Annotated in this window: 45 protein-coding genes and 2 pseudogenes (1 of these 47 running past the window's edge); 23 read left to right on the forward strand and 24 right to left on the reverse strand. The window is 73.5% G+C overall.

Going from position 1 to position 57,671, the window contains the following annotated elements:
- Nucleotides 1-234: 234 nt before the first annotated feature.
- A complete protein-coding gene (locus ACFP3U_RS24855) occupies nucleotides 235-807 on the forward strand; it encodes a papain-like cysteine protease family protein (RefSeq protein WP_380227866.1) in 573 nt (190 codons plus the stop codon).
- Nucleotides 808-827: 20 nt separating this feature from the next.
- Nucleotides 828-1,733, forward strand: a complete 906-nt coding sequence (locus tag ACFP3U_RS24860) for a hypothetical protein (RefSeq protein ID WP_380227867.1) — start codon at nucleotides 828-830, stop codon at nucleotides 1,731-1,733.
- A 100-nt stretch (nucleotides 1,734-1,833) separates the two neighbouring features.
- On the opposite strand, the gene ACFP3U_RS24865 is transcribed toward ACFP3U_RS24860, so the two are convergent.
- The 10 genes from ACFP3U_RS24865 to ACFP3U_RS24910 form a co-directional block, all read right to left on the reverse strand.
- Nucleotides 1,834-2,268, reverse strand: coding sequence for an SgcJ/EcaC family oxidoreductase (locus tag ACFP3U_RS24865; RefSeq protein WP_380227868.1), 435 nt, complete (start codon nucleotides 2,266-2,268; stop codon nucleotides 1,834-1,836).
- Nucleotides 2,269-2,374: 106 nt separating this feature from the next.
- Nucleotides 2,375-2,956, reverse strand: a complete 582-nt coding sequence (locus ACFP3U_RS24870) for a hypothetical protein (RefSeq protein WP_380227869.1) — start codon at nucleotides 2,954-2,956, stop codon at nucleotides 2,375-2,377.
- A 139-nt stretch (nucleotides 2,957-3,095) separates the two neighbouring features.
- Nucleotides 3,096-4,115, reverse strand: a complete 1,020-nt coding sequence (locus ACFP3U_RS24875) for an N-acetylglucosamine kinase (protein ID WP_380227870.1) — start codon at nucleotides 4,113-4,115, stop codon at nucleotides 3,096-3,098.
- Between the two features lie 239 nt (nucleotides 4,116-4,354).
- Nucleotides 4,355-5,644, reverse strand: coding sequence for a 6-phospho-beta-glucosidase (locus ACFP3U_RS24880; RefSeq protein ID WP_380227871.1), 1,290 nt, complete (start codon nucleotides 5,642-5,644; stop codon nucleotides 4,355-4,357).
- Nucleotides 5,644-6,579 (reverse strand): carbohydrate ABC transporter permease, encoded by a 936-nt coding sequence (locus ACFP3U_RS24885; protein ID WP_380227872.1) that lies wholly within the window; start codon nucleotides 6,577-6,579, stop codon nucleotides 5,644-5,646. The genes ACFP3U_RS24880 and ACFP3U_RS24885 overlap by 1 nt, the downstream gene beginning before the upstream one ends.
- Nucleotides 6,580-6,600: 21 nt before the next feature.
- Nucleotides 6,601-7,599: a carbohydrate ABC transporter permease gene (locus tag ACFP3U_RS24890; protein ID WP_380227873.1), complete on the reverse strand. Its 999-nt coding sequence runs from the start codon at nucleotides 7,597-7,599 to the stop codon at nucleotides 6,601-6,603.
- 23 nt (nucleotides 7,600-7,622) lie between these two features.
- Nucleotides 7,623-8,984, reverse strand: a complete 1,362-nt coding sequence (locus ACFP3U_RS24895; protein ID WP_380227874.1) for an ABC transporter substrate-binding protein — start codon at nucleotides 8,982-8,984, stop codon at nucleotides 7,623-7,625.
- A 137-nt stretch (nucleotides 8,985-9,121) separates the two neighbouring features.
- Nucleotides 9,122-10,312 (reverse strand): ROK family transcriptional regulator, encoded by a 1,191-nt coding sequence (locus tag ACFP3U_RS24900; protein ID WP_380227875.1) that lies wholly within the window; start codon nucleotides 10,310-10,312, stop codon nucleotides 9,122-9,124.
- A gap of 524 nt (nucleotides 10,313-10,836) precedes the next feature.
- Entirely contained in the window at nucleotides 10,837-11,370 is a 534-nt protein-coding gene (locus ACFP3U_RS24905; protein ID WP_380227876.1) for a GNAT family N-acetyltransferase, read from the reverse strand.
- A 10-nt stretch (nucleotides 11,371-11,380) separates the two neighbouring features.
- A complete protein-coding gene (locus ACFP3U_RS24910) occupies nucleotides 11,381-12,619 on the reverse strand; it encodes a hypothetical protein (protein WP_380227877.1) in 1,239 nt (412 codons plus the stop codon).
- Between the two features lie 19 nt (nucleotides 12,620-12,638).
- Here ACFP3U_RS24910 and ACFP3U_RS24915 point away from each other — a divergent pair, with 19 nt between their 5' ends.
- From ACFP3U_RS24915 to ACFP3U_RS24930, 4 genes are all read left to right on the forward strand, one after another.
- Nucleotides 12,639-12,944: a hypothetical protein gene (locus ACFP3U_RS24915; protein ID WP_380227878.1), complete on the forward strand. Its 306-nt coding sequence runs from the start codon at nucleotides 12,639-12,641 to the stop codon at nucleotides 12,942-12,944.
- A gap of 168 nt (nucleotides 12,945-13,112) precedes the next feature.
- Nucleotides 13,113-13,289 (forward strand): hypothetical protein, encoded by a 177-nt coding sequence (locus tag ACFP3U_RS24920; protein ID WP_380227879.1) that lies wholly within the window; start codon nucleotides 13,113-13,115, stop codon nucleotides 13,287-13,289.
- A 115-nt stretch (nucleotides 13,290-13,404) separates the two neighbouring features.
- Nucleotides 13,405-14,331, forward strand: a complete 927-nt coding sequence (locus ACFP3U_RS24925) for a hypothetical protein (RefSeq protein WP_380227881.1) — start codon at nucleotides 13,405-13,407, stop codon at nucleotides 14,329-14,331.
- Nucleotides 14,332-14,366: 35 nt separating this feature from the next.
- A complete protein-coding gene (locus tag ACFP3U_RS24930) occupies nucleotides 14,367-14,948 on the forward strand; it encodes a hypothetical protein (protein WP_380227882.1) in 582 nt (193 codons plus the stop codon).
- A 371-nt stretch (nucleotides 14,949-15,319) separates the two neighbouring features.
- Here ACFP3U_RS24930 and ACFP3U_RS24935 read toward each other — a convergent pair whose 3' ends face one another.
- Nucleotides 15,320-16,216: an alpha/beta fold hydrolase gene (locus ACFP3U_RS24935; protein ID WP_380227883.1), complete on the reverse strand. Its 897-nt coding sequence runs from the start codon at nucleotides 16,214-16,216 to the stop codon at nucleotides 15,320-15,322.
- Nucleotides 16,217-16,457: 241 nt separating this feature from the next.
- Complete coding sequence (locus tag ACFP3U_RS24940; protein WP_380227884.1) at nucleotides 16,458-17,678, reverse strand: mechanosensitive ion channel family protein; 1,221 nt, start codon at nucleotides 17,676-17,678, stop codon at nucleotides 16,458-16,460.
- Nucleotides 17,679-18,145: 467 nt separating this feature from the next.
- Here ACFP3U_RS24940 and ACFP3U_RS24945 point away from each other — a divergent pair.
- Nucleotides 18,146-18,655 (forward strand): annotated as a pseudogene (locus tag ACFP3U_RS24945) (HNH endonuclease); the annotation flags it as partial.
- Nucleotides 18,656-18,910: 255 nt separating this feature from the next.
- On the opposite strand, the gene ACFP3U_RS24950 reads toward ACFP3U_RS24945, so the two are convergent.
- The gene (locus ACFP3U_RS24950; RefSeq protein WP_380227885.1) at nucleotides 18,911-23,014 is read right to left on the reverse strand and encodes a beta-N-acetylglucosaminidase domain-containing protein; all 4,104 of its coding nucleotides are present in this window, start codon (nucleotides 23,012-23,014) and stop codon (nucleotides 18,911-18,913) included.
- A gap of 343 nt (nucleotides 23,015-23,357) precedes the next feature.
- Here ACFP3U_RS24950 and malQ point away from each other — a divergent pair, with 343 nt between their 5' ends.
- Together malQ and ACFP3U_RS24960 are read left to right on the forward strand one after the other, a co-directional pair.
- Nucleotides 23,358-25,502, forward strand: a complete 2,145-nt coding sequence (malQ, locus tag ACFP3U_RS24955) for a 4-alpha-glucanotransferase (RefSeq protein WP_380227934.1) — start codon at nucleotides 23,358-23,360, stop codon at nucleotides 25,500-25,502.
- Nucleotides 25,503-25,522: 20 nt separating this feature from the next.
- Complete coding sequence (locus ACFP3U_RS24960; RefSeq protein ID WP_380227886.1) at nucleotides 25,523-25,753, forward strand: hypothetical protein; 231 nt, start codon at nucleotides 25,523-25,525, stop codon at nucleotides 25,751-25,753.
- Nucleotides 25,754-25,885: 132 nt separating this feature from the next.
- Here ACFP3U_RS24960 and pepN read toward each other — a convergent pair whose 3' ends face one another.
- Together pepN and ACFP3U_RS24970 are read right to left on the reverse strand one after the other, a co-directional pair.
- On the reverse strand, nucleotides 25,886-28,465 hold the full coding sequence (gene pepN, locus ACFP3U_RS24965; RefSeq protein ID WP_380227887.1) for an aminopeptidase N: 2,580 nt from the start codon (nucleotides 28,463-28,465) through the stop codon (nucleotides 25,886-25,888).
- Between the two features lie 138 nt (nucleotides 28,466-28,603).
- Complete coding sequence (locus ACFP3U_RS24970; protein ID WP_380227888.1) at nucleotides 28,604-30,448, reverse strand: outer membrane protein assembly factor BamB family protein; 1,845 nt, start codon at nucleotides 30,446-30,448, stop codon at nucleotides 28,604-28,606.
- A gap of 361 nt (nucleotides 30,449-30,809) precedes the next feature.
- On the opposite strand from ACFP3U_RS24970, the gene ACFP3U_RS24975 reads away from it, so the two are divergent.
- From ACFP3U_RS24975 to ACFP3U_RS24985, 3 genes are all read left to right on the forward strand, one after another.
- Nucleotides 30,810-31,994 (forward strand): ROK family transcriptional regulator, encoded by a 1,185-nt coding sequence (locus tag ACFP3U_RS24975; protein ID WP_380227889.1) that lies wholly within the window; start codon nucleotides 30,810-30,812, stop codon nucleotides 31,992-31,994.
- Between the two features lie 213 nt (nucleotides 31,995-32,207).
- Nucleotides 32,208-34,112, forward strand: coding sequence for a 1-deoxy-D-xylulose-5-phosphate synthase (gene dxs / locus ACFP3U_RS24980; RefSeq protein ID WP_380227890.1), 1,905 nt, complete (start codon nucleotides 32,208-32,210; stop codon nucleotides 34,110-34,112).
- Between the two features lie 156 nt (nucleotides 34,113-34,268).
- Nucleotides 34,269-35,810 carry an ArnT family glycosyltransferase gene (locus ACFP3U_RS24985; protein WP_380227891.1) on the forward strand — a complete coding sequence of 514 codons (1,542 nt, stop codon included), beginning with the start codon at nucleotides 34,269-34,271 and terminating at the stop codon, nucleotides 35,808-35,810.
- 100 nt (nucleotides 35,811-35,910) lie between these two features.
- On the opposite strand, the gene ACFP3U_RS24990 is transcribed toward ACFP3U_RS24985, so the two are convergent.
- The 5 genes from ACFP3U_RS24990 to ACFP3U_RS25010 form a co-directional block, all read right to left on the reverse strand.
- Complete coding sequence (locus ACFP3U_RS24990) at nucleotides 35,911-38,040, reverse strand: 3-hydroxyacyl-CoA dehydrogenase NAD-binding domain-containing protein (protein ID WP_380227892.1); 2,130 nt, start codon at nucleotides 38,038-38,040, stop codon at nucleotides 35,911-35,913.
- Nucleotides 38,041-38,042: 2 nt separating this feature from the next.
- Entirely contained in the window at nucleotides 38,043-39,260 is a 1,218-nt protein-coding gene (locus ACFP3U_RS24995; protein WP_380227893.1) for a thiolase family protein, read from the reverse strand.
- A gap of 278 nt (nucleotides 39,261-39,538) precedes the next feature.
- Nucleotides 39,539-40,810, reverse strand: a complete 1,272-nt coding sequence (locus ACFP3U_RS25000; protein ID WP_380227894.1) for an HRDC domain-containing protein — start codon at nucleotides 40,808-40,810, stop codon at nucleotides 39,539-39,541.
- A gap of 170 nt (nucleotides 40,811-40,980) precedes the next feature.
- Complete coding sequence (locus tag ACFP3U_RS25005) at nucleotides 40,981-41,697, reverse strand: LuxR C-terminal-related transcriptional regulator (RefSeq protein WP_380227895.1); 717 nt, start codon at nucleotides 41,695-41,697, stop codon at nucleotides 40,981-40,983.
- 317 nt (nucleotides 41,698-42,014) lie between these two features.
- Nucleotides 42,015-42,677, reverse strand: coding sequence for a DUF3000 domain-containing protein (locus ACFP3U_RS25010; RefSeq protein ID WP_380227896.1), 663 nt, complete (start codon nucleotides 42,675-42,677; stop codon nucleotides 42,015-42,017).
- A 259-nt stretch (nucleotides 42,678-42,936) separates the two neighbouring features.
- Here ACFP3U_RS25010 and hemE point away from each other — a divergent pair, with 259 nt between their 5' ends.
- Nucleotides 42,937-43,950, forward strand: a complete 1,014-nt coding sequence (gene hemE / locus ACFP3U_RS25015; protein ID WP_380227935.1) for a uroporphyrinogen decarboxylase — start codon at nucleotides 42,937-42,939, stop codon at nucleotides 43,948-43,950.
- A 55-nt stretch (nucleotides 43,951-44,005) separates the two neighbouring features.
- Here hemE and ACFP3U_RS25020 read toward each other — a convergent pair whose 3' ends face one another.
- Entirely contained in the window at nucleotides 44,006-44,998 is a 993-nt protein-coding gene (locus ACFP3U_RS25020) for a DUF4349 domain-containing protein (RefSeq protein WP_380227897.1), read from the reverse strand.
- Nucleotides 44,999-45,211: 213 nt separating this feature from the next.
- On the opposite strand from ACFP3U_RS25020, the gene ACFP3U_RS25025 reads away from it, so the two are divergent.
- The 3 genes from ACFP3U_RS25025 to hemQ are packed head-to-tail and all read left to right on the forward strand — an operon-like array spanning nucleotide 45,212 to nucleotide 48,001.
- Nucleotides 45,212-45,808 (forward strand): Uma2 family endonuclease, encoded by a 597-nt coding sequence (locus tag ACFP3U_RS25025; protein WP_380227898.1) that lies wholly within the window; start codon nucleotides 45,212-45,214, stop codon nucleotides 45,806-45,808.
- Between the two features lie 34 nt (nucleotides 45,809-45,842).
- The gene (gene hemG / locus ACFP3U_RS25030) at nucleotides 45,843-47,279 is read left to right on the forward strand and encodes a protoporphyrinogen oxidase (protein WP_380227899.1); all 1,437 of its coding nucleotides are present in this window, start codon (nucleotides 45,843-45,845) and stop codon (nucleotides 47,277-47,279) included.
- Entirely contained in the window at nucleotides 47,276-48,001 is a 726-nt protein-coding gene (gene hemQ / locus ACFP3U_RS25035; RefSeq protein WP_030311682.1) for a hydrogen peroxide-dependent heme synthase, read from the forward strand. The genes hemG and hemQ overlap by 4 nt, the downstream gene beginning before the upstream one ends.
- 62 nt (nucleotides 48,002-48,063) lie before the next feature.
- On the opposite strand, the gene ACFP3U_RS25040 is transcribed toward hemQ, so the two are convergent.
- The 3 genes and pseudogenes from ACFP3U_RS25040 to ACFP3U_RS25050 form a co-directional block, all read right to left on the reverse strand.
- Nucleotides 48,064-48,840: a TIGR04222 domain-containing membrane protein gene (locus ACFP3U_RS25040; protein WP_380227900.1), complete on the reverse strand. Its 777-nt coding sequence runs from the start codon at nucleotides 48,838-48,840 to the stop codon at nucleotides 48,064-48,066.
- Between the two features lie 99 nt (nucleotides 48,841-48,939).
- The gene (locus ACFP3U_RS25045; RefSeq protein ID WP_380227901.1) at nucleotides 48,940-50,046 is read right to left on the reverse strand and encodes a TIGR04222 domain-containing membrane protein; all 1,107 of its coding nucleotides are present in this window, start codon (nucleotides 50,044-50,046) and stop codon (nucleotides 48,940-48,942) included.
- A 141-nt stretch (nucleotides 50,047-50,187) separates the two neighbouring features.
- Nucleotides 50,188-51,533 (reverse strand): annotated as a pseudogene (locus ACFP3U_RS25050) (multinuclear nonheme iron-dependent oxidase).
- Nucleotides 51,534-51,755: 222 nt separating this feature from the next.
- On the opposite strand from ACFP3U_RS25050, the gene ACFP3U_RS25055 reads away from it, so the two are divergent.
- From ACFP3U_RS25055 to ACFP3U_RS25085, 7 genes are all read left to right on the forward strand, one after another.
- Nucleotides 51,756-52,676: a GNAT family N-acetyltransferase gene (locus ACFP3U_RS25055; protein ID WP_380227902.1), complete on the forward strand. Its 921-nt coding sequence runs from the start codon at nucleotides 51,756-51,758 to the stop codon at nucleotides 52,674-52,676.
- A gap of 206 nt (nucleotides 52,677-52,882) precedes the next feature.
- A complete protein-coding gene (locus ACFP3U_RS25060; RefSeq protein WP_380227904.1) occupies nucleotides 52,883-53,629 on the forward strand; it encodes a hypothetical protein in 747 nt (248 codons plus the stop codon).
- A gap of 76 nt (nucleotides 53,630-53,705) precedes the next feature.
- Nucleotides 53,706-54,680 carry an MBL fold metallo-hydrolase gene (locus ACFP3U_RS25065; RefSeq protein ID WP_380227905.1) on the forward strand — a complete coding sequence of 325 codons (975 nt, stop codon included), beginning with the start codon at nucleotides 53,706-53,708 and terminating at the stop codon, nucleotides 54,678-54,680.
- Nucleotides 54,681-54,787: 107 nt separating this feature from the next.
- Complete coding sequence (locus ACFP3U_RS25070) at nucleotides 54,788-56,350, forward strand: ATP-binding protein (RefSeq protein ID WP_380227906.1); 1,563 nt, start codon at nucleotides 54,788-54,790, stop codon at nucleotides 56,348-56,350.
- 89 nt (nucleotides 56,351-56,439) lie between these two features.
- On the forward strand, nucleotides 56,440-56,835 hold the full coding sequence (locus ACFP3U_RS25075) for a roadblock/LC7 domain-containing protein (protein ID WP_380227936.1): 396 nt from the start codon (nucleotides 56,440-56,442) through the stop codon (nucleotides 56,833-56,835).
- Nucleotides 56,832-57,194, forward strand: coding sequence for a DUF742 domain-containing protein (locus tag ACFP3U_RS25080; RefSeq protein WP_380227907.1), 363 nt, complete (start codon nucleotides 56,832-56,834; stop codon nucleotides 57,192-57,194). The genes ACFP3U_RS25075 and ACFP3U_RS25080 overlap by 4 nt, the downstream gene beginning before the upstream one ends.
- Nucleotides 57,195-57,231: 37 nt before the next feature.
- A protein-coding gene (locus ACFP3U_RS25085) for a GTP-binding protein (protein WP_380227937.1) crosses the window boundary here: on the forward strand, nucleotides 57,232-57,671 show its 5' portion. Its footprint extends 163 nt past the window's final position; only the first 440 of its 603 coding nucleotides appear in the window; the start codon lies at nucleotides 57,232-57,234; the stop codon falls past the right edge of the window.

Genomic DNA, 57,671 nt, shown 5'->3' on the forward strand with positions numbered 1-57,671 from the left:
AGCGCCGCCCCGGAGTGGGAAGTCGGCCGGGCCGACTTCCCACTCCGGGGCGGCGCTTCCCGGGTCAAACCCAGATGTTCCAAGGGCCGTCCGACCGCGAACGTTTCAAGCCATCCCCTTCTTATACGGCTAACAACCCTTTCGGGTTCGATTTCCACGCGTCCCCTGGGGAACGGGCGCCGTCCGCGCTGTCATGTCGCTGGGCACTCCACTCGCCCGACGGGAAGGCAGGACATGAGCGGATTCGGATTCGTGGTCAGGGGACCGGCCCTGGCGCTGGCGGTCTCGGGGGTTCTCCTGGCGGCGGGAGGTACGGCCCGGGCGGAGGCCGCCTACGACCAGATCACCATGCTGAAGCAGGAGAAGAGCCAGTGGTGCTGGTCGGCCTCCGGGCTCACCATCGCCAAGTTCCAGGGATACGGCACCACGCAGGCGGACTTCTGCGCCCGCGCCTCCCAGTACAGCGGCGGGCCGAGCTGCGACAACCAGCCCGCCAGGCTCGAGGACATGGCCAACGCCTGGTACAGCCTGGGCATGGCGCACCCCGGTACCGGCCTGAGCACCGCGGCCTCGTTCAGCCAGATCACCACCGACGTCAAGGCCGCCCGACCGATCGGCGCCCGCATCGGGTGGAAGTCCGGCGGCGGCCACATGAACGTCGTCTACGGCTTCGACACCTCGAACAACACCATCGCCGTGGCCGACCCGTGGCCGGACACCGCCACCTACACCTGGTGGAACTACAACGACTACGTGGACAACAGCTCGTTCAGGTGGACCCACTCCCGTACCGGCATCTCCCGCTAGACAGAGAAGGAGGGCGACACATGCGTGACCGAGGAATGCCCGTCGAGCCGGAGACCACCGGGGAGACCACTTGGGAGTCCACCCGGGAGACCGTCCGGAGGGCCGCCCGGCTCTCCCGGCTGCCCGTCGTCCTGGCGCTGAGCGCGTCCGCGCTGCTGTCCGCCGTCGGCCCGGCCCGCGCCGCCGACATCCCCGACTACCAGGCCGCCCTCGACCTGGTCAGGTCGGCCGACGTCCACAACGCGGTCTGCCGCTTCCTCGGCACGCCGCTGCCCGGGAGCGGCTCCGACGCGGTGGTGGCGGTCCCCGACGCGGCGGATCCGTGCGCGGGCCTGCCCGCGTTCACCCTCAAGGACCCGCTGGCGGTGAACGAGCCGTCCCCGGGCTTCGTCGCGGGCACGGTGCCGCCGCTCCCCACCGAGGCCGTCAGGCTGAACCACCTCGTCTCCTCGCTCGGCGAGGCCGTCGGCGACCGCACCGCCACCGTGCTGCTCGCCCCGACCGAGGGCGGCGGCTGGCACCTGGCGGGGGTGCGCGACGGCGACAGCGACGCCGTGTACGCCGGCAAGGCGTCCCTGGGCGCCCTGGTCTTCACCGAGCCGCAGATCCGGGGCTGGTACCAGCTGAAGCTCACCACCGTGGAGCCGCTCAACGACCAGGCCCGGGCGGGGCTCGACGGCCGGCCGGCGGTGTCGCTCACCGACTACCAGAAGCTCCTCAAGGCCCGCTACGCCGACAAGCAGCCCGACTCCGAGTACGACACCCGGGGCCTGTCCAGCGGGTACGGGACCGGTGACCGGCCGGCCGAGCCGGCCTCCGGTACGCCGCTGCTCGCCGGCGGGTCGATCGCGGCGCTCGCGCTCACGGGCGCCGCCGTCGTCCTCGGCCGGATCAGGCACCGGCGCCGGACCTCCGGCAACGCCTGAGCGCCGGGGTCGCCCGCGTTCGAACGGTGAAAAAAAGGGGGCCGCCTCCTGGCACGATCACAGGATCGGAGGCGGCCCCCGGTCCGGGGCCGGTCGTCACTCACCCTGCGGACGGGGCATCGACCGCGTTGTTCTGACCGGCCACGATCCGCCACCCGTCCGCCTGCCGGGCCACCACGTAGAGGGCCGCGCCGTGCGGTCCCTCGACGGGTGTGCCCGAGGCGTCGGTGGGGGTCTGGGCGACGTTGACGGCGACCACGTCCTCGGCGATCGCCAGGAGCTTCACCACCTCGTACCGGGCGTAGGAGTCCCGCAGGAAGCTCTCCATCGCCGGCCGGCTGAACTCGGCGATCGCCGCCCGGCCGTCGAGCCGCAGGCCCCGGGCGTTGGTCCACGAGGCCCGCTCGCCGAACTGCGCGCCGAGCGCCGCCGCGTCCTTGCGGTTGAAGGCGTCCTCCAGCGCCGTGACCACCCCGGTCACCGCCGCCCGGACGTCCGCCGCGACGTCCCCCACCACCAGCACCTCGCCTGCCATGACCGGCTCCTCTCCCCGTCCGTCGCACCCGGCGGTGATCACCGCCGGAACCCCATCCGACAACATCAACCGCACTTGAGGTCAACCGTCGTCAGGGGGAGGGCCGTCAGGGGGCCGGCCGCAGCTCGCGGATCCGGGTAATCCGGCCGCGGGCGTCCACGGCCAGGTCGTAGGTGTCGCCGTAGCAGGCGTACGGGGGCTCGGGCTCGCCGCCGGTCAGACAGGAGTCGAGGTGGTCGAGGAGGACGGGGAGCTGTACCTCCTTGGCCGGTTCGTCGTGCGGGAGGTCGACCAGGGTGGCGGTGGCGTGGGCCGCCAGGGGGAGGCTGACGGCGGGGGCGCCGTTGTCGCAGCCGGGCTGCGCGGGCCGGACGGTCAGCCGGCCGTCCAGGACGTCGACGACCTGGACCACCCGGTGCCCGGCACGGGTCGCGCAGGCGGCGGGGGAGGAGACGGGGAGGGCGGGGGAGGCGTACTCCATCTCCGGCCCGGCCTCGGGGGCCGCCCAGTCCTCCTCGGCGTCCCCGTACCCGTCCTCCTCGGCCGCCGCGGCGGCGTCGGCGGAGTCGACGTCGTCCGAGGCCATCGCCAGGGTCGGGTCCTCGTCGATCGGGGTGCAGGCGGCGAGGCCGCCGGTGACGGCGCAGCAGAGCAGCACGGCGAGGAGGAGGCGACGGGGCGCGGTCATGGGATGAGTCTTCCAGGAACGTGACCGGACGAGACACCCACCTACCCGCGGAATCCCTCCGGCCGGTTCCGCCGGCGGGCCGCGACCGCCCCCACCGGGCGTGCGGACCCGGCGGGGGCGGAGAGTTCGAGCGGCCGTGCTACGCCGCCATCGGGTGCGCCGGGTCGTACGACCGCCGCACCCGCTCCTGCGCCTGCGGGCCGGCCTTCAGGTGGTCCAGCCCGAGCAGCGCCGCGCCCAGCACCGGCGGCGCGACGACGACCCGCGGCTCGGCGAGCGGCGCCTCCCGGGCCAGGCGGGCCGTCAGGTTGTCGAGCAGCAGCGGCTGCCGGGAGGACAGCACCCCGCCGCCGAGCACCACCGGCGTGGGCGTGTCCAGCAGGTCGAGGCGCCGCAGGGCGACGACCGCGAGCCGGATGATCTCGTCGGCCTGCCGGTCGATCAGCTCCAGCGCCGTGGCGTCCCCGTCCCCGGCGACCGCGAACAGCACCCGGACGATCTCGTGCAGCCGGGCGAACGGCAGGTGCCCGAGGTGGACGGCCTCGGCGACGGCGACGGCGCTGGGCAGGCCGAAGTGCTCGGCGATCGCCCGGGCGAGGGCGGTCGGCCCGCCGCGCCCGTCCTCCGCGCGGACGGCGTGCCACATGCTGCTGACGGCCAGGCCCGCGCCGCCGCCCCAGTCGCCGGTGAGCTCGCCGAGGGCGGGGAACCGGGCGGTGCGGCCGTCGGGCAGCAGGCCGACGCAGTTGATGCCGGCGCCGCAGACGACGGCGACGCCGCGCGGGCCGTCGGTGCCGGCCCGCAGCAGGCCGAAGGTGTCGTTGACCACGGTGTTGCTGACGCCCCAGGGGTGCGACTCCAGGGCGACGCGCAGCGCCTCCTCCTCGACCGGGAGGTCGGCGTTGGCGAGGCAGGCGCTGACGTGGCTGGTCAGCGGGCCGGTCCAGCCGGTCAGCCCGGCGGCCGCGGCCGCCGCCTCGACCAGCGGGGCGAGGCCGGCCACGGCGGGGGCACCGCCGGTCCGCTGCGGGGTGAAGCCGCCGCCCCGGGCGGAGCCGAGGACGCTGCCGTCGGCGCCGATGAGGGCGACATCGGTCTTGGAGTTGCCGGCGTCGATGGCGAGGACGCCGGGCAGGTGTGGTTCGGGTTGGTGGGTCATCGGGGTCCCCGCGGCTCGTCGTACGTGGCCCGGCCGGGGGTCTTTCCCGGCCGGGGGTGGCTTCTCCGGCTTCTCCTTCCGGCCTCCGCCGGGCCTCCGCCGGGCCTCCGCCGGGCGTCCGCCGGGCGTCCGTGTCCGGGGCCGCTCGCGGCCCGGCCCGCACTCCCCACGGAGTGCGGGCCGGGGGACCGAGGGCCCGGGAGGGCGCCGGGACGGGGCCGGACCGGAGGCCGGGCGGGTCAGGCCCAGGCGAGGTGCTCGCGGTTGTGGGCGAGCAGCCGGTCCGTCAGCCGGTCGGCGAGTTCGATCTGGCCGACCAGCGGGTGGGCGAGCAGCGCGTCGAAGACCCGGTCGCGACCGCCGCGCAGGGCGGCGTCCAGGGCCAGGTGCTCGTACCCGGTGACGGCGGCGACCAGGCCGGCGTACAGCGGCTCCAGCGGGCGCTGCGGCAGCGGGCGCACGCCCGCCGCGTCGACCTCGGCCGGCACCTCGATCACGGCGTCGTCGGGGAGGAACGGCAGCACGCCGTCGTTGCGGGCGTTCACCACCTGCACCGAGCTGCCGCCGCCGGTGCCGAGCAGCGCCGCGATGAGCTGCACCGCCGCCTCGGAGTAGAACGCGCCGCCGCGCTCGGCGAGCAGCTCCGGCTTGGTGTCGAGGGCCGGGTCGGCGTACATCTCCAGCAGCCGCCGCTCGATCTCGGCGACCTCGGCGGCCCGCGAGCCCTTGGCCTTCAGCTCCTCCACCACCGCGTCGTGCTGGTAGAAGTACCGCAGGTAGTAGGAGGGCACGACGCCGAGCCGTTCGACCACCCGCCGCGGCAGCCGGATGTCGTCGGCGATCTCCTGGCCGAAGCCGGCCAGCAGCTCCGGCAGGACCTCCCGGCCGCCGGCCGCGCCGGGCGCGTCGAGCAGGGTGACGCCGCGCTCCCAGGTGAGGTGGTTGAGGCCGACGTGGTCGAGCCGGACCAGCTCGGGGTCGACGCCGAGGTGCTTGGCGAAGCGGCGCTGGAAGCCGATGGCGACGTTGCACAGGCCGACGGCTTTGTGGCCGGCCTCCTGGAGCGCGCGGGTGACGATGCCGACCGGGTTGGTGAAGTCGACGATCCAGGCGTCGGGGTTGGCGCGCCGGACGTGCTCGGCGATGTCGAGCACCACCGGGACGGTGCGCAGCGCCTTGGCGAGGCCGCCCGCGCCGGTGGTCTCCTGGCCGACGCAGCCGCACTCCAGCGGCCAGGTCTCGTCCCGGTCGCGGGCCGCCTGCCCGCCGACCCGCAGTTGCAGCAGCACCGCGTCGGCGTCGGCGACGCCTGCGGCGACCTCGGTCGTCGTGCGGACGACCGCGCCGTGGCCCTGCTTGGCGAAGATCCGCCGGGCCAGTCCGCCGATCAGCTCCAGCCGGTCGGCGGCCGGGTCGACGAGGACGAGTTCGCCGATCGGCAGGGTGTCGCGCAGCCGCGCGAAGCCGTCGATCAGCTCCGGCGTGTACGTCGAACCGCCGCCCACGATGGCCAGCTTGAGTGCGGACATCAGCCCTTGACCCCTGTCAGTGTCACGCCTTCGATGAAGGCCTTCTGTGCGAAGAAGAAGAGGACGATCACCGGGGCCATCACCAGCAGGGTGGCGGCCATGGTGAGGTTCCAGTTGGTGTGGTGGGCGCCCTTGAAGGACTCCAGGCCGTAGGAGAGCGTCCAGGCGTCGTGGTTGTTGCTGGCGTAGATCTGCGGGCCGAAGTAGTCGTTCCAGCAGGAGAAGAACTGGAACAGCGCGACGGCGGCGATGGCCGGCTTGGCCATCGGCAGCACGACCCGCAGCAGGGTGCGCAGTTCGCCGCAGCCGTCGATCCGGGCCGCCTCGATGTACTCCTTGGGGACGGTCAGCAGGAACTGCCGCAGGAGGAAGATCGAGAAGGCGTCGCCGAAGGCCATCGGGATGATCAGCGGCCAGAGCGAGCCGCCCAGGCCCAGCTGCTTCGCCCAGAACAGGTACATCGGGATGACGGTGACCTGCGGCGGCAGCATCATCATCGCGATGACCGCCATCAGCGCCAGGTTGCGGCCCCGGAAGCGGAACTTGGCGAGCGCGTAGGCGACCGGCAGGCTGGAGACGACGGTGAGCACGGTGCCGAGGCCCGCGTACAGCAGGGTGTTGCGCCACCAGGTGAGGAAGCCGGGGGTCTGCCAGACCTTCACGTAGTTGCCCCAGTGCCAGGAGCCGGGCCAGTAGTCGGTGGTGAGCGCCTGGCTGTCCGACATCACCGAGGTCAGGAAGGCGAAGACGAACGGCAGCAGGAAGAACAGGGTGGCGGCGACGGCCACCGAGTGCACGGCCACCCAGTTCAGCGCCGCGCGGCGGCGGGCGGTGCGGGCGGCCGCGGCGGAGGAGCCGCGGGCGGGGCGCCGGGCGGGCCGCCGGGCGGGCCGCTTCCCGGGCGTCTCGGCGGCGAGGGTCGGGCTGAGAGTCATGACGGTGTCCTCACTGGGCCGCTAGTCTTCGCTGGCCATGAAGCCGGACCGGCGGCGCAGCAGCACCGAGGTCACGGCCATCGAGATGGCGAACAGCACCAGGGCGACGACGCACGCCGCGCCGTAGTTGAAGCGCTGGAAGCCGAGGTTGTAGACCATCTGCGGCAGGGTCCAGGTGGAGCCGGACGGGTAGCCGGGTTCGAACTGCTGGCCGGAGTTGCCCGCGTTGCCGCCGGCGACCTTCCCGGCGACGATCGCCTGCGTGTAGTACTGCATGGTCTGGATGACCCCGGTGACCACCGCGAACATGATGATCGGCGAGATGTTCGGCAGGGTGACGTACCGGAAGCGCTGGAACGGTCCGGCGCCGTCGAGTTCGGCGGCCTCGTACTGCTCCGTGGGGACGTCCAGCAGGGACGCCATGAAGATGACCATCAGGTCGCCGACGCCCCACATGGCCAGCAGGGTGAGCGCGGGCTTCGACCAGTCCGGGTCGGCGAACCAGCCGGGCTGCGGCAGCCCGAGCTCGCCGAGGAAGTGGTTGACCGGGCCGGTGCCGGGGTTGAGCAGGAAGGCGAAGGCGACGGTGGCGGCCACCGGCGGGGCCAGGTAGGGCAGGTAGAAGGCGGTGCGGAAGAAGCCGACGCCGGTCTTGACCTTGGTGATCAGCAGCCCGACGCCGAGGCCGAACGCCACCCGCAGGCTCACCATGATGACGACCAGCCACAGGGTGTTGCGCAGGCCCTGCCAGAACGAGGGCAGGTCGTTGAAGACGTAGTCCCAGTTCTTGAGGCCGCTGAAGACGGGCGAGCCGAAGCCGTTGTACTTGGTGAACGAGAAGTAGATCGTCGAGATCAGCGGGTACAGGAAGAAGACGCCGAAGCCGATCAGCCAGGGGGAGAGGAAGGCCAGGGTGCGGGCCGCCGCCCGGCGGCGCTTGCGGCGCAGCTGCTGCTGCACCGCGGGCGCCGCCGGGGCGGTCGGTCCGGTGCCCTGGCGGGTGGCGGACGCGAGTGACATGGGAGCTCCGTGGACCGTACGCGCTACTTGGCCTGGGCGATGGCGGCGTCGATCTCCTTGGCGGTGGCGGCGAGGCCGGCCGCGAGATCGGTCTGCTTGCCGGACTCGTAGTCGTAGCCGAGGTTCTGCAGGGAGACGATGTAGCCGCCGCCGTTGACGGCCGGCGGCGTGGTGCCGGACTTCGCGTGCTTGGCGATGTTGACGAAGGTCCTGAAGTTCTCGTCGGCGATCAGCTTCGGCGACTCCAGCGCGGCGATGGTGCTCGGCACGTTGTGGATCGCGTTGGCGAAGGAGACCACCGCGTCGGTGTCGGTGGTCAGGAACTTGACGAACTCCCAGGCCGCGGCCTGCTTCCTGCTGCTGCTGGCGATGCCGACGATGGTGCCGGTCTGGTAGCCGCGGCCGTAGCTGTCCGGCTGGTCGTCCGGCACCGGGAACGGCGCGGTGGCCCAGTCGAAGCCCGGCTTGTCGGTGGCGAGCGAGGCGGTGCGCCACTCGCCGTCGATGGCCATCGCCACCTGGCCGGTGTGGAACGGGTTCTTGGCGCTGAACTCCTCGCCGAAGGTGGCGCGGAACTTGTCGAGCTTGTCGTAGCCGCCGAGCTGGTCGACCAGGCCCTTCTGCCACTTCAGCATCGCGGCGACCTTGGGGTCGGTGGCGAGGCCGGACTTGCCGGAGGCGTCGAAGTAGCCGGGGCCGTACTGGCCGAGGTAGTGCTCGGTGGTCGACTCGTAGCCGTGGTAGAGCGGCATGAAGCCGAGCTGCTTGTAGCCGTCGCCCTCGGCGACGGTGAGCCGCTTGGCCACCTCGGCGAACTCGCTGAAGGTCTTCGGCGGGCTGCTGATGCCGGCGTCGGCGAAGGCCTTCCGGTTGTAGTAGAGGCCGAACGCGTCGCCGAGCAGCGGCAGGGTGCACTGGTTGCCCTGGAACTGCGTGTAGTCGAGCATCGCGGCCGGGAAGGTCCTGGCGGCGTCGATGCCGTCCTTGGCCAGCAGCGGCTTGAGGTCGACGAAGGCCTTGGTCGAGCAGAACATGCCGACGTTGTTGGTGGTGAAGGAGGAGACCACGTCGGGCGCGTCGTCGCCGCCGGCCCGCAGCGACTGGTTGACCTTGTCGTCGGCGATGTCGCCGACGGCCTTGACGTGGATGTTCGGGTGGGCCTTCTCGAAGGCGGCGATGTTGTCGTTGATCGCCTTCACCTCGGAGTCCTGGCTCCAGCCGTGCCAGAAGGTGATGGTGACGTCCTTGCCACTGGCGGAGTCGTCGCTGCCGCCGCCGTCGCTGCTGCCGGTACAGGCGGTGGCGAGCAGGGCGAGGACGGCGCCGCCGGTGACGGCGGCGAGGGTCCGGCGGCTTCTGCGGGCGGGGGAGGGGGTGGCGTGCACTTCGAGGTCCTCCTGGGGGTGCGCGGGCAGGCGTCATTGCCTCGGGTCCCGCGTGCGGGATAGGGGAGAGGTGGGTGCGGGGCGTGCTGTGCGGGGCGTGCTGTGCGGGGCGTGCGTCGGGCGTCTCGGGAGGGACGTCAGTGGGTCGAGAAGATCGCCTCGCGGGCGGCCGCCAACGCGCGGGCCAGTGCGCCGAGCAGGACGGGCGAGCCGGTCAGCGCACTGCCGCGGACCTCGGGCCGGGCGGCCGAGATCCGGGCCAGCTCCTCCTCGACCAGCGCCCGCAGCCGTTCGCCGCCGGCGGTCGGCACCCCGCCGGAGACCACCACGAGCCGGGGGTCGACGACGGCGACGATCACGGCCAGTCCGACGGCCAGCCGGGCGGCCAGCTCGGCGAGGAAGGCGTCGCCCGCGCCCGGGGTGGCGAGGGCCCGGGCGACCGCCTCCTCGGCGGTCGGCGCGGCGAGCCCGTGCTCCTTGGCCAGCGCCCGGACGGCGGGGGCGCCGACCAGTTCCTGGAACCCGCCGGAGTTGCGCCGCCGGACGTCCCTGACCACCGGCGAACCGGGCACCGGCATGTAGCCGACCTCCCCGGCGCCGCCGGTGAAGCCGCGGTGCAGCCGCCCGGCGATCACGATCGCGGCCCCGGTGCCCTCGCCCGCCCACAGCAGCACGAAGTCCTCGCAGCCCTGGGCCGCACCCGCGGACTGCTCCGCGACGGCGGCGAGGTTCACGTCGTTCTCGATCGTCACCGGGGCGCCGATCGCCCCGGCGAGCCCCTCGACCAGCCGCGGCGCGTGCCACCCGGGCAGATGGGAGGCGTACCGCAACTTTCCGCTGACCGGGTCGGGCGCGCCGCCGACCCCGATCACCACGCTGTGCAGGGCGTCCGTGCCGAGCCCGGCGGCACGGACCGCCTCGGCGACCGCCCCCGCCACCCGCGGCACCGTCTCGGCGGCCGGCCACCCCTTGGTGGGGACGACGTGCTCGGCGAGCGTGGTACCGGTGATGTCGGCCACCGCGACCCGCACCTGACTGGTGGTGACATCCAGCCCGGCCACATACCCGGCCGCGGGATTCACCTGGTACAGCTGCGCATTGGGCCCCGGCCCACCGGCCGTGGTCCCCACCGGCAGCACCAGCCCGGCCGCCTCCAGACGGCCCAGCAACTGCGAGGCGGTGGGCTTGGACAAGCCGGTGAGCGTGCCGATCTGGGTACGGGAGAGCGGCCCGTTCGCCAGCAGCAGCTCAAGCGCGGCACGATCATTGATGGCCCTCAGCAGACTGGGGGTTCCGGCGAGGGGAGTCTTGGCGTTGCCTGTGGTCACGCGAAGATCCTCCTCCTCGGGACGCCCAAACCTCCGGTCGGGCCGCGAAGCGAACTGTTAGGAAACTTTCCAGTCGCTTGCCACAGGACCGTACGGTCCCCGTCAGCAGAGTGTCAATGGCCCGCCCCCCGGAGGATGCCGACTCGTTACCGGCACCGGGCGCGGGCTCGCACCGAAGGCGTCTGGGTGGCGAGGTGGGCGGGAGTAAAGGGCAGGCCGGCCACCACCAAAGCGGGGAGCGGCGGCCTCCTCAGACGAGGAGGCCGCCGCTCCGAGGAAGGGCTATCGAAGAGCAGGAGTCGGGGCCACGGATGACCTTGACCTTGCCGCAGGCCCTGCCATCCGCCCCCGCTTCGGCAGGGCCGAAGCAGCGACGGAATCTCCCGCCGACATGCGCAGGAAGTCGGCCCAGCCGACTTCCTGCGCATGTCGGGCAAACTTGCCATATCACTCCCGGTAGTGAACGAGCGACGGGCCCTCGAAGGAGCTCTGGACTGCGCATCCGTCCGGAGGCGGGTGGCGGGCTATCGGACCATGTAGCGGTACACCGGGGCCCCTTTCCAGGCCGGGGGCTTGTCGCCCAGGTTCCGATAGCCGAGGGCTTCGTACATGTTCATCGCAGCCTGTGCTTCGGGCCGGACCGCAAGTGTCACGCGCTCCACCTGGGCACCTTCGAGTACGGCCGCGTGCAGTTCCCGGCCCAACCCCTGCCGCCGCTGCTCCGGAGCCACGGCGATCTCTCGGATCACGAATGTTCGGTGCCCGTTTTCGCGGGTGAAGCCCTCGTCCAAGCCGAGGCCATTCCACCAACGGCTGTCCGACTGAAGCAGGACACCAAAAGCGAACCCGACCAGGGCGGCACCTGAGCGAGCCAGTACCAGCCGGAAACCGGGCATGGTCCGGAACGCCTCGTAGCCCTCCAGGAAACCGGCCAGGTCGCGGGGCCCCTCGAAGTACGGTGGCTCCGCGAACACCTGCTCGTACAACGGTGCTATCTCGTCCAGCACGCGGGCAGCGGCATCCGGATCCGTGAAGGTCTCGAAGACGGGCGTCTGCACGATTCTCCTTTTAGGCGATCAGATGGGAGGTGCTGGCAGCGGCCAGGGAGGGATTCAACAGCTTCAGGTGGGAGTGCGCCTCCTGCATCGATGTGCGGGCACGGCCGGACGACACCTCGGTCAGCAGGACGGCTCCCGAGGCGAGTTCACGGGCCGACTCCTCGGCCTCACCTGCTTGCGCCAGCGCCCCGGCGAGGCTGAACCGCACCAGTGCCTCGTTCCTCGCGTAGTTCGTCTCCTGGTGTTGGAGCGAGCGCCGCAGCCAGTCCACGGCCGCCTTGTGGTGCCCCGCCTCCGTGAAGAGGGACGCCTGCGCCAGCGCCAACTCCGCCGGCCCGTGGAACACCGCCCAGTCGGGCACCGGCCGCTCGTTGCGTTCTTGCTCGAAGGTGCGAGTCGCCTGCGCCAAAGTCGATCGGGCCCTCACGGGGTCGCCCATCATCGCGTGAGCGCGGGCCTCCCGGGTCAGCAGGATGGACATCAGCGAGGGGGGTGCCCACGGCGCGGCCTTCGACTGTGCGGCGCGGGCGAGATCGAGTGCGGTACCAGGCTTGCGCTCTCGAAGACTCATCAGCGCCATGGACGCCATCACCACTACGGCGAGCGAGTTGTCTTGCAACTCCTCGGCTCGGGTGAGTGCGTGATTCCAATGTCTGTCGGCCCGGGCGTTGTCGCCGGCGTCGAAGGCCAGCCACGCCACGTGTTCCGCAGTCTCCCCCGCGATCAGTCGGAGCTGACGGCCGATCGTGCCCGGGTAGCTCCTGGTGGAGATCAGCCGCTCGACCCGAGCGAGGTGGGCTTGCGCAAGGGGGCCGACTGTCGCGCCGCCGAACCGGTCGTCCAGCCCGTACAGCGAAGTGAGTCCGGCCCGCAGGTCCATGACGGTCTCGGCCCCGATTCGCGGCGGCGTCAGCCTGGCGGACACGGCGGCACTTCCGGCCAGGGCGATGAAGGATCGACGGTTCACGTCTTCTGGCTCTTCTCGTGGCGTGGGCGGTGGTCCTGATCGACGGTGTGGCGGAACGGTGAAACCCGCCTGCTCCAACGGGATACCCAACATCGCTTCGAGAACCCGCTGGCGTGCCGGATGAGGGCGCGGCGGTAACGGCTGACGCCAGCGGTGGTACTGGCGGCTGCTGACCTCTTCGTCTTCTCCGAGCTTGCGCGCCGTCGTGGCGTACACCTGTCTGAACCGGGCCGGGCTGCTCCAGCCGAACTCGGCGCACAGGCGGGTGAATTGGGTCTGCACGTCGCAGACGGTAGCCCGCGTGCTGCTGGCCGTGCACAGGTCCGAGAGTGAAAAAGTCCGTCGAAAAGTCCGTCGGTCATCAGCCGTTGATCTCGCCGTGGCAGTCAACTGGTTCCTGCCCGTCGGAGTGACGGTGCGACTACTCGTTGTCGCGCGGGGTCGGCTGCCTCATGGGGTTTCCCGGCTGTGCACGCCGGTCTTCGGCAGCCCACCACCCCCGCGCTTCTCGGCGGGTGAATCGGAAGGAGTGCATCGCATGGCTGACAAGAACGGCACCAGCAACGGGTCGGGCGACCACAACGGCGACAAGCCGAAGAGCGAGTAGGGGCAACGGCGCTCATCGCCTCCGGCCGCTTCTTGCCGACGCTCGCGCCCCTGGGCGCCCCGCAAGCCCCCGGCCCGTCGGAAGGGTCTGACGGGCCGGGCCGTACCACCCCCGCAAGACCGCTCACCCACACTCGGGTGAGCAGAGCCAACCCGATTGGAGAGGCACGTGAGCAGCGCCACCATCACGCCCGGTGACCCGGAGGTCACCAACCTGACCCGCCGTCTGGACCACATGGTCCCGGACGGTGACTTCGCCCCGGAGACGGGCCTCGAGTCCCTGACCCGTCGCCTGGACCACATGGTGCCGGACGGTGACTACGCGCCGAGGGGTGCCGAGGTCTGACCGCAGTCCCGAACTGATGCCGGTCAGTTGACGGCATGGGTGGGTCGGCGCGGGTGATCACCCGCGCCGACCCACCGCCCGGCGTCGCACACCCCCGAATCAAGGAGAGTCCGCAGTGAAGACCGCCATCGCCACCCGCGTCCCCGCCGGCTCCTTCTTCGACCTCGATCGGAAGGACCCGGATCTGATCCGTCTGCGCGAGGAAGGCGCGGAAAGCGCTCTGCCGTTCGCCCTGATGGAGCGCCTGGTGAAGTCGGGCACCCCCTACGCGGAGCACGCCCGGTCCCTGCGCAGTGAACCTGTGACCGTAGCCGGAGTGACCTTCGACTGGTTCGACGCCGAGCTTCCCCGCGAGATCGCCGCCGAGATCAACCTGACGGACTACGAGATCATCGAGCACACCGACGAGCGCCGCGAGGCGCTGACCTGGGCACTTGACCGCCTGTCGCTGGTCCACCCCGAGGGGTTCGCCCGCGTGCGCGACTTCGTCCGCGGGTTCCTGTGGGTGGGCCTCAAGCCCGGCGTTCGCACCTCCTCGCTGACCAGCTCCAGCGACCCGGCGCTCCCGTACGTCATCGCGTTCTCCGAGAAGGCGCGGCACCACATCCCGCCGAACACCGTCAGCCCGGAGCCGTCCTCCCTCTTCCTGACGGAGAACCTGCTGCACGAGGGGACGCACCAGTCGATCAGCTTCCACATCCTCCAGCACCAGGTCTTCGCCGACGGGTACTCGTCCCAGACCTCACCCAAGATCGAAATCGCGTGGCGCGCCACGCAGGGAGTGGCCCGCAACCAGTTCTGGGAGATCGACCGGGCCTTCCACGCGGCCTGCGTCTACAACCAGTTGCTCCGGTTCCGCCAGACCGAACTGAACCGCGACGACCTCACGCCCGCCGAGCGCGCGAGCTTCCAGAGCGCCTACGACGAGGGGCTGCCGGCCGTCCGCCACCTCATGCGCGAACTCGAACTCCTCACCGCGCACTTCACCCCGCACGGGCGGGAGTTGCTGGCCGACCTGCGCCACCAGACCGACCACCTGTAATGCCACGCTGAGCACACTCGAACGACGGAGGTCCTGTGCTGGATCACCTCATCACCCACGACGACGGCCTGCGGATGGTCCCCACCGACCGGAACGAGTTGGCCGCCGCGGTCGGCCGACTACGGGAGGAACTGCGGGCCCTGCCCGAGGAGGTCGATCCCGCGCGTACTCGGGTCCTGACGAGATGGATCGGCATCGGCCAGATGTGCCTGGGCCACCACGAGGACGCCCGCACGTTCCTTCGGCAGGCGCTCGACCTCGCCGCGAGGATCGGCAACACCGGAGCGGTTGTCGCCACCGGGCTCAACCTGGCGGACGCGTACAGGTACGCCGGTGACGTGCGGACGGCGGACGCGCTCTACCGCAGCGCGCTGATCACCGCGCGCAGCCGGCACCCGGAACTCGTCGACTTCGCGCTCCAGCACACCGGCAAGCACCTGATGGAGCGCGGCGACCTCGCGGAGGCCGAGACCCATCTGCGAGAAGCCCTGAGGCTGCGGATCGCCAAGGGGAACGCCGAACTGGTCGAGTCCGCGCAGGCCGCACTCGACCGGGTCGAACTGCTGCTCGGCGAGACTTCCACCCCGACGAGTCCGGCTTCGGCGAGGCCAACCTGATCCTCTGCCGCAAGCACACTCGCCTCACCGGTGCGCCCACGGTCAGCACCACCGTGTTCATCGACGCCAACGGCGGTGGCCACGGGGCCGCTCACCCGTCGCCGGAAGTCAGCTGGGCCGACTTCCTGTGCAGAAGGCGGGAAGGCCGAATGTTCGGCAAAGGCTCATTTGTCGCCCCGCCGCGATCGTGATCGCGGCGGGGCGCGGACGCCGCCTTCCGTTGCCGCAGCTCCGACTACCGCGCGGCAGCCGGAGCTTCGGAGGTCAACCTCTGATTCGTTGGCGAGTTCGGAGGCGCGCCTGTGATTGGACGGGGGCAGCCTCGGACTGCCCCCATCCAGTGCGCAAGGTAGTGCTTTGTGCCCTCGGGGTCAGACGGTCAGTCGGTCGAGGATGCCGGCCACCTCCGCCGGCTTGAACAGGAAGCCGACGTGGCTGGTGGCCAGGGTGTGCACGTCGTACGGGTTGTCGGGGGTCAGTGCGTCGGCTTCGGCGATCAGGCGGTCCTGCATGGCCACGGGGAGCGATCGGTCTTCGGTGAGGCGGATGTAGGAGCGGGCGATGGTGCCCCAGGTGTCCGCGTGGCCGCGAGCGTCGGACATCATCACCGCCAGGGACTCGTCCGGCTGCAGGATGTTGAGGAAGGCCCGGAACTGTTCGTCGGTGCTGTCCGCCATCATCGCCGCCTTGAGTCCGGCCAGCATGACCGGGTCGGCGGTGCGGTAGTTCGCCCGGCCGACGCCGAGTTCGGCGGGATCGCCGACGTTCAGCGCGGCCAGCGGGGCCAGCAGGTTGTCGGCGAACTCGGGCTCCTGCATGTATTCGATGGGGTTGGAGCGTTCCACGCACGACCAGCCGGAGATGTAGACGAGCCGGTCCACCAGGTCGGGAATCGTGTTGCCCACCCCCGTGATGGCGGTTCCACCGAGGCTGGCGCCGACCAGAACCACCGGACCGTGCTCGGCCACCCGCCGGACGACGTCGACGACCGAGTCGACGTTGTCCTGAAGCGTGACCCCGGCCAGTTCGGACGGTTCGGCCGCCCACGCGTCGAGGTCCTGCGGGGCCTGGTAGGCGGCGGAGTACTGCGCGTCAAAGCCGTGCCCCGGCAGGTCCACGGCGAAGCTGCGGTGCCCGAGCAGCGTCAGCTCGCGCTGGACGGGTGCCCACATGAACGAGCTGCTGCAGACGCCGTGCACGAGCACGAACGTCGCATTGGCCTCGCGGGCCTTGCGCGGACGGGGAGAGTTGCTGGAGACAGATGTCATTCGGGTCGGTCCTATGTCCGGTGTCCGGTGTCCGGTGGGCGGCGCGGCGGGCATGCCCGAAGGGCTGATGCCGACGCGGTGCGCCGCCGAAGTCGAAGAGGGAAACGGGCACGCCTGTCGCCAGGCGCGGCACGGTTACGAGCTCTTGTCGCCTCGCGCGTGCCTCACCTGCCCCGGACAGTACGGGCCCCGTCTCCGAGGGGCTCGGAGACGGGGCCCGGGTGGCGCTGGTGGCCCGTGGTCAGGGGGCCTTGGCCGGGTCGGCCGGGGCGGACGGCGGGGCCGGTATCGGCGTGGCCGCCTTGTAGCCCGCCGAGGTCGGGTCGGCCAGGGCGGAGGGTGGGGCCGGGTCGGTGGCCGGGGCGGGGGTCGCGGGCGTGCTCAGGACCATCGCGGCGGCAGCCGCGCCCGCGGCGGCGGCCGGCGCGAGCTCCTCCTTGACCTTGATCCCGGCCTCGTCGAAGGCCTGCTTGAGCCGCTGGCGCAGCGCCCGCGCCACGCTCAGCGACTTGCCCGGGGCGGTCCGCGCCTCGACCCGCAGCACCACCGAGTCCGCCGCGACCGACTCCACGCCCAGCACCGAGAACGGCGCCCAGACCAGCTCGTCGAACGGCGCGTCCTTGGCCAGCGCCTCCGCGGTCTCCCTGATCAGCGTCTCGACCCGCGCCAGGTCCTCCTTGTAGCCGACCTGGACGTCCACCGAGGCGGTCGCCCAGCCCTGGCTCATGTTGGCGATCCGCTTCACCTCGCCGTTGCGGATGTACCAGATCTCGCCGCCGGTGCCGCGCAGCTTGGTCACCCGCAGGCCGACCTCCAGCACCGTGCCGGTGGCCACCCCGGTGTCGATCTCGTCGCCGACGCCGTACTGGTCCTCCATGATCATGAAGACGCCGGAGAGGAAGTCGGTGACCAGGTTGCGGGCGCCGAAACCGATCGCCACACCGGCCACACCGGCGCTCGCCAGCAGCGGCGCCAGGTTCACCCCGAGCGCCGACAGCACCATCAGCGCCGCCGTGCCCAGGATCGTGAACGACGCGACGCTGCGCATCACCGAGCCGATCGCCTCCGCGCGCTGCTGGCGCCGCTCGGGGTTGACCACCCCGGTGTTGGCCAGCAGCCCGCCGAGCCGGCTCGGCTCCTCCTCGCCCTCGCCCGGCCGGACCATCCGCGTTATCAGCTGGGTGATCACCTTGCGCACCATCGCCCGCAGCACCAGGGCCAGCACGATGATGAAGACGATCCGGACCCCGCTCGCCAGCCACTCCTGCCAGTGCGAGTCGAACCAGCCGGCGGCCTGCCGGGTGGTGTCGGAGACCTCCTGCGCGCTGGTCGGGATCCTCAGGTCGAGCGGTGGCAGCGCCGGGGCCGTGGGGCTGGGGGACGGGGCGGGCGTCGAGGCCGACGTCGTGGCGGACGCGTCGGCGAGGAGGCCGGGGAGGCCGGCGGCACCGGACCGGAACACGTGCGGGACCTTCCTGCAGGGGTCGTGGCACGGCCCGTCGAGTGGCGGCGGACCCGGGCGGGACGCCCCCGACCTGCGGACCGTCCGCACTACCCTAGCCGCCGCCCGGCCGCCGCCCGGCCGCAGCCCTGCCGCCGCCCGGACACGCCGAACCCGGCCCGTCCCCCGGCCGCAGGGCGCGCGCACCCCCGTGAACGCCCCGTCAACGCCCCCGCGCGCCGTTCTCCGCACTGGTCCGACCGGACGAGCGGTACCCCGGAGGGGCACCGGAGTGCAACCCGCGCTTCCCCCGGGCATACCGGGTATGACAGATGCCACACCCGGAGTTCACGTCAGGTCCGTTACACAGGAGTGGTGGCGCCGTACAACGGCGTAAGGCGACACTGGGGGAGATCACGCACCCGTTGCGCGATCAAACCGCTCGTCCCGGCGCGAGCCACGCGCCGCAGGCGTCCAAGGAGGCATCCGTGCCGCATGTCCTGGTCCTCAACGCGTCCTACGAGCCACTCGGCGTCGTATCGATGCGCCGCGCACTCATCCTCGTCCTCAATCACAAGGCGGTCAGCCTGGAGGATTCGGGTGTCACTCTGCACAGCGCCACCAGCGCCCTTCCGGCGCCGTCCGTCGTCCGTCTGACCCGCTTCGTCCGGGTCCCGTTCTGCGGGCCCGTCCCGCTCACCCGCCGGGCGCTGTTCGCCCGCGACCACGGTCGTTGTGTCTACTGCGGGGCCGCCGCCACCAGCGTCGATCACGTCATCCCGCGCAGCCGGGGAGGCCAGCACCGCTGGGACAACGTCGTGGCGGCCTGTCGCCGCTGCAACCACACCAAGGCCGACCGCCACCTCACCGAACTCGGCTGGCGGATGAAACGACCACCGGCGCCGCCGACCGGTCTGGCCTGGCGGATCATCGGCACCGGCATCAAGGACCCGCGCTGGCGGCCCTACCTGGAGCCGTACGGCGGGACCGACCAGCTGCGCGCCCCGCAGTGGGGCGAGTACGAGCACCACGACCATACCGAGGCCGCCGCCCACCCGGTCCCGCTCGGCCGGGCGCACGCCGGCCACCCCGCCCCCGTCCGCCGCGGTGAGCAGCCCGAAGCGCTCTCCGCCTGATCCCCGATCCACAAGGGCTTGCCCGTCACATCTCTCGGTACGCCTCATGGGCCGCCGCGCACCCCGCACCGGGGAGCGCGGCGGCCCGCCGTCTGCTGCGTCCGCCGGGAGAAAGGCCTACCGCTTCGGCGCGCTCCCGGTCGGTGTGCCGGTGCCGCTCGCGGTGGCCGCCGGCCGGGTCGGGGCGGCCGACGGGGTCGGCGCGGGCGGCGGCGTGCTCGGCGTCCCGCCGCCGGGGCCGCCGGCCTGGCCGCCCGACTGCTGGCCACCGCCCGGCTGCCCGGTCGGCGCGGTCACCGGCGGGGTGACGGGCGGGGTGACGGGCGGGGCCACCGGCGGCGTCGCCGGCCCGTCCGCCGGGGCGACGGCGTACAGCTCGACGCCCCAGAGCGAGTAGCCGTACTTGGTGCCCCGGGCCACGCCCTGGATCCGCAGGAACTTCGCCCCCGGCGCGTCGAAGCGCACCGTCTCGTTGCCGCCCGCGCCGTCCCCCACGGTCGCGACCGTGGTCCAGGAACGGCCGTCCGCCGAGGCCTGGATCTTGTACGCGGCGGCGTACGCGGCCTGCCAGTGCAGCACCGCCGAGCCGAGGTGGGTGGCCTTCGGCAGCTCCAGCTGCACCCAGGCGTCGTCGGCCGCCGGCGAGGACCACCGGCTCTTCGGGTCCTGGTCGGCCACCGCCGAGGCGGGGAAGTTCGGGGTCTCGTCGGCCGAGGAGGTGGCCTGCGCGGTGATCGCCAGGTCGGGGCCGCCGGTCGGCGGCACCACGTGCACCTGGAGCACCTGGCGGACGGTGGTCTGGCCGGCCACGAACACCACCGGCACCTGGTACGTCCCGGACGGCGTCTCCGGCCCGGCGGTGACCAGCAGCGGCACGCCGACCTTGCCGCCGCGCGGCACGCTCACCCCGGTCACCGGCGCCACCGTCAGCCCCTTGGCGACGGCCGGCACCTCGGTGCGCAGCTCCCCGGTGACCCCCTCCGGGCGGCCGGCCTCGACGGTCACCTGGGCCTGCACGGGCGCGGCCTCCCCGATCACCGCGTCCACCGAGGGATCGGCCAGGCTCAGCCGGGCCGCCGGGGCGTCCGCGTACCAGGGGATCACCTGGTTGACCACGGGCGGCTCCCCGCCCGGCTTCCAGGCCAGCCGGAACGCGTCGGCGGGCTGGCCGCCGGCCGCGAGCTCGTTCCAGCCCGGCTGCACGGTGCCGATCTCGGTCCAGGTGCCGTCCGGGTGCCGCACCGCGGCGGTGGCCGAGGCCCGCACCCCCGGGTCGGTCAGCACGGTCAGCCGGTCCAGCGGCCGGGCGGCGCCCAGCTCGACGGTGAGCGGCTCGTCCAGCGCGGTCGGCGCGGTGGCCGCCCGGTAGGCGGTGTCCGGGTTGCCGTCCAGCACGGCGGCGGCCGAGGAGCCGGGCAGCGCGGCCGGGCCGCCGGAGACGCTGGCCGGCAGCTCGTCCGGCGCGGTCACCGAGAACTCGCGCACCGCGACCGCGGTCTTCTGCGCGGAGGTGGCCCGCAGCCGGACCGCCCGGACGATCGTCCCGGCGGGCACCTGCGCGGAGACCGACTTCTGGTTCTTCACCGAGGCCAGCTTCTTCCAGCCGCCCTCGCCGGTGGAGTACTCCAGTACGCCGTCCCGGATGTAGTCGTCGAGCGCGCTCCCGCCGTCCGGGCCGGTGCCCCAGGAGCCCATCAGCACGGTGACGCTGCCGACCGGGCGCCCGCCGCCGAGGTCCAGGCCGACCGTGTCGCCCTGCTGCGGCGGCGCCGAGCTCCAGTAGAAGGTGTCGGAGACGCCGTCCGCCATCAGCGCCGGCAGGTGGTCGTGCGCGGTGCCCAGCGTGGTGGTCGCGGTGATGCCGCCGCCCTGCACGCCGGCCCAGGTGTCGGCGGCCCGCAGCGCGCGCTCCAGGAACGGGCCGAGTACGCCCGCGCCGACCGTCGCCGGGCTCTGGCCGAGCTGCTCGCGCAGCTTGTTCAGCTCCACCCGGGCCTTCCAGGCGGCCCCGCCGTCGCCGCCGCGCTGGGCCAGCAGCATGTCCAGGGCGGACTGCCCGGCGAGACCGTAGTCGCGCAGCGGCGCCAGCCAGGGCGCGGCCTCGGCGGCCAGCGGGCCGGTGGCCTGGGCGGCGGCCAGGGTCTGCTGGGCGCCGGCCATCGCGGTGAACGCCTCCCGCAGCGGGGCGGCCGCGTCGATCAGCTTCGTGAGGTCCGGCGCGGCGCCCGAGACCGGCTCGGCGGCGGCCCAGAACCGGTCCAGCAGCGGCAGCAGATAGCCGGACTCCTGCTTGGCCAGCGGGGAGGAGACGCTGTTCCCGGCCAGCGCGGTGACCGCCGCCAGGGTCTCCCCGGTGGGCGTCGCGGTCGCGCCGGTCGGGCCGGCCAGCGAGCGCAGCGCCGCCTGCCAGGAGTCATCCGGCTTGTAGGCGGCCGGGTTCCAGGCGAAGTCGCCGGCCGTGGAGAGCGCGATCCGGGAGGCGACCGGCTGCTGCATCGCGCCGGTCAGCATGACGGCCGACCGGGTCGCCACCTCGGTGTCGCGGCCGGTGTAGGCGCCCAGGAAGAGCCGGTCCGGGGTGGCGTCGTTGACCGGGTAGTTGTCCATGGTGACCAGCGGGTGCCCGAACAGGCCGGAGGTGTCGGAGACCTGCGTCCCGGTGATCCGCTCCGGGATCACCCCGACGCCGCTCCAGGCCACCTGCACGCCGGACGGCAGCGCGGCGGCCAGCGCCGTCCGGTACGGGGAGGCGCCCTGCTGGTGGTACTCGGTCGGGACGACCGACAGCGGCGCCAGGCCCGGGTTCCGCGCGATCAGCCGGTCCTGCACCCGGGCGGCCAGCTCGGCCTGCGCCTTGGCGGCGGCGGCCGGGCCGGTGCCGTACTTCGCCCGGTCGTCGGAGCAGTGCCACTCGTCGTAGGACACGTCCAGGAACTGCAGCTGGAACGCGGTGAAGCCGAGCCGGCGCAGCCCGTCCAGCTTGGCGACCAGCGCGTCCGCGTCCTTCGCGGAGCTGAAGCAGAAGGACTGCCCGGGGTCGATCGCGTACCCGAGGGTGATGTGGTCGCGCTCGGCGCGGGCCGCCAGCGCGCGCAGGTCGTCGGCCTGGGCCTTCGGGTAGGCGTCCCGCCAGCGGGCCACCCGGTACGGGTCGTCGCCCGGCGCGTAGAGGTAGAAGTTCTGCTTGGACCGGCCGAGGAAGTCCAGCTGGTCAAGCCGCTGCTGCTGGGTCCACGGGGTGCCGTAGAACGCCTCGGCGGTGCCGCGCACCGGCGCGCCGGACGGCCAGTCCCGCAGCGCGATCCCGGGCAGGCCGAGGCCGGCCGCGCCCGGCGCCTGGCCCTGGTCGGCCGGCACCGCCGCCAGCAGCTGGCGCAGCGACTGCGCGGCGTAGAAGGTGCCGGCCGCGTCGGTGCCCGCCAGGACGACCGCGCCGTAGCTGCCGCCACCGGCCACCGGCAGCTGACCGGCCGCCAGCACGTAGCCGCCGGACGGCATCCCGGCGGTGGTGGGCGCCGCGGTGTCCTTGCCGCCGGCCGCCACGGTGAGCTCGCGCAGCGCCCGGTCGGTCTCGCCGCCCGCGCCCTCGGCGGGGCCGCCGACGTACACCACCAGCGAGCCGGCGACCGGCGGGCCGGGCTGCGGCAGCTGGGTCACGGTGGTCGCGCCGGCGATCCGGAGGACCTCCCGCACCGCGGCCACCGCGCCCCGGTCGGCCGTGGGCGCGGTGACCAGGGTGACGGCGCCCGGCACGGTGACCGGCTTGCCGGCCACGTTCTGCTCCTGCGGGCGCGGGAAGACCTGAGGGTCGGTGACACTGCCGAGCGGGGTCTGCGGGGTGCTGCTCGCGGTGCTCACCACGTCCGGACCGGGCGTGTAGCCGGGCGGCCGGGCGTACGCGGCCGGGCCGCTCACCAGCAGCCCGCCGACCACGGCCGCCGCCGACAGGGTGGCCGCCACCTGGAGGGTCCGCCGGCTCGGCGCCCCGGGGCGGGCGGCCAGGGCCCGCTCGACCCGGACCGAGGACAGCAGCGGCGCGGTGCCCTTGAGGTCCGCGATCAGGCGATCGGCCGTCCTGGGCGCGAGTTGACGGCACGTCCGCGCCGTGGCCCGGCGTGCCGCGAGCGCCGTCGGGTGCTGCAGCACGTCGCGCAGCGCCGGGCTCTGTTCCAGCTGCTGACGGAGCCGCCGCCCGGCCACCTCGGACACTCGGGCTTGCACAGGAGCCTCCTAGCCAGGCCGGAACACATCGCGGCACAGCCCACCAGCTACGTTTCACGGTGTCAACGCCGTCGACGGGTATGACTACTTTGTCCGATTTACCCCCGACTTTAGCCCTTCGTCCACAGCCCTTCTTGGGGATCGGATCGTTCTCCGGTTCGGTGGGTGGCTCGGGTCGAGGGCCGGGTGTTCGGTCCGCTGGAGGGCCCTCGGTCGTGTCGCGCCGGGTCACCGGGCCGTCACCCGGGTAGGACTGTGCCTGTCCTGACTGGGCGTTGCCGAGACATCGCAGGAGCCGCGAGTGGCCGCTTATCTCGACCGTGACGGAGCCGACGGACTGGAGGTGCCGGCGCAGGACGCGCCGCCTCCCCCGCCCGAGCTGGTGGCGCTGGCGCAGGCCCACGGGGTGGACACCCGCCACGCCCCCGGGGGCGTGCCGGCGGGCGCCCGCACCCTGGTCGCCGTCCTCGCCGCGCTCGGCGTGGCCGCGGCCACCCCCGACGCCGCCCGCGAGGCCCTCGCCCGCCACCGGGCCGAGCAGCGGGCCCGCCTGCTGCCCCCGACCGTCGTCGCCCGGGCCGGCCGCCGCACCGCGCTCGACCTCCCCGCCGACACCCGGCTGACCGTCGTCCTGGAGGACGGCGAGCGGTGGCGGCTCCCGCGCGGCCACGCCCACTGGCTGCCCGCCGACCTCCCGCCCGGCCGGCACACCCTGCACGCGGAGGTCCTGGACCGCACCGCCACCGCCCACCTGATCGTCGCCCCCGACCGCCTCCCCGCCCTGCCCGGCCGCAGCTGGGGCTTCCTTGCCCAGCTGTACTCCGTCCTCTCCGACCGCTCCTGGGGCATGGGCGACCTCGCCGACCTCGCCGACCTGGCCACCTGGGCGGGCTCCCTCGGCGCGGGCTTCCTCCAGATCAACCCGCTGCACGCGGGCCTGCCCGCGACGCCCTCCGACCCGTCCCCCTACCGCCCCTCCTCGCGCCGCTTCGCGGACCCCGTCCACCTGCGGGTCGAGGAGGTCCCCGAGTACGCCTACCTGGCCGGCGGGCGGCGCGCCGAGGCCGACGAACTGCTCGGCCGCGCCGCCCGGCTGCGCGCCGAGGTGCTGGAGCACGACGGCCTGATCGACCGCGACGAGGTCTGGGCCCTCAAGCGCCGCGCCCTGGAACTGCTGCACGACGCGTACCGGGAGCACGCGGACGAACACGGCGCCGTCCGCACGGCCGCGTTCGAGGCCTACCGGGCCCGCGAGGGCGAGTGGCTGGAGCGGTACGCCGTCTGGAACGCCCTGGCCGAGCGCCACGGCGCCGACCACCACCACTGGCCGAAGGGCCTGCGCCACCCCGACTCCCCGCACGTCCGGCACGAGGCCGCCGAACTCGCCGACCGGGTGGCCTTCCACCGCTGGCTCGCCTGGCAGGTCGACCGCCAGCTCGGCCGGGCCCAGCAGGCCGCCCGGACCGCCGGCATGCCGGTCGGCCTGGTGCACGACCTCGCGGTCGGCGTCCACCCGGACGGCGCCGACGCCTGGGCGCTCCAGGACGTCCTGGCCGGCGGCATCTCGGTCGGCGCGCCGCCGGACGCCTTCAACGCGCACGGCCAGGACTGGGGCCTGCCGCCCTGGCGCCCGGACGTGCTGGCCGCCGCCGGCTACGCGCCGTTCGCCGAGCTGATCCGCTCCGCCGCCCGGCACGCCGGCGCCCTGCGGATCGACCACGTGATGGGCCTGTTCCGGCTCTGGTGGGTGCCGGTCGGGCACGCCCCGACCGAGGGCGTCTACGTCCGCTACGACGCGGAGGCGATGCTCGCGGTGCTCGCCCTGGAGGCGCACCGGGCCGACGCCGCGGTGGTCGGCGAGGACCTCGGCACGGTGGAGCCGGGCGTCCGCGAGGAGCTGGCGGCGCGCGGTGTGCTCGGCACCTCGGTGCTCTGGTTCGAGCGGGACTGGCAGGGCAAGGGCGAGATCCTGCCGCCCGGCCGCTGGCGCCCGGGCAGCCTGGCCACCCTGACCACGCACGACCTGCCGTCCACCGCCGCGCGGCTCTCCGGCGAGCACGTGGAGCTGCGCCACCGGCTGGGCCTGCTGGTCCGCCCGCTGGGCGAGGAGCAGGCGGAGGCCGCCGCCGAGCTGGCCGAATGGCGGGCCGAACTGGTCCGGCTGGGGCTGCTGGCGGGGGACGAGCCGCTCTCGGCCGCCGCGCTCTACCGGTTCCTGGCCGACACCCCGGCCGAGCTGGTCGGCGTCTGGCTGCCGGACGTGGTCGGCGATCCGCGTCCGCAGAACCTGCCCGGCACCTGGGACCAGTACCCGAACTGGCGCCTGCCGGTCGCGGACGGCTCCGGGCGGCCGGTCACCCTGGACGGCCTGGCCGCCGCCCCGGCCGTCCGGACCCTCGCGGACCTGCTGCGCCCCGTGGCCGCCCGACCGCCGGCCCCGCCCGGGCCGGCTCCCGAAAGGCCGACCCCGCCGAGCGGCCCGGCGTAAGTGGCGGGTAAGTTGGCACCGTGGACAAGAGGAACGCTTTGCGAGCCGGCGCGGTCACCGCAACGGTCACGCTGATGATGCTGCTGTCGTCGCCCGCCATGGCCCTCACCCGGGACGACGGCGACGACCCGGGTAGCGGCCTGAGCGTCGCCCAGACCCTCGGCCTGTACGTGCTGGTCCCGATCGCGGCCTTCGTGATCATCGGTGGTCTGGCCGCGCTGCCGTTCGGCGACAAGGACAAGAAGAAGTAGCCGAGGGCCCCTCTCCACCTACGGAGCCCAGCACAGAGCCCGAGGGGGCGCCGGACGACGTCCGGCGCCCCCTCGGGCTTTTTCTCCGCACCGGGCCCCCTCCCGCGCGGGAGGGGGCCTACCCCGTCGGGGTCAGCGTTCCCCGGCGGCCCGGTCGGCGGCCTGGGCCTTCAGCGCCCGCTCCACCCCGGCCCGCGACTCGACGATCTGGCGCCGCAGTGCCGGCGCCGGCTCAGCGGAGGCCAGCCACGCGTCGGTGGCGTCCAGCGTGCTCTGCTCAACCAGCACCGTCGGGTACAGGCCGACGATGATCTGCTGCGAGATCTCGTGGCTGCGGCTCTCCCAGACGCCCTTCACCGCGGCGAAGTACTTCTCCGCGTACGGCGCCAGGAGCTCGCGCTGGTCGGCCTGCTGGAAGCCGCCGATCACCGCCGCCTGCACGTAGTTGGTGAGCTCGTCCGACTCCACCACGGAGTCCCAGGCCGCCGCCTTGGCCTCGGCGGTCGGGCGGGCCGCCCGGCAGCTCGCCGCGTGCTCCTGGCCGGCCGCGGTGTTGTCGCGGGCCAGTTCGGCCTCGATCGCGGCCTCGTCGGCCCGGCCGGTCGCGGCGAGCCGGCCCAACAGGGTCCAGCGCAGCTCGGTGTCCACGGCCAGGCCGGGGATCTCGGCGCTGCCGTCCAGCAGCCCGGCCAGCAGGCCGAGCTGACCGTCGGTCCGGCCGACGGAGGCCACCACCCGGGCCCAGGCCAGCTGGTGGTCGCTGCCCGGCTCGGCGGCGCGCAGCGCCTGCTCGGCGGCCTCGGCCCAGCGGGCCAGGCCCTGCTCGCGCCAGGCCGGGTCGGCGTAGACGTCGAGCGCGAGCTTGACCTGACGCTGCACCGACTGGACGACGCCGATGTCGCTCTCCCGCGGCAGGCCGGAGAGGGCGAGCGTCAGGTAGTCGCGGGCGGCCAGCTCGCCGTCCCGGGTCATGTCCCAGGCGGACGCCCAGCACAGCGCGCGCGGCAGCGCCTCGGTGAAGCCGCCGAGGTTCTCGGTGACGACGGCCAGCGAGTCCTCGTCCAGGCGGACCTTGGCGTAGGTGAGGTCGTCGTCGTTCAGCAGGACCACCGCGGGGCGGTGCCGGCCGACCAGCTCGGGCACCTCGGTGCGCGGGCCGTCGACGTCCAGCTCGATCCGGTCGGTGCGCACCAGCGCGCCGTCGTTGAGCTCGTACAGGCCGACGGCGATCCGGTGCGGGCGCAGCACGGCCTCGCCCTTGGCGCCGGCGGGGAGCGCCGGGGCGGTCTGGAGCACGGCGAAGGACTCGATCTCGCCGTCCGTGTTGAGGGTCAGCGCGGGGCGCAGCACGTTGATGCCGGCGGTCTCCAGCCAGGCGGCGGACCAGGCCTTGAGGTCGCGTCCGCTGGCCTCCTCCAGCGCGCCGAGCAGGTCGCCGAGCCGGGTGTTGCCCCAGGCGTGGCGCTTGAAGTAGGCGCGCACGCCCTCGAAGAAGGCGTCCTGGCCGACGTAGGCCACCAGCTGCTTGAGCACCGAGGCGCCCTTGGCGTAGGTGATGCCGTCGAAGTTGACCTGGACGTCCTCCAGGTCGTTGATCTCGGCCATGATCGGGTGGGTGGACGGCAGCTGGTCCTGCCGGTACGCCCAGGTCTTCATCTGGTTGGCGAAGGTGGTCCAGGAGTTGGGCCACCGCGAGCCGGGCGCCTCGGCCTGGCAGACCGCCTCGGCGTAGGTGGCGAACGACTCGTTCAGCCAGAGGTCGTTCCACCACTCCATGGTGACGAGGTCGCCGAACCACATGTGGGCGAGCTCGTGCAGGATCGTCGCGGCGCGGGCCTCGTACGCGGCGTCGGTCACCTTGGACCGGAACACGTACTGGTCGCGCAGGGTGACGGCGCCCGCGTTCTCCATCGCGCCGGCGTTGAACTCCGGTACGAACAGCTGGTCGTACTTGGCGAACGGGTAGGGGAAGTCGAACTTCTCCTGGAAGTAGTCGAAGCCCTGCTTGGTGACCTCGAAGATCGCCTCCGGGTCCAGGAACTCGCGCAGCGAGGGCCGGCAGTAGATGCCCAGCGGCACCTTCTGCTCGCCGTTCTCGTAGCTGTCGAAGACCCCGACGTAGGGGCCGGCCACGAGCGCGGTGATGTAGGAGGAGATCCGGCCGGTCGGCGCGAAGCGCCAGACCCGGGTGTCGCCCTCGCCCTCCGGCTCGGGGGTGGGCGAGTTGGAGACCACGGTCCAGCCGGCCGGCGCGGTCACGGTGAAGGTGAACGCGGCCTTGAGGTCGGGCTGTTCGAACGAGGCGAAGACCCGGCGGGCGTCCGGCACCTCGAACTGCGTGTACAGGTAGGTCTCGCCGTCGACCGGGTCGACGAACAGGTGCAGGCCCTCACCGGTGTTGGTGTAGGCGCAGTCGGCGACCACCCGGAGCTCGTTCTCGGCGGCGAGGTCCGGCAGCGCGATCCGGCTGTCGGCGAACGCGGCGTTGTCGAGCCGCTCGCCGTTGAGGACGATCTCCTCGACGCTCGGGGCGACCAGGTCGATGAAGGTGGCCGCGCCCGGGGTGGTGGCGGTGAACCGGACCACGGTCGTGGACCGGAACGTGCCCCCCTCTCGGGCCGAGCTCAGGTCGAGCTCGATCTCGTACGCGTCCACGTGCAGGAGGTCGGCCCGGGTGCGGGCCTCCTCACGGGTCAGGTTGGTGCCGGGCACTCGCAGGACTCCTTCGTCGGGCTGATGCCTGGCATCCTGCCATGTCCGTCCGCCGCTTCCGGTGGAATATGTCCTGGATACGAAGCGGACGGGGGCGGTACGGCCGACCGGCCCGTACCGCCCCCGTCCGAGGTGCGGCTACTTCTTGACGTACTTGAACACCGGCGGTTCCATGCTGCTGCGGGAGAACCCGTACAGCGCGCCGTCCGAGTTCAGGACGAACTCGTTGCTGCTCATGGTGATGCTGAAGGACGAGGAGGAGTCCTTGCCGAGCGAGATGGTGCCGAGCTCGGTCACCGCGCCGTCGGCGGGGGCGAGCGACGCCAGCTTGGCGTCGGCGCCGTAGCCCATGTCCATGACGACCCGGACCTTGCCGTCCTTGTCCGTGCCGGAGACCAGCCGCAGGCCGTCCTTGGCCTTGCCGTCGGTCGACCAGATCCGCTTGCCGGTGGTCAGGTCGTAGGCGTTGACGGCCGGCTTGGTCGGGTTGGTCTGCACGTACAGCGTGTTGCCGCTGACCACGCTCTGGGTGACGGCGTCGGACAGGCCGCTGAGCCGCAGGCTGTCGTAGCCGGGCTCCTTGACCGGCATCTGGGTGCCGGGCTTGTTGGTCTTGTCGAACGGCAGCACGTAGTCGCCGTTCGCGCCGCTGGACATCGACACCACGAGCGGCTGCTCGGAGAGCACCTTGTCGACCCGCTCGATGCTGCCGGTCAGCGTGATCGGCGCGGGCGAGGTGACCTTGCCGCTGTCCGTCTCGACGATCACCAGCTGCGACTTGGCGGTGATGGTGGAGCCGTAGCAGCGGTCGGTGACCACGATCTGGCTGCCGGCCGCGGTGCCGTAGACGCTGCAGTCCTTGTCGCGCGGCTGGAACGACCAGGCCGCGGAGCCGTCGGCGATGTTGACCGCGACGGCCGTGTTGGCGCCGATGCCGACGACCTTGTCGGTGACGGTCAGGGTGGGGGAGCTCATCCGGCTCTGGCCGACCTTGACCGTCCAGCTCAGCTTGCCGGTGGTGAGGTCGACGGCGGCGATGGTGGAGCAGTCGCTGTCACCGGTGTTCAGCGCGATCGCGGCGATGTGCTTGGAGTTGGCGCTGTACGAGGCGGCGCAGAACTCCTTGGCGCCGGAGGGCACCGGGATGTTCCAGGCCTCCTTGCCGTCCGAGGTGTTGACGGCGCGGATGCCGGTGGTGTCGGCGCGCACGGCGACCTTCTCGGCGCCCCAGATGGCGAGCATCCGGGTCGAGCCGCTGACCGAGCTGGCCGGCTTGTCGGCCGCCCACGCGAGGTTGTAGGCACCGGCCTTGCCGCCGCCACCGCCGCCACCCGTGCCGCCGGAGGTCGGCGCGCTGGTCGTCCCGCCGGTCACGTCACCGCTGGGCCCGCCGGTGACCTCGCCGGAAGTGCCGCCGGACGCGGTCGGCGTGTCGTCCTTCTTCTTGTCGTCCGTGAACAGCACGATCAGCGCGGCGACGATGGCGATCGCCAGCACACCGCCGATGATGCCGCCCCAGATCATCACGGGGTTGCGCTTCGGCGGGGCGGCGGGCACCGGGGCGCCCGGGAAGGCGTAGCCGCCCTGCTGCGGGTAGCCGTAGCCGGCCGCGCCGGCGTCGGCGGGCGGGGCGGTGTAGCCGTACTGCTGCTGGCCCGCGCCCGGGGCGCCGAACTGCGGCTGGCCCGCGGACGGGTCGTACGGGCCGACCGGTGCGCCCTGCGGAGCGGCGCCCGCCGGGCTCTGCGCGGGGAAGGCGGGGGCGGTGGGCGCGTAGGCGTACCCCGCCGCTCCGGCCGGCGGTGCGGCCGGGGCCGGCGGTGCGGCCTGACCGGGGACCGCGGCCCCGTCGAGCTGAGTCTGCTGGTCGGCCACGGCCGCCGGGTCGACGCCGCCGGGCTTGCGCCCGAGCGAGACGCCCCGGTTGTCCGGACCGCTGCCGGAAGCTTCGCCAGCCCCCGGTGTAGGGTGATCCCCTGCCATCTGATGCCCCGTCATGTCTGGATTCGTCCCGGGACCGGCGCACATCCGTGACCGGCGGGACGGGTGAGATTGGGCACCATCGTACGGGGAGCCGGTTTTCGGACCGGCCCCGGAACCGGCGGCCCCGGCCGTCCCGGCGGCGACCTGCGGCGCTGTCAACCCGCCGCCAGCCCCGCCGACCTGGGGGGCGGCCCGGTGCGGGCCCGTCGCCCGGCCCGCCCCCGCCCCGGGCGGACGCCCGTTTCTCACCACCCCTTCGCCCACTCTCCCCCGTGCCTTCACCTGGGGACAGGGCCTAGGCTTCAGGAGTTGAAGGGGACACCCGCCGGAGGGGTCCCCGGCCCCCTTGGGAGGGTGGATCATGTCGACGGACACACCGGGCTCGCAGTCCTCACTGCACCGGGCCAACCTGGAGCGGGTGCTCCGCGCGGTACGGATGGCCGGCTCGCTGACCCAGGCCGAGATCGCCCGCGGGACCGGCCTCTCGGCGGCCACCGTGTCCAACATCGTCCGCGAGCTGAAGGAGAGCGGCACCGTCGTGGTCGCCGACACCTCCTCCGGCGGGCGGCGCGCCAGAAGCGTCTCGCTCAGCGGTGACGCGGGCATCGTGGTGGGGATCGATTTCGGCCACACCCACCTGCGGGTCGCGGTCGGCAACCTCGCCCACCGGGTGCTCGCCGAGGAGAGCGCCCCGATCGACGTCGACGTCTCGGCCGCGCAGGGCTTCGACCACGCCGAGGCCCTGGTCGACCGCCTGCTCGCGGAGGCCGGCTTCCGCCCCGACAAGGTGATCGGCGTGGGCCTGGGCGTACCCGGCCCGATCGACGTGGAGACCGGCGCGCTGGGCTCCACCGCGATCCTGCCCGGTTGGACGGGCATCGCCCCCGGCCGCGAGCTGGCCGAGCGCCTCGGCATGCCGGTGCACGTCGACAACGACGCCAACCTCGGCGCGCTCGGCGAGCTGGTCTGGGGCGCCGGCCGGGGCCTGAGCGACCTCGCCTACATCAAGGTGGCCAGCGGCGTCGGCGCCGGCCTGGTGGTCAACGGGCAGATCTACCGGGGCCCGGGCGGCACCGCGGGCGAGATCGGTCACATCACCCTGGACGAGGCCGGCCCGGTCTGCCGCTGCGGCAACCGCGGCTGCCTGGAGACCTTCGTCGGCTCCCGCTACCTGCTCAACCTGCTCACCCCGACCCTCGGCGGCGAGCTCAGCCTGCCCCGGGTGGTCGAGCTGGCCCACCAGGGCGACCTCGGCTGCCGCCGGGTGATCGCCGACGCCGGCCGGCAGATCGGCACCGGCGTGGCCACCCTCTGCAACCTGCTCAACCCGCGCCGGGTGATCCTCGGCGGCGACCTCGCGGACGCCGGTGAGCTGGTGCTCGGGCCGATCCGCGACTCGGTGGCCCGCTACGCCATCCCCAGCGCCGCCCGCCAGCTCTCGGTGGTCCCCGGCACCCTGGGCGGCCGCGCCGAGGTCCTGGGCGCGCTCGCACTGGTCATGAGCGAGGCGGGGGACTCCAGCGCGCTCGCCGTCGCCCGCTCCTGAGGCCCGCCGCCCACTGCCCGGGGCCCACCGACACGCCGGTTTCCGGGGTTCACCCGAAGGAGTGACCGTCGAGGTGGCCGGGGTGTACCGACCGTAGGTACCGGACGCCCCGCCCGGTGCCCGGTGGGTGGACATTAGACTCGACCGGTCGACACCGGGCAGCGACGCCCGTCGGACCCCCGCGGTCCGCGAACACTGAACGAGGAGGAACGGGTGGCCCTGCTGACCCGCATTCGGGGACCGCGCGATCTCGACCGGCTCACGCCCGGCCAGCTGGCCGACCTGGCCCAGGAGATCCGGACCTTCCTGGTGACGGAGGTCTCCAAGACGGGCGGCCACCTGGGCCCGAACCTCGGCGTGGTGGAGCTCACCATGGCGCTGCACCGGGTGTTCGACTCCCCGCGCGACCGGATCCTCTTCGACACCGGCCACCAGAGCTACGTCCACAAGCTGCTCACCGGCCGCCAGGACTTCTCGCAGCTGCGGATGAAGGGCGGCCTGTCCGGCTACCCGTCCCGCGCCGAGTCCGAGCACGACGTGATCGAGAACTCGCACGCCTCCACCGTGCTCTCCTACGCCGACGGCCTGGCCAAGGCCAACCAGCTGCGGGGCAGCAGCGACCCGGTGGTCGCCGTGATCGGTGACGGCGCGCTCACCGGCGGCATGGCCTGGGAGGCGCTCAACAACATCGCCGACGCCACCGACCGCCCGGTCGTCATCGTCGTCAACGACAACGAGCGCTCCTACTCCCCGACCATCGGCGGCATGGCCAACCACCTCGCGACCCTGCGCACCACCCAGGGCTACGAGCGCTTCCTGTCCTGGGGCAAGGACGCGCTGCAGCGCACCCCGGTGGTCGGCCAGCAGCTGTTCGAGACCCTGCACGGCGCCAAGAAGGGCCTGAAGGACTTCATCGCCCCGCAGGGCATGTTCGAGGACCTCGGCCTCAAGTACATCGGCCCGATCGACGGCCACGACCTCACCGCCCTGGAGTCCGCGCTCACCAAGGCGCGCGGCTTCGGCGGCCCGGTGATCGTGCACTGCCTCACCGAGAAGGGCCGCGGCTACCACGCCGCCGAGAACAACGACGAGGACCGCTTCCACGCGGTCGGCGTGATCCACCCGGAGACCGGCCTGCCGATCAAGAGCTCCGGCAAGGACTGGACCTCGGTCTTCGCCGAGGAGATGGTGGCGCTCGGCCACGAGCGCGAGGACATCGTCGGCATCACCGCCGCGATGCTCCACCCGGTGGGCCTGGCCCCGTTCGCCGAGGCCTTCCCGAACCGGATCTTCGACGTGGGCATCGCCGAGCAGCACGCCGTCACCAGCGCGGCCGGCCTGGCCACCGGCGGCCTGCACCCGGTCTTCGCGGTCTACGCGACCTTCCTCAACCGCGCCTTCGACCAGGTGCTGATGGACGTCGCCCTGCACAAGCTGGGCGTCACCTTCGTGCTGGACCGCTCCGGCGTCACCGGCAGCGACGGCGCCTCGCACAACGGCATGTGGGACATGTCGATCCTCCAGGTCGTCCCCGGCCTGCGGCTGGCCGCCCCGCGCGACGCGGACCAGGTCCGCGCCCAGCTGCGCGAGGCCGTCGAGGTCAAGGACGCCCCGACCGTGGTCCGCTACTCCAAGGGCTCGGTCGGCCCGGCCGTCCCGGCAGTCGGCACCGTCGGCGGCATGGACGTCCTGCTGGAGAACCCTGACCGCGAGGACGGCCGCCGGGCCGACGTGCTGATCGTCTCGGTCGGCGCGCTCGCCCCGATGTGCCTGGAGGTGGCCGAGCTGCTGGCCGCCCAGGGCATCAGCTCGACCGTGGTCGACCCGCGCTGGGTCAAGCCGGTCGACCCGGCGCTGCCCGGTCTGGCCGCCGAGCACCGGGTGGTCGTCACGGTCGAGGACAACGGCCGGGCCGGCGGCGTCGGCGCGGCGATCGCCCAGGCGCTGCGCGACGCGGACGTGGACCTGCCGCTGCGCGACTTCGGCATCCCGCAGGAGTTCCTGGACCACGCCTCGCGCCCGGAGATCCTCGCCGAGATCGGCCTCACCGCCCCGGACATCGCCCGCAAGGTGACCGCCCTGGTCTCCCGCCTGGACGTCGCGACCGTCGAGGCCTGACCGGCTCCGACGCGGCAGCGCCGCCGTCCGGGCCGGAGCCCGGACGGCGGTCCTCCCGCCGGACTCTGCGACAGCTCTGCAACAGTGAGGCCGATAATCGCACCAAAGGTGGGACCGGCGCTGCCCGTGCCGATTCCGCCCGGTAGGTTGTCATCCGTGCCGACCCCCATCCGCTCCCGTCTGACCGCGCTCACCGAGCGCCTGCCCATGGGGGTACCCCCGGCCGAGGGCTGGGAGCGCGTGAAGACCGGCTACTGGTCGCGGCTGGTGCCGCTGCTGGCCCTGGTCGCCCTGCTCACCCACCTGCCGTCCTTCGTCCGCCCGGTCTGGAGCCCCGACGAGGGCTTCCTGGCCACCCAGGCCCGGATGCTCGCCGACGGCGGCGTGCTCTACGACACCGTGGTGGACCGCAAGCCCCCGCTGCTGCCCTGGCTCTACCAGGCCTGCTTCACGGTCTTCGGCTCCGCCTCGCTCTGGCCGCTGCGCACCCTGGCGGTGGTCGCCCACCTGGTCACCGCGATCCTGCTGGCCTCGATCGCCCGCGGCCGCTGGGGCAACCGGGCCGGCGCCGGCGCGGGGCTGCTCTACCTGCTGGTCTCCATCGGGCTCTCCCCGGAGGACACCCAGGCGGCGACCTTCGAGGTCTTCATGCTGCCCGCCATGGTGGCCGCCTTCCGCTACGCCGAGCGCCGCCGCTGGCTGGCCGCCGGCATCGCGGTGGCGCTCTGCTCACTGACCAAGCAGACCGGCGGCGCGGTGCTGCTACCGGTGCTCTGGATGCTCTTCCAGGACGCCCGCCGGCGCGGCGTCCGGTGGATCCCCGCGCTGTTCAAGATCGGCTTCGGCTTCACCCTGCCGATAGCGCTGGTCGCGGTGATCCTCACCAAACCCAAGGGCTTCCTGTTCTGGGTGGTCACCGGCAGCGGCGACTACGCCACCTTCGGCGGCGCCTGGCTGCAGATGGTCGGGCGGGCGCTCGGCAACTCGGCGATCATGCTCGGCGCCGGGCTCGGCTTCCTGTTGCCGGTCGGCCGCCGGCTGTGGCTGAAGCACCGGCACCGCCCGCTGCCGGTCGCCGGCGAGGAGCACGGCTCGACCACCGACCTGTGGGTGTGGCTGCTCTCCTCGGTCGTGGCGGTCAGCGTCGGCTTCCACTTCTTCGGCCACTACTACCTCCAGCTGATCCCCCCGCTGGTGCTGCTGGGCACCGGGGCGATCGCCACCTCGGCGGTCCGCTGGAAGCCCGTCCTGGCGTACACCACGGCCGCCGCCACCGTCTTCTGGGGCCTGGCGCTGGCCTGGCCGGGGGAGCGGCTGGACCGCACCACCGAGGTCGCCACCGCCGTCGCCGCGCAGACCACCCCCAAGGACACCGTGCTGGTCTGGGGTATGCACCCGGAGCTGTACTGGCTCGCCGACCGCAAGCCCGCCAGCCGCTACCTCACGGCCGGCTTCCTGACCAACTACAGCGGCGGCAAGGACGGCAGCCTCAACGTCGGCGAGCAGTTCTCGATGGCCAACGCCTGGCAGACCTTCGACCAGGAGATCGCCAAGGGCCTGCCCGAGGTCGTCGTCGACGACTCCGGCCTCGCGCCGTACCAGCCGGGCATGATCCCGAAGATCGAGAACCTGCTGGAGACCCACTACGAGATGGTCGGCGTCTTCGCCGACACCGTGGTCTACCGCCTCAAGCGCTGAGACCCGCAGCCCGGGAGCGCTGGAAGGCCCGCCGCGGCACGTGAAAGGGCCCCGGTGACCGATTCGGTCACCGGGGCCCTTCCCGTCACGCCGGGGCGTCCTAGGCGGGCACGGAGGCCACGCCCGGGGCGAGGAAGCGCTTGCCGTTCACCCGCTCCGAGACGCCCTCACGGTCCAGGTACGGGGTGATCCCGCCCAGGTGGAAGGGCCAGCCGGCGCCGGTGATCATGCAGAGGTCGATGTCCTGCGCCTCGGCGACGACACCCTCCTCCAGCATCAGGCCGATCTCCTGCGCGACGGCGTCCAGGGAGCGGGTCAGCACCTGCTCCTCGGTCAGCACGGTGTCGCCGAAGGAGAGCAGCTCCAGCACCTCGGGGTCGAGGACCTGCTGGCCGTCCACCCAGGTGTAGAAGCCGCGCTTGCCGGCCTTGACCACCCGGCCGAGGTTCTCGGAGACGGCGAACCGCTCCGGGAACGCGCCGTGCAGGGTCTCCGAGACGTGCAGGGCGATGGCCGGGCCGACCAGCTCCAGCAGCACGATCGGGGACATCGGCAGGCCGAGCGGCTCGACGCCCTTCTCGACGGTGGCGATCGGGGTGCCCTCGTCGATGATGGTCTGGATCTCGCCCATGAAGCGGGTCAGGATCCGGTTCACCACGAACGCCGGGGCGTCCTTGCACAGCACCGCGGTCTTCTTCAGCTTCTTCGAGACACCGAAGGCGGTGGCCAGCGAGGCGTCGTCGGTCCGCTCGCCGCGGACGATCTCCAGCAGCGGCAGGATCGCGACCGGGTTGAAGAAGTGGAAGCCGACGACCCGCTCGGGGTGCTTCAGCTTCGAGGCCATCTCGGTCACCGAGAGCGAGGAGGTGTTGGTCGCCAGCACACAGGTCGGCGAGACCACGTTCTCCAGGTCCGCGAAGACGGTCTGCTTGACGCCCATCTCCTCGAACACGGCCTCGATCACGAAGTCCGCGTCGCCGAAGGCCGCGGCCTTGTCGAGCGAACCGGAGACCAGGCCCTTCAGGCGGTTGGCCTTGTCCTTGCCGACGCGGCCCTTCTCCAGCAGCTTGTCGATCTCGGCGTGCACGTAGCCGACGCCCTTGTCCACGCGCTCCTGGTCGATGTCGGTGAGGACCACCGGCACCTCCAGACGGCGGGCGAACAGCAGCGCCAGCTGCGAGGCCATCAGACCGGCGCCGACGACGCCGACCTTGGAGACCGGGCGGGCCAGCGACTTGTCCGGCGCGCCGAACGGGCGCTTGGCCCGGCGCTGCACCAGGTTGAAGGCGTAGATGCCGCTGCGCAGCTCGCCGCCCATGATGAGGTCGGCCAGGGCCGCGTCCTCGGCGTCGAAGCCCGCCTGCAGATCGTGGTCCTTCACCTGGGCGATGATGTCCAGCGCCCGGTACGCGGCCGGGGCCGCCCCGTGCACCTTGGCGTCGGCGACCATCCGGCCCCAGGCGACGGCGTCGTCCCAGGCCTTGCCGCGGTCGATCTCCTCGCGGGCGACGGCCACGTCGCCCTTGAGGACCTTGGCCGCCCACAGCAGCGACTGCTCCAGGAAGTCGGCCGGCTCGAAGATCGCGTCGGCGATCCCCAGCTCGAACACGTCCTTGCCCTTGAGCTGCTTGTTCTGCGCCATCGAGTTCTCGATGATCACCTTGACGGCCTTGGCCGGGCCGATCAGGTTCGGCAGGATGCTGCAGCCGCCCCAGCCGGGGACGAGGCCGAGGAAGACCTCGGGCAGCGAGAACGCCGGGACGCCCGCCGACACCGTGCGGTAGTCGCAGTGCAGGCCGACCTCGACGCCGCCGCCCATCGCCGCGCCGTTGTAGAACGCGAAGGTCGGGACGGGCAGCGCGGCGATCCGCTTGAAGACCTCGTGGCCGCCCTTGCCGATGGCCAGCGCGTCCGCGTGCTCCTTGAGCAGCTCGACGCCCTTGAGGTCGGCGCCGACCGCGAAGATGAACGGCTTGCCGGTGATCGCGGCACCGACGATCCTGCCCTCGGCGGCCTCCGCCTCGACCTGGTCCAGCGCGGCGGACAGCTTGAGCAGCGAGCCCGGGCCGAAGGTGGTCGGCTTGGTGTGGTCGAAGCCGTTGTCCAGGGTGATCAGGGCCAGCCGGCCGGCCTGCAGCGGCAGGTCCAGGTGGCGGACGTGCGCGGTGGTGACGACCTCGCCGGGGAAGAGCTCGGCGCCGCGGGTCAGCAGCTCAGTCGTGGTGCTCATGGTCACTTACCACCCTCGAAGTGGGGGTTCTCCCAGATGATGGTGCCGCCCATGCCGAAGCCGATGCACATCGTGGTGAGGCCGTAGCGGACGTCCGGGCGCTGCTCGAAGCTGCGCGCCAGCTGGTTCATCAGGCGCACACCGGAGGAGGCCAGCGGGTGGCCGTACGCGATCGCGCCGCCGAACGGGTTGACCCGCTCGTCGTCGTCGGCGATGCCGTAGTGGTCCAGGAACGCCAGGACCTGGACGGCGAAGGCCTCGTTGACCTCGAAGGCCTGGATGTCGTCGATGGTCAGACCGGCCTTGGCCAGCGCCTTCTCGGTCGCCGGCACCGGGCCGATGCCCATCACCTCGGGCTCGACGCCCGCGAAGGCGTACGAGACCAGGCGCATCCTGACCGGGAGGCCGAGCTCCTCGGCGACGTCCTCGGCGGCCAGCAGCGAGGCGGTGGCACCGTCGTTCAGGCCGGCCGAGTTGCCCGCGGTGATGTTGCCGTGCGGGCGGAACGGGGTCTTGAGGCCCGCCAGGCTCTCCATCGTGGTGCCCGGGCGCAGCGGCTCGTCCACGGTGGCCAGGCCCCAGCCGGTCTCGCCGACCTCGGGGTTGGTGTTGCGGATCGAGATCGGCACCAGGTCGGGCTGGATGTCGCCGTTGGCGTACGCCTTGGCGGCCTTCTCCTGCGAGCGCACCGCGTAGGCGTCGCAGCGCTCCTTGGTGAGGTGCGGGAACCGGTCGTGCAGGTTCTCCGCGGTCATGCCCATGAACAGGGCGGACTCGTCGACCAGCTTCTCCGAGACGAAGCGCGGGTTCGGGTCGACGCCCTCGCCCATCGGGTGACGGCCCATGTGCTCGACGCCACCGGCCACGACCACGTCGTACGCGCCGAAGGCGACGCCGCCGGCGGCGGTGGTCACGGCGGTCAGCGCGCCGGCGCACATGCGGTCGATCGCGTAGCCGGGGACGGACTTCGGCAGACCGGCCAGCAGCGCGGCGGTGCGGCCGATCGTCAGGCCCTGGTCGCCGATCTGCGTGGTGGCCGCGATGGCGACCTCGTCGATGCGCTCGACGGGCAGGCTCGGGTTACGACGCACGAGTTCCCGGATGCACTTGACGACCAGGTCGTCGGCGCGCGTCTCGTGGTAGATGCCCTTCGGGCCGGCCTTGCCGAACGGGGTGCGGACGCCATCGACAAAGACGACGTCCCTCGCGGTACGAGGCACGGGGGCTCTCCTCCCAGGGACCAACGGTTCAGGTGGGCAGGCTGCCGCCGACCGTCGCACGAGTGGACGTGAGCGGCGCCGCTTGTCCGCCATGCTACCCGCCGGTAACCACCCTGCCCAGGCCCGGATGCCCCGACAGAGGGTGTGTCCCCCACCACGTTGCTAGTCGCCCGCTCGCCAGGAGGTGGGGCTCGGGGCGGGGTCGCCCGCTGGTTCGTCCGGGTATGACGAAGGGGATGCCGCCCGAGCGGGCGACATCCCCTTCCGTGCTCCCGGGGCTACTTGGCGGCCGTGTTCGCCGCATCCGCCGTGTCCGCCGTGGCGGCCTTGGCGAAGGCGGCGGCCAGGGCCGGGGCGACCAGGTCCACCTGCCACTGGCGGGCGCCGAGGCGCCGCAGCGCGGCGGCCACGTTCGCGGCGGAGGCGTCGGCCGGCGGTTCCCAGGAGACCCGGCGGACCAGGTCCGGGGTGATGAGGTTCTCGGCCGGCAGGTTGTGCCGCTCGGCCAGCTCGCCGACAGCGGCGCGCCCCCCGCTCAGCCGGGCGGCCGCCACCGGGTCCTTCTCGGCCCAGGCGCGCGGCGGCGGCGGTCCGTCGTGCGGCGCGGCGGCCGGCGGCAGCTGGTTCTCCGGCACCTCGCGCCCGCGCTGGACGGCGGCCAGCCACTGCTCCAGCTGGCGCCGGTGCACCCGCGGCCCGAAGCCCTGGACGCCCTGCAGCGCGGCGATGTTCAGCGGCATGGCCAGCGCGGCGTTGACGATCGCGGCGTCCGACAGGACCCGGCCCGGCGAGACGTCCCGCTCCTGCGCCATCCGGTCGCGGGCGAGCCACAGCTCGCGCACCACGGCCAGCTGGCGGCGCCGCCGGACCTTGTGCAGCTGCGAGGTGCGGCGCCAGGGGTCGGTGCGGGGGGCCGGGCGGGGGGCGGCGGCGATCGCCGCGAACTCCTCCAGGGCCCAGTCGAGCTTGCCCTGGGCGTCCAGCTCCTGTTCGAGTGCGTCGCGCAGCTCGACCAGCACCTCGACGTCCAGAGCGGCGTAGCGCAGCCACGGCTCGGGCAGCGGACGGGTGGACCAGTCGACCGCGGAGTGCTCCTTGGCCAGGCTGAGCCCGAGCACGCTCTCGGTCATCGGCCCGAGGCCGACCCGGGCGAAGCCGGCGATCCGTCCGGCCAGCTCGGTGTCGAAGAGGCGCTGGGGTCTCATGCCGACCTCGGCCAGGCAGGGCAGGTCCTGGGTCGCGGCGTGCACCACCCATTCGGTGTCCGCGAGGGCCGCGCCGAGCCCGCTGAGGTCGGGGCAGGCGATGGGGTCGATCAGCGCGGTCCCGGCGCCCGCGCGGCGCAGCTGGATGAGGTACGCCCGTTGGCCGTAGCGGTAGCCGGAGGCTCGCTCGGCGTCGACGGCGACCGGTCCGGTTCCCGCCGCGAAGGCGGCGACGGTGGCGGCCAGCGCCTGCTCGTCCGCCACGACCGGAGGGATCCCCTCCTTCGGTTCGAGGAGCGGGACCGGGGCTGCTTCTTCTGGGATGGCTGCTACGGCGTCGGTCACCTACCAAGGGTACGACGGACCCCGCGACCGGGAGTGTTGTCGGACTGGTCAGACCGATGAGAGGGGTCGTTCGCCGACGTCCGGACGGGCCCGGGGCGGCGTTTCCCGACGCGGTGCGCGGCGGCCCCGGAGGAAACGTTCCTCCAGGGCCGCCGCGAGGGCGCGGGGGATCAGTGGATGATGCCGGTGCGCAGCGCGACCGCGACCATGCCGGCGCGGTCGCCGGTGCCGAGCTTGCGGGCGATCCGGGCGAGGTGGCTCTTCACGGTGAGCGCCGAGAGGCCCATCGCCACGCCGATCGCCTTGTTCGACTGACCCTCGGCCACCAGTCGCAGCACCTCGACCTCACGGCCGGACAGTTCGCGGTAGGCGGACTGCTGGGTGCCCGGCGCGCCGTGGGCCCCGGGGGCGCCCGGGGCTCCGGTCGCACCCGGCATGCCCGGCATCCCGGGGCGGCGCATCCGCCCGGCCAGCCCGGCGGCACCGAGCGGCATCCCGGGGCGGCCCGGCATGGCGACGTTGGTGCGGGTGCCGGTCACGACATAACCCTTGACCCCGCCCGCCAGCGCGCTGCGGACGGCGCCGATGTCGTCGGCGGCGGACAGCGCCAGGCCGTTGGGCCAGCCGGCGGCCCGGGTCTCGGCCAGGATCGTCAGCCCGGAGCCGTCGGGGAGGTGGACGTCGGCGACGCAGATGTCGCGCGGCGTGGAGACCCGGGGGCGGGCCTCGGCGATCGAGGACACCTCGATCACGTCCCGGACGCCGAGCGCCCAGAGGTGACGGGTGACGGTGTTTCGGACGCGGGGATCGGCGATGACCACCATGGCGGTGGGCTTGGTCGGGCGGTAGGCGACCACGTTTGCGGGGTGCTCAAGAAGGACCGACACCAGGCCTCCTGCGGGAGTGGCGGACGGAACCCCGAGGGGGCGGTCGGAGTGTTCCGCGTTCGGAAAGGGTCACAGTCTGCTTCGGCAGCATCCGGGCCCGGCTTTAGCGAAAGATCACGATCTAGTGAGTAACAATACGGACAAATCGCGCAGGTGACTGATTACGACATGCCTGGAATTCGCACAAAATCGATCAGATCCGGCCCAAAGTGGTCAGGTTCGATCGGTTTATTGACGGAGAGCCGCACAGAAGTCACACTCCGTCAGCCCTGGGGGTGGCGTCGCCTCCACCGATGACGCCGCGACGGCGCCACTCGTCAGTGCGAGCGCGGGCGTCGCCGGGCGGGCATCGGGACCACTCCACCGAGTGACGTGACGTCGGCCGGGGCGGGCGGCGCGGCGGCCGCCGGGGGCAGGCCCGCGCTGATGCAGAGCAGGTCCCCCCAGGCCGCGAGGTGCCGCTCGAAGCGGCCGTCGGCCGGCGTCCAGGACGCCCTGATCTCGATCTCGGTGGAGGACTCGCGGTCCGCCAGCGCGCCGAAGTACTGCGAGGCGCACCGCGTCACCGTGCCCGAGGGCTCCGCGTACCCGGCGCCGTGCGCCTGCAGGGCGTCCAGCAGCCAGGCCCAGCCGACCTCGGAGAGCATCGGGTCCCCGGCCATCTCCGGCTCCAGCTCGGCCCGGGTCATGGTGACCACCCGGAAGTCCCCGTTCCAGGACTCCTGCCCGGCCGGATCGTGCAGCAGCACCAGCCGGCCGTCGGCCAGCTCCTCGCCGTCGACCTCGACGGCGGCGGTCAGCGCGAAGGAGTGCGGGGCCAGCCGGCGGGGCGCCGGGGCGGGGGAGAGGACGAGCTCGGGGCGCAGCCGGGCACCGGAGAGCGCCTCCACGGCGGCCCGGAACTCGCTCGGCGCCGCCTCCCGACCCGTTCCGCCACCTGCTCCGCCACCCTGTGCGGGGTGCCCTCCGACCGCTGCCATGACCCGAAGACTAGGTCGAAAACGCGGGTAATCGCCGCAACTTCCGCCCGCGCGGCGCGCCGGAGCGGCAATCCGGCCAGATCTTGGAGGAAGCGACGAGACGGCCGGGACGGGCGGGCCCGGGCCGCGTGCGAAGATTTGGAACGTGAGCGAGACGACGGCAGACACCACGGCAGCCACCCCGGCAGTCCCCCCGACCGGTGCCACCCCCGGTCAGCAGCCCGACGCGCGCCGCGGCGCCGCGTACGACTCGGCGTTCCTGCGCGCCTGCCGGCACGAGCCGGTACCGCACACCCCGGTGTGGTTCATGCGCCAGGCGGGCCGCTCGCTGCCCGAGTACCTGAAGGTCCGCGAGGGCATCCCCATGCTGGAGTCCTGCATGCGGCCCGAGCTGGTCAAGGAGATCACCCTCCAGCCGGTGCGCCGGCACAAGGTGGACGCGGCGATCTTCTTCAGCGACATCGTGGTGCCGCTCAAGGCGATCGGCATCGACGTCGACATCAAGCCCGGCATCGGCCCGGTCATCGCCGACCCGATCCGCACCTTCGCCGACCTGGAGCGGCTGCGCCCGCTGGAGCCGGACGACGTCCCCTACATCACCGAGGCCGTCGGCCTGCTCGTCGACGAGCTCGGCCCGACCCCGCTGATCGGCTTCGCCGGCGCCCCCTACACGCTCGCCAGCTACCTGGTCGAGGGCGGGCCGTCCAAGAACCACGAGAACACCAAGGCCATGATGTACGGCGCGCCCGACCTGTGGGCCGCCCTGCTCGACCGGCTGGCCGGGATCACCTCCGCCTTCCTCAAGGTGCAGATCGAGGCCGGCGCCTCCGCGATCCAGCTGTTCGACTCCTGGGTCGGCTCGCTCGCGCCGGACGACTACCGCCGCTCGGTCATGCCGGCCAGCACCAAGGTGTTCGACGCGGTCGCCGGGTACGGCGTGCCGCGGATCCACTTCGGTGTCGGCACCGGCGAACTGCTCGGCCTGATGGGCCGGGCCGGCGCGGACGTGGTCGGCGTCGACTGGCGGGTGCCGCTGAACGTCGCCGCCGAGCGGGTCGGCCCCGGCAAGGCGCTCCAGGGCAACCTCGACCCGGCGGTGCTGTTCGCGCCCACCCGGGCCGTCGAGACCAAGGCCCGCGAGGTGCTGCACGCCGCCCAGGCGCTCGGCAGCAGCGGCCACATCTTCAACCTCGGCCACGGTGTGATGCCCAGCATGGACCCGGACGCGCTCACCCGCCTGGTCGCCTTCGTGCACGAGGCCGGCGCCCGCTGACGCACCGCCCGGTGGCGGCCCCTTCCGGAGGGGGCCGCCACCGGCGCGTCCGGGGTCAGCGCGCGGGTTCCTCTTCTTCCTGCGCCGCGCGGTCCTCGTCCTCCGGCGCCGGCGCCACCGGGACCGGCTTCCGCCGCCGGCGCACCACCCACACCACCGCCGCCACCGGCGCGGCCACCAGCAGGAACGGCAGCACGGCGGCCACCGTCACGCAGACCCCGCGCACGATCGCGGCCAGCAGGTGCCAGCCGCCGCCGAGCGCCGAGCCGACCGAGGCCCAGAACCCCTTGTCCTCCGGCGCGTCCGGCACCTCCTGGACGGGGCCGGCCTTCTGCCGCACGTCCAGCGTGACGGTGGACAGCGAGGTCCGCGCCGACAGCTCCTTCACCTGCTTCTGCAGCGACTCCAGGTCCGACTCCCGGCGGCTCAGCTCGCTCTCCAGACTGACGATCTCGGCCAGTGTCTTCGCCTGCGCCATCAGCGCGCGCACCCGGTCGACGCTCGCCTGCTGACTCTGCATCCGGCTGTTGACGTCCGCGACCTGCTGCGTCAGGTCCTCCGCCTGGCTGCGGCGGGAGAGCACCTCGCCGAGCCCGGCCAGCTGGTCCAGCGTCGGCTGGAACGCCGCCGAGGGCACCTTCACCGTGATCTGCCCGCTCTGCGGGCCGCCGTCCCCGCCGGAGCTCCCGGTCTCGCTCGCCACATAGCCGCCCGCCGCGACAGCCAGGTCCCGGGCCTTCGCCAGCACCGTGTCCACCTGCGCCGTCCGCACCGTCAGCTGCGCCGAGTACGCGATCTGCCGGGAGTCCACCACCGGCGCCGCACCCGCCTGCCCGGCCAGCGGCGCCTTGGGCGCCACCGAGGCCGCCGCACCCGGTGCCCCCACCGCGGCGTCCCCCCGGGCCGCCTGCGCCGGGGCGACCGCCGACATGTCCTTCGTCGCGCCGTCCCCGCTCGCCCCGCACCCCGCCACCAGCACCGCCGCCACGGCCACCGCCGCCAGCGCCCCCGCTCTCCGCCGCCCTCGTCCTCGTCCTCGTCCCACCATCGAGCCCTCCCCGTCCTCGGTACCGGCACCCCCTCCCGGGGCACCCCCACCATTTCGACGGACCCCACCCCACTTCGGACCCGCTCGGGAGGTCGCAGCTCGATCACGTCTCGGCCGCGACCAGGACAAGGCGTCCCGGCGGGTCGATACACCTGTCGTCTGTGCGGGCCCGACAGGCCCCGCGCCTGCCCCGGCGTCGCTACCGTGGGCCTCATGAGCGAGTTGCCGGACTGGATGTATCCGCCCCGCATCGAGGGGTGGTTCGCCGAGGACCTCGACCACCTGCCACAGGCGCCGCGGCACACCGAACTGATCCACGGAGCACTGGTCTTCAGGCTTGCCCCGCAGCATTCGTGGCACAGCGAACTGGTCACCGACCTGGTCATCGCGCTGCGCGGTCAGGTGCCCGAGGGCAGCAGGGTCGGCCGGGAGATGACGATCAGGCTCGACAAGCGGAACCGCCCGGAGCCCGATCTGATCGTGACCGACGCCGCGTACGACCCCGAACGGACCCAGTTCGCGCCCGACGAGGTCTCGCTCGTCGTCGAGGTCGTCTCCCCCGAGTCCGCCTACCGGGACCGCACGGTCAAGCGGCGCAAGTACGCCGAGGCCGGGATCCCGCACTACTGGGTGGTCGAGGAGGAGGAAGGTCTGCCGGTGGTCCACGTCTACGAACTGGACCGCCCGACGTCCGCCTACGCCCCGGCCGGGATCTTCCGCAGGCGGCTGGAGCGGCCGGTGCCGTTCCCCGTCGACATCGACCTGGACGGCCTCGTGCCGGCGGCCAAGGGACAGAAGCGGGCGGATTGAGGCAAAGGTGTAAAGACCTGCGAGACTGCGGGGCATGGCGCAAGCACATGTCGTGGTGATCGGCGGCGGGATCGCGGGGCTGACCGCTGCCGCTGTGGTCGGTGGGGGTGTCGGGGAGCCGGCGCGGGCGCGGGTGACGTTGTTGGAGGCGTCGGAGCGGCTGGGCGGGAAGCTGTGGGGCGGTGAGGTCGGCGGGGTCCGGGTGGATCTCGGGGCGGAGTCGGTGCTGGCCCGGCGGCCGGAGGCGGTCGAGCTGGCGCGGGCCGTCGGGCTCGCCGAGCAGTTGGAGCCGCCGACCACCGCGAAGGCCGCGATCTGGACCCGGGGCGCGCTGCGGCCGCTGCCCGCCGGGCAGGTGATGGGCGTCCCCGGGGATCTCGCCGCGCTGGCGGAGTCCGGGGTGCTGAGCCCCGAGGGGCTGGAGCGGGCCCGGCAGGAGGTGGTCGGCGAGGCCGTCGCGGACGACATCGCGGTCGGCCGCTACGTCGCCGACCGGCTCGGCCGCGAGGTGGTGGACCGGCTGGTGGAACCGCTGCTCGGCGGGGTCTACGCCGGGCGCGCCGACGAGATCTCGCTGCGTGCCGCCGTGCCCGCGCTGCTGCAGGTCGCCCGGGGCGGCGGATCGCTGCTGGCGGGGGTGCACGAGCTGGCCACCCGGCCGCAGGTCGTCGGCACCCCGGTGTTCCAGGGGTTGCGCGGCGGTCTTGGCACCCTGCCCGTGGCGGTCGCCGCGGCCTGTGCCGAGGCCGGCGTCGACCTGCGCACCCGGACCGAGGTGACCGGCCTGCGCCGCACCCCCGACGGCTGGCGGGTGACCACCGGCGACGGCGAGGTGCTGCACGCGGACGCCGTCGTGCTGGCCGTGCCCGCGCCCGCCGCCGCCCGGCTGCTGCGCGCCGACGCACCGGCCGCGGCCGCCGAGCTGGACACCGTGGAGTACGCCGGGATGGCGCTGGTCACCCTGGCCTTCCGCCGCGCCGACCTGGCGCGGGTGCCGGCCGGCAGCGGCTTCCTCGTCCCGTCGGTGGACGGCCGCCGGATCAAGGCGTCGACCTTCTCCTCCAACAAGTGGGGCTGGCTGGAGCGGTCCGCGCCGGACACCTTCGTGCTGCGCACCTCGCTGGGCCGGTTGCGCGAGGAGGAGCCGCTGGAGCTGGCGGACGAGGAGCTGGTCGCCCGTTCGCTGGCCGACCTGGGCGAGGCGATCGGGCTGACCGCCCGCCCGCATGACAGCGCCGTCACCCGCTGGCGGGCCGGGCTGCCGCAGTACCCGGTCGGCCACCTGGACCGGGTGGCCCGGATCCGGGCGGCGGCGGACCGGGTGGGCGCGCTGGCCCTGTGCGGGGCGGCGTACGACGGCGTGGGCATCCCGGCGTGCATCGCGAGCGGCCGGGCTGCCGCCGCCGGGCTCGACAGAGTACTGACCCCGCTCGCCGGGGCGAACGTCACCGAGAGGACAATGGGCGCATGACTGAGACCACTGAGCAGCAGGCCGCCGAGCAGCCCGCGAAGTTGAAGGCGCGGGACCTGAACCAGGTCATCCGCTACACCATGTGGTCGGTGTTCAAGCTCAAGGGCGCCCTGCCCGAGGACCGCACCGGCCTGGCCACCGAGGTCGAGGAGCTGTTCGCCCAGCTCGACGCCAAGGACGTCACCGTGCGCGGCACCTACGACGTGTCGGGTCTGCGCGCCGACGCCGACATCCTGGTGTGGTGGCACGCCGCCGACTCGGACGACCTCCAGGAGGCGTACAACCGCTTCCGCCGCACCGGCCTGGGCCGGCTGCTGGAGCCGGTCTGGTCGAACATGGCGCTGCACCGCCCGGCGGAGTTCAACAAGTCGCACATCCCGGCGTTCCTCGCCGACGAGCGCCCGCGCGACTACGTGTGCGTCTACCCGTTCGTCCGCTCCTACGAGTGGTACCTGCTGCCGGACGCCGAGCGGCGCGCGATGCTCGCCGAGCACGGCCAGATGGCGCGCGGCTACCCCGACGTGCGGGCCAACACGGTCGCCTCGTTCGCGCTGGGCGACTACGAGTGGCTGCTCGCCTTCGAGGCGGACGAGCTGCACCGGATCGTGGACCTGATGCGCGACCTGCGCCCGTCCCGGGCCCGGCTGCACGTCCGCGAGGAGGTGCCGTTCTTCACCGGCCGCCGCAAGCCGGTCGCCGAACTGCTCAACGGTCTGGTCTGAGCCCGCGAGTTCGGCTGCGAGAGGCCCCGTCCGGTGTGGACGGGGCCCTCGTGTTTTCGGTGTCAGTGGCGGCGCAGGGCCGCGCGCAGCCGGGCGTCCGGGAGGGCGGCCGGGCCGTTCATCGCGACGGCGGTGAGCAGTTCGCGCTCCTCGTCGTCGGTGAGGCCGTGCTGGCGCGGCGGGCGCACCTCGCGGAGCACCTCCTGGCCGGTCGGCGAGGCCCAGTGGGTGTAGGGGTAGACGTCGACCCGGGCCATCAGCAGGGTGCCCGAGGCGAGCACCAGCGGCAGGGTGAACCAGGCCAGCGGCGTCACCGCGTCACCGTCGAGCAGGCCGCCGACGACCAGCGCCGCGGCCAGCAGGACCACCGAGAGCAGCAGCGCCTGCCGGACCTGCCGGACCACCAGCACGGTGTACCGCTGCACGGCCGCCGGGGTGGCCAGGCCGGCCAGCGAGAGCCGGCTGCCGATCTCCAGCACGGTGGGGTGCGAGCCCATCGCCGCCCGCAGGTCGTCGGTGCGGCACTGGCCCTCCGGGCCGACGGTGGCGATCACCGCGCGTTCCAGCCGGCTGCGGCCGCGCGGGTCGACGACCGTGGTCCAGCCGGTGTGGGCGAGGTGCAGCCGGCCGCGGGAGGCCATCAGGACGAGGGCGAGTTCGACCACCCGGTCCGGTCCGCCGGCCAGGTAGGCGGTCTCGTACAGCCCGATCCCGACCGCCTCGGGCGGCCGGGGGCCCTCCTGGCCGGACAGCGCGTCGGCGGTGGCGGTCATCCGGACGAGCCGGATGCAGGAGAGCACCGAGGCGACGCAGGCCGGGAGCAGGAAGAGCAACCACATGGGGTTGTTGTAGTCCCGGCCGCGCCGCACGCGGAACGCCTTCCCGGAGCGCGATACCGAACTGTGACGTCCGGGCGAACCGTCGGCGCCCCGTCGGGCTCAGGATCCGCAGCCTCCGCCGCCGCTGCAGCTGGAGGACGAGGAGGACCCGCAGGAGGAGGACGACGAGGAGGAGCAGCTGGAGCCGGACCCGGAGCTGGAGCCGGAGGAGCAGCTGAAGGAGCTGCCGCAGCCGCTGCTCCCGCCGCAGCTCGATCCCGAGGAGCCCGAGGAGCCCGAGGAGCCCGAGGAGCCGGAGGAGTCCGAGGAGTCGGAGGACGAGCCGCACCAGACGGCGGGGTTGGAGCCGGAGGAGCCGGACGAGGAGGAGCCGGTGGCGGTGGAGGCGGCGACCGCCCGGGCGGTCTGGTCGGCGGCCTCGGCGGCGAGCAGCGCCTCCAGCAACTCCTCGTCGCCGAGGCCCTCGGCACCGAGGACGGCCAGGCCGCCGAGCGCGATGGCGCCGAGGAGGACGGCGTCGGCGCCGCCCAGGACCGCGCCGTGGTGGGGCTGCCAGGGCTTGCCGTTGTCCATCAGTCCGAGCTGGCGGCGCCCGGCCGGGGTGATCCGGCCCCTCAACGGGCGGGTGACCAGCAGGGAGACCAGGCCGACGGCGAGCAGCACCAGCGGGACCAGCAGGCCGGGGTGGTCGGAGCCGGGCTCGTCGGAGTCGAGCAGGTACGCGAGGGCGGTGGTGGCCACCACGGCCAGCAGCGCGAAGCGGAGCAGCCGGTGCGCCGTCCGGGCCCGGCGGAGCCGGTCGGGGTTGCGCAGCAGGCCCCGGGCGGCGAGTTCGTCGCCGATGGCCTGGACGCCGGGCGAGCGCATCACGGCGCCGCGCAGCGAGCCGAGGTCCCGGCTGCGGGACGGGCCGATCGCGGCGATGATCTCGCCGTCGACCGCGTCGGAGGGCTCCGCCGCGGTCAGCGTGACCAGGCGGGAGCGGCTGACCACGACGTGGCCGAGCCGGTGCATCCGGACCAGGGCGGTGTCGAAGACCCGGCCGGGGCCGCCGGAGAGGAAGGCGGCCTCCAGCAGCGGGATGCCGCGGCCGGGCAGGCCCTTGGGCTTGCTGACGCGCTGGGCGGCCTGCTTGGTCTGCGCGGCGTACAGCACGGCGGCGGCCAGCAGGAGGGCCGGCAGGAGGTAGTAGGTGTTGTGCCACATAGTTGGGTCCCCCGGGTGGTGAGTGGCGGTTCGGGCGCGCGCGGCGCCGTCGTTCGAGTGGTTCTGGGGTGGGGCGGGGCGGGGTGCGAACGGACGCGGGGCGGGAACGGACGCGGGGCGCCGTTCGGGCGCGCGGACCGTTCAGGCGTCCCGGCCGGGCCGCAGGGTGCGGCGCAGGCGGGCGAGCGGGCCGGGCCGGCGTTCGGGCTCGGGCCGGAGCCACTGCTCCAGGGCCCGTCGTTGCTCCCCGGACGGTTCCGGGTGCGCGGTGAGCGCCCACTCGGCGAAGGCCCGGGCGTCGGCGCGATAGCCGTCGGTCTGCGGATGGCTGTGGGCGTAGGCGAGGAAGAGCGGACCGTACTGCGCGCCGAGCAGTCGGGGCAGGGCCGGGGCCACCTTGGCGGCGGTGTCGCGCCGTTTGGCGGCCAGCCCGGCGGCCTGCGCGCGCACCTGGGCCGGGTCGAAGCCGGGCGGCACCGGTCCGCCGGCCACCAGGGCGGTGAGCAGTTCGGTCTGCCGGGCGGCCAGCCGGGCCCGCGCCGCTTCGGTGTCGGACGCGTGTCCGGGAGCACCGGTCGCGCGGGGGTCGGCGGTCACCGTCCGCCGTCCAGGACCCGCCGGATGGCGTCGAGTTCGGCCGCCAGCTCGGCGGGCGGCGGGAACGCGGCGTCGCGCTCCAGCAGCACCCCGGGCGGCGCGACCCGGGCGCACAGCTCGGCCAGCACCTCCAGCACCGGCTCGGTGACCGGGTGGGCGTGGGTGTCGTGCCAGACGCCGTCGACCATGGTGCCGCCCGCGACGTGCACGTAGGCGAGCGCCTCCAGCGGCAGGCGGTCCAGCTCGGCGGCCGGGTCGATGCCGAGGTTGACCCGGTTGGTGTGCAGGTTGGCGACGTCGATCAGCAGTCGGACGCCGGTCCGCTCGACGAGTTCGGCGAGGAACTGCCCCTCGGTCAGTTCGTCGTCCGGCCAGGCCAGTTGGGCGGCGATGTTCTCCAGCGCCAGCGGCACCGGCAGCTGGTCCTGGGCGATCCGGACGTTCTCGGCGATCACCCGCAGGGCGTCGCGCGAACGCGGCACCGGCAGCAGGTGGCCGGCCTCCAGGCCGCCGGCCCGGACGAACGCGAGGTGCTCGGTGACCAGCGGGGAGCCGAGCACCCCGGCGGTCTCGGCGAGCCGGGCGAGGCAGGCCGGATCGGGCCGGTCGGCGCCGCCGAGGCCGAGGCCGACACCGTGCGGGACCACGGTGAGGCCGCGGTCGAGCAGGATCCGCAGGGACTCGGGGAGGTGGCCGCCGCAGATGTTCTCGGCGACCACCTCGACCCAGTCCAGGCCGGGCTGCCGCTCGACCACGGTGTCGATCTCGCCGCGCCAGCCGAGGCCGACGCCGAGCCGGCGGGGCGCTTCGGTAAGGGCGTTCGTATGGGTGGTGCTGCCCGTCGTCGTTGCGGGTGGCTGCGGAGCGGTCCGCAGGGCGGGGGAAGTCATCGGTGCGCCCCCTTCGGAGGGCTGGGTGGAGAGCCGTCGGCCGGCGCGGGCTTCGTCGCCAGGGCCGCCGGGCTGTGGTGCTGAGCATGTCCCCGGACGGTGCGGCTGCCAAGCCTCGTCCGGTCATCTCAGAGCATTACTTGAGCTTCGTGCCGTGGGCGGGGCGAGGCGGGAAGTAATCGTGGGCGCACGAGCCGGTCGGGCGGCTACCGTGGCGCACCTATGACGACACTGACGATCCGTGACTTCCGGCCCGACGACGCGGAGGCCGTGGCGGCCGCCCACCGCGCCGGGCGCGAGCACCTGGTCCAGGCGCCCGAGATTTTCGTCTGGCTCGACGCCCGTCAGGCGAAGGGCGCGCACTACCGCACCTTCGTCGCCGAGCTGGACGGCCGGGTGGTCGGTTCGATCCGCTGCGGCGTCGTGCTCGGCACCACCACGCGGGGGATCGGCCACGCCAACGGCAGCGTCCTGCCCGAGGACCGGCGGCGCGGGGCCTTCACCGGACTGCTGGCCGCCGCCGAGCGGCACCTGGCCGGGCACGGCGTGGTCGAGATGCACAGCTGGGTGGACGACGAGCCCGGTCCGCGCGCCTTCGCCGAGGCCCGGGGCTTCACCGCGGGGCGGACGGCGCACTTCGGCGGCCGGGGGCTCGGCCGACTGCTGCCCGAGGCCCCGCCGCTGCCGGCCGGGGTCGAGCTGCGCCCGGCGAGCCACTGGGCGGCCGACCCGCACCCGGTCTTCGAGGTCGAGGCGGACGCGATCCTGGACGAGCCGGGCGAGGTGGTGATGGACGCCGCCGACTACGACGAGTGGCTGGCCGGCGAGTGGCGCCGCCCGGACTTCGACGCCGACCTGGGCGTCGTGGCCACGGTCGACGGCCGCCCGGCCGCGTACACCGCCGTCTACACGGACGGCGACCGGTACTGGTCGGCGTTCACCGCCTGCCGCCGGGACTTCCGCGGGCGGGGGCTGGCCAAGCTCGCCAAGCGGGAGTCGCTGCGCCTGGCCCGCGAGGCCGGTCTGCGCCACGCCTACACCTCCAACGACGCGACCAACGCGCCGATGCTGGCGATCAACGCGTGGCTCGGCTACGAGCGCTGCGCGAGCGAGCGGAAGTTCATCAAGCGCCTGGACGGCTGAGCGGTCCCTGTCGTTCCTGTCGTTCCTGCCGTCCCCATCGGTCCGGGGGCTGACGGAGCGTGACCTTCGCTGAGCCGGACGGGTGAATCGGGCGCACCGCCGGGCGCGCGCGCCGGGTCCCTGCCCGGCTCGGGAGTTCCCGGGGTTCTACGGGGCATCACATCCGCGAAGACAGTTCGTGTCCGGTTCTTCGCGCGGGGGGTGCCATGGAGATCCTGCTCCAGATCCTGGTCGGGTTCGTCCCGGCCGTGATCGGCTTCGTCGCCGCCCGTTCGCTCGCCCGGACCCGCCTCTTCCTGCGCTACGGCTTCCTGCGCGCGCTGCTCGGGCCGTACGGCCGGGTCCAGATCGTCACCCCGAGTATCGAGGTGGCCGAGTTCGCCTACGCCAAGGACGGCTGCCAACTCACCAGCCGGGGGCCCCGGAACGTGCTCTTCATGCCGATGGCCGAGGCACGGGCCATCGCCGAACTCACCGACCTGCTGCGGAAGATCAACCGGAAGGCCACCATCGAGCTGGTCACCGCGGGTGCGCAGGATCCCCGGATGCCGACCTTCTCGATCGGCGGCCCGAGCGTCAACGCCTACTCGGCCGGCGTCCTGGCCACCGCCTTCCCGGACTTCCGGCTGGAGCACCCGCAGACGGCCCGGGCCCGCTGGGGCGGGATGATCTTCGAGGCGCAGTACAACGCGGCCGACGAACTCGTCCGCGACCACGGCTTCGTGTTCGTCACCCACACCTCCCGGCACGCGCCCTGCGTGGTGCTCTGCGGGGTCTTCGCGTTCGGCTCGGCGATGGCGGTCGAGGCGCTCGCGGCGGCCGGCCGGCAGTCCCCGCTGGCCGCGCTGTTCCGCTCGGGGGAGAGGGGATTCGTCGCCGTCGAGGGCCGGGTGATCGGCCTGGACATCGTGGACGTGACCGTCGAGGTGTGCCGGGTCCTGCCGTCGGCCTGAGACTCCGGAGTGGGAAGTGGCCGAAATCGCCAAGGTTTTGCTCCATCGCTGTCACATCATCGGCATAATCGCGCCCATGACGATCAACCGTGCGAACGTGAGCGCGATTGCCGAGGACCTGTACGTCTGGCTTCCGCCGAAGCGGGGCTGGGGACTGGCCAACTGCGGACTGCTCGCCGGGCAGCGGACGGCGCTGTGGATCGACACCCCCTACGACCCCTCGCTGGCCGCCGAGTTCCTCGCCGAGAGCCGCAAGCGGCTGGCCGACGGCGTCACCGTCGACCGGATCGTCGTCACCCACGCCAACGGCGACCACCTCTGGGGCGCCGGCGTGCTGCCGGACGCCGAGGTGATCGCCACCCGCGAGGCGCTGGAGCACATCCACTGGGAGCCGACGCCCCAGCAGACCCACGCGCTGGTCGCCGGCGGCGACCCGGACTCGCCGCTCGGCGGCTACCTCCGGCGCCACTTCGGGCAGTTCGACTGGTCGCGGACCGAGCCCGTCCACCCGGACACCGTCTTCCACGGCGAGCTGGAGCTGCGGGTGGGGGAGTACCCGGTGCAGATCACCGGCCTGCCCGCCGCCCACACCGGAGGCGATCTCATCGTCCACCTCCCGTACCAGCGCGCGGTGTTCACCGGTGACGTGATCTTCGGCTCGACCGCCGAACAGCCCGGCGACCACCCCTCGCACTGGGCCGGGCCGCTGGAGAACGTCATCGCCGCCTGCGAGCGGATCCTGGCCACCGGCGCCGAGATCGTCGTCCCCGGCCACGGCCCGGTGCTCGACCGGGCGGGCGTCCGCGAGCACATCGCCTACCTCCGGTACGTCCGCGACCGCGCGCACGCCCTGCACGCCGCCGGGCTCCCCGCCCTGGACGCGGCCCGCCGGATCATCGCCGAGCGGCGCTACCCGGAACTCGGCCTGCCCGAGCGGCTGGTGCTCACCGTCGCCGCCGAGTACCGGCACCTGGACGGGAGCGAGGTGCCGAACGTCCTGGAGGCGATGGGCCAGGTGGCCCTGGTGGCACGGGAGTTGGCCGAGGCCTGAGCCGGCGGGGCCGGTCCGGTCCCGCCGTGCACCACCCCGCCGCGCCGGGGTCCGCACCACTTCTCGACCGAGCCCGTTCTTCGTACAGGACAACTCCGAGGACGTCGATGACGCAGCTGCTGGTACCGGCCCTGGCGCTGATCGCGCTCGCCGCGCCCGTGACCGCCGCCCTCCTGGCGCGCGGTCGCGCGTACGCGGTGGCTCGGGCCGGCGCCGCCGAGGCCGCGTCGGCCCAGGCCGAGCAGCAGGCGCGCGAGGCCGAGCAGCGCGCCGGCGCCGCCGAGGAGGCCGCCGCCGCCCTGCTGGCCGAGATCGGCCACCTCGCCACCGAGCGGGTGGCCGCCGTCGCCCTGCGGCTGAGCCACCCCAACGCGCCGATCGCCGGACCGCTCGACGCCGCCGCCGTCGGCCCGGACGCCGTGCGGGCCCTGCAGGCCGTCCTGGACGCGGCCGCCGCCGCCGTCACCGAGGAGCGGGAACGCGTCGACGCCGCCGCCCGCTCCACGATGCGCGGCGCCACCTCCAAGATCCAGACGCTGCTCTACCAGATCCAGAGCCTGGTCCAGCAGCTCCAGCACGACAACGACGACCCCCGGCTGCTGGAGGTCGACTTCCGCAACGAGGTCGCGCTGCGCCGGATCCAGACCGTCGCCGTGCTCTGCGAGTCCTGGCCCGGCCTGGCCCGCACCGACTCACCGCTCGCCGAGGTGGTGGTCGGCGCGCTCTCCCGGGTGCCCGGTTACGCCCGCATCAGGGTGGCCAACCACCTGCGCGAGGACCGGCTGGCCGTGGTCGCCCGGGCCGCCGAGCCGGTGGCCATCGCCGTCGCCGAGATCCTCGCCAACGCCACCGCCTACTCGCACCCCGAGACGGACGTGCCGGTCACCCTCCAGCAGGGCGGCCGGGGCGCGCTGGTGATCGTCGACGACAGCGGCATCGGCATGGAGGAGGACCAGCTCCGCCGGGCCCGCCGGCTGCTGGCCGGACCGTCCGAGGTGCTGCTCACCGAGCTGGGCAACCCGCCGCGGACCGGCTTCGCGGTGGTCGGCAGGCTGGCCCGGCAGTACGGCTTCTCCTGCCACGTCGAGCCCTCCCCGTACGGGGGCATGCGCGCCATGGTCCGGATCCCGGCCGGGCTGCTGACGGTGGTGGACGAGGAGCAGCCGCTCTCGGTGCTCACCCCGCTGCCGCTGCGCGCCGGTGCCGGTCCGACCGGCTCGGTTGGCACCATGGGCGGCCGCGTCCCGGCGATCCACGTCGTCCCGCCGGTACGGGCGGTGCCGGACGCGCCCGCCGAAGCGGACGACGGCACCGGACTGCCCAGCCGCCGCCGTCGCCGCCCGCTGCCGTCCGCCGCCGGTGCGCCGGCATCCGAGCCGGGCGCCGTCCGCCCGGTACGGACGCCCGAGCAGGCCGCCGCCCGCTGGCAGGCGCTCCAGCACGGCACCGGCTCCGGCCGCGCCGCCGTGGCGGACGCGGAGGCGGAGACGGTGGCGGAGGCCACCGCGGCCCCCGAAGAGGCCGACGCCACCAAGAGCCTCCACCCCCCGTCCCCCCAGGCGCCCGGCCCCGCCGGCGCCGACCGGGCGGCCCCGCCCCGCCCCGACGCCGCCCACACCGGCGCCGGTCCCGCGGAGGCGTCCGGCCACCGGAGCACCCAGACCCCCTGAGGAGCCGCGCCGTGAGCAGCACGCCCAGCCCCACCCGCACCGCCAGCCCCGCACCCGCCACCGCCAGCTCGACCACCGCCGCCGAAGGGATCGGGTGGGTGCTGACCCCGCTCCTGGAGCTGCCGGGCGTCGTCCACGCCGTGGTCGCCACCGGCGACGGCCTGGTCGAGGCCGCCTCGGACAGCCTCGGCCGCGCCTCCGCCGAGCGGGTCGCCGCGATGACCGCCACCGTGCACGCCGCGGCCCGCGCGTTCACCACCGCCTTCACCGACGCCGACCAGCCCCGGCTCGCGCAGACCGTGGTCGAGTCCGAGCTGGGCTTCGCCGTCGTCGTCCCGGCCGGGGAGAACACCTCGCTCGCGGTGTTCACCACGCCGGAGGCCCAACTGGGCAACGTCGCCTACCAGATGCAGGTGCAGGTCGCCGCGCTGGGCCGCGCCCTGGCGAGTCCGGCCCGGCGGCAGGGCGCCCCGGCGCGGTCATGACCGCCGTCCCCCGCAGGCGGCTGGTGCCCGCCTACCTGGCCACCGGCGGCCGGGCCGTACCCGGCGCCGAGGGGTTCGAGCGGCTCACCGTGCTGTCCGCGACCGGTCCCGAACGCCCGGCGGCCCTCGCCGGGTTGGAGGCGGAGCACCTGCGGCTCTGGGAGCTGCTGCGGCCCGGCGCGCTCACCGTCGTGGAGGCCGCCGCGCACCTGCGGCTGCCGGTCAGCGCCACCGTCTTCCTCGCGGCCGACCTGGTCGAGGCGGGCTGCCTGCACGCCCGCGCGCCGATCCCCCGCGCCCAGCAGACCGACCGCTCCATCGTCGAGAGGCTCCTCGTTGGACTCCGCACTCTCCGGTAGGCCGCCCGCTCAGGACCGGCCGGGCCGGCCGGACCGGGTGGACCGGGTGGACCGGGTGGGCTACCTGCCCGACCCCGAACAGACGCTGATCAAGCTCGTGGTCGCCGGCCCCTTCGGCGTCGGCAAGACGACCTTCATCCGCACCCTCTCGGAGATCCCGACCCTGCACACCGAGGAGGCGATGACCGAGGCCGGCGCCCCCGTCGACGACCTGGCCGGCCTGCCCGGCAAGTCCACCACCACGGTGGCGGTCGACTTCGGCCGGCTCACCCTGCCCGGCGAGGTGGTGCTGTACATGTTCGGCACCCCCGGCCAGCGGCGGTTCTTCCCGCTCTGGCAGGACATCGCGCGCGGCGCCCTCGGCGCCCTGGTGCTGGCGGACACCCGCCGGCTCGCCGACTCCTTCGAGATCATGGACATGGTCGAGGAGCAGGGGCTGCCGTACGCGGTCGCCGTCAACCGCTTCCCCGACGCGCC

Source organism: Kitasatospora misakiensis (genome assembly GCF_042656005.1).
Lineage (GTDB): Bacteria > Actinomycetota > Actinomycetes > Streptomycetales > Streptomycetaceae > Kitasatospora > Kitasatospora misakiensis.

Excerpts from the sequence above, each read along its gene's own strand:
- ACFP3U_RS24855 (WP_380227866.1), top strand. The coding sequence starts at position 235 with ATGAGCGGATTCGGATTCGTGGTCAGGGGACCGGCCCTGGCGCTGGCG.
- ACFP3U_RS24860 (WP_380227867.1), top strand. The coding sequence starts at position 828 with ATGCGTGACCGAGGAATGCCCGTCGAGCCGGAGACCACCGGGGAGACC.
- ACFP3U_RS24865 (WP_380227868.1), bottom strand. The coding sequence starts at position 2,268 with ATGGCAGGCGAGGTGCTGGTGGTGGGGGACGTCGCGGCGGACGTCCGG.
- ACFP3U_RS24870 (WP_380227869.1), bottom strand. The coding sequence starts at position 2,956 with ATGACCGCGCCCCGTCGCCTCCTCCTCGCCGTGCTGCTCTGCTGCGCC.
- ACFP3U_RS24875 (WP_380227870.1), bottom strand. The coding sequence starts at position 4,115 with ATGACCCACCAACCCGAACCACACCTGCCCGGCGTCCTCGCCATCGAC.
- ACFP3U_RS24880 (WP_380227871.1), bottom strand. The coding sequence starts at position 5,644 with ATGTCCGCACTCAAGCTGGCCATCGTGGGCGGCGGTTCGACGTACACG.
- ACFP3U_RS24885 (WP_380227872.1), bottom strand. The coding sequence starts at position 6,579 with ATGACTCTCAGCCCGACCCTCGCCGCCGAGACGCCCGGGAAGCGGCCC.
- ACFP3U_RS24890 (WP_380227873.1), bottom strand. The coding sequence starts at position 7,599 with ATGTCACTCGCGTCCGCCACCCGCCAGGGCACCGGACCGACCGCCCCG.
- ACFP3U_RS24935 (WP_380227883.1), bottom strand. The coding sequence starts at position 16,216 with ATGACATCTGTCTCCAGCAACTCTCCCCGTCCGCGCAAGGCCCGCGAG.
- ACFP3U_RS24970 (WP_380227888.1), bottom strand. The coding sequence starts at position 30,448 with ATGGCAGGGGATCACCCTACACCGGGGGCTGGCGAAGCTTCCGGCAGC.
- ACFP3U_RS24975 (WP_380227889.1), top strand. The coding sequence starts at position 30,810 with ATGTCGACGGACACACCGGGCTCGCAGTCCTCACTGCACCGGGCCAAC.
- ACFP3U_RS24990 (WP_380227892.1), bottom strand. The coding sequence starts at position 38,040 with ATGAGCACCACGACTGAGCTGCTGACCCGCGGCGCCGAGCTCTTCCCC.
- ACFP3U_RS25010 (WP_380227896.1), bottom strand. The coding sequence starts at position 42,677 with ATGGCAGCGGTCGGAGGGCACCCCGCACAGGGTGGCGGAGCAGGTGGC.
- ACFP3U_RS25020 (WP_380227897.1), bottom strand. The coding sequence starts at position 44,998 with ATGGTGGGACGAGGACGAGGACGAGGGCGGCGGAGAGCGGGGGCGCTG.
- ACFP3U_RS25025 (WP_380227898.1), top strand. The coding sequence starts at position 45,212 with ATGAGCGAGTTGCCGGACTGGATGTATCCGCCCCGCATCGAGGGGTGG.
- hemG (WP_380227899.1), top strand. The coding sequence starts at position 45,843 with ATGGCGCAAGCACATGTCGTGGTGATCGGCGGCGGGATCGCGGGGCTG.
- hemQ (WP_030311682.1), top strand. The coding sequence starts at position 47,276 with ATGACTGAGACCACTGAGCAGCAGGCCGCCGAGCAGCCCGCGAAGTTG.
- ACFP3U_RS25040 (WP_380227900.1), bottom strand. The coding sequence starts at position 48,840 with ATGTGGTTGCTCTTCCTGCTCCCGGCCTGCGTCGCCTCGGTGCTCTCC.
- ACFP3U_RS25045 (WP_380227901.1), bottom strand. The coding sequence starts at position 50,046 with ATGTGGCACAACACCTACTACCTCCTGCCGGCCCTCCTGCTGGCCGCC.
- ACFP3U_RS25055 (WP_380227902.1), top strand. The coding sequence starts at position 51,756 with ATGACGACACTGACGATCCGTGACTTCCGGCCCGACGACGCGGAGGCC.
- ACFP3U_RS25060 (WP_380227904.1), top strand. The coding sequence starts at position 52,883 with ATGGAGATCCTGCTCCAGATCCTGGTCGGGTTCGTCCCGGCCGTGATC.
- ACFP3U_RS25065 (WP_380227905.1), top strand. The coding sequence starts at position 53,706 with ATGACGATCAACCGTGCGAACGTGAGCGCGATTGCCGAGGACCTGTAC.
- ACFP3U_RS25070 (WP_380227906.1), top strand. The coding sequence starts at position 54,788 with ATGACGCAGCTGCTGGTACCGGCCCTGGCGCTGATCGCGCTCGCCGCG.
- ACFP3U_RS25080 (WP_380227907.1), top strand. The coding sequence starts at position 56,832 with ATGACCGCCGTCCCCCGCAGGCGGCTGGTGCCCGCCTACCTGGCCACC.